Origin of the sequence: Schaalia cardiffensis (assembly GCF_016405145.1) — a bacterium.
In the GTDB taxonomy this organism is placed as follows: Bacteria; Actinomycetota; Actinomycetes; order Actinomycetales; family Actinomycetaceae; genus Pauljensenia; species Pauljensenia cardiffensis.
On record NZ_JAEKIA010000005.1, the window covers coordinates 1 to 57,671 of the forward strand.

Annotated in this window: 46 protein-coding genes, 1 tRNA gene and 1 pseudogene; 11 read left to right on the forward strand and 37 right to left on the reverse strand. The window is 61.1% G+C overall.

Features of this window, described 5'->3' with window-relative positions:
• Positions 1-454 precede the first annotated feature (454 nt).
• Entirely contained in the window at positions 455-895 is a 441-nt protein-coding gene (gene arfB, locus JFX23_RS03880; protein ID WP_198775816.1) for an alternative ribosome rescue aminoacyl-tRNA hydrolase ArfB, read from the forward strand.
• Positions 896-1,163: 268 nt separating this feature from the next.
• On the opposite strand, the gene JFX23_RS03885 is transcribed toward arfB, so the two are convergent.
• From JFX23_RS03885 to glpA, 5 genes are all read right to left on the reverse strand, one after another.
• A complete protein-coding gene (locus JFX23_RS03885; RefSeq protein ID WP_198775817.1) occupies positions 1,164-1,913 on the reverse strand; it encodes an SDR family oxidoreductase in 750 nt (249 codons plus the stop codon).
• A gap of 316 nt (positions 1,914-2,229) precedes the next feature.
• Complete coding sequence (locus tag JFX23_RS03890; protein WP_198775818.1) at positions 2,230-3,282, reverse strand: DUF4349 domain-containing protein; 1,053 nt, start codon at positions 3,280-3,282, stop codon at positions 2,230-2,232.
• 452 nt (positions 3,283-3,734) lie between these two features.
• Complete coding sequence (locus tag JFX23_RS03895) at positions 3,735-4,985, reverse strand: anaerobic glycerol-3-phosphate dehydrogenase subunit C (RefSeq protein ID WP_198775819.1); 1,251 nt, start codon at positions 4,983-4,985, stop codon at positions 3,735-3,737.
• Positions 4,982-6,235: a glycerol-3-phosphate dehydrogenase subunit GlpB gene (gene glpB / locus JFX23_RS03900; protein WP_198775820.1), complete on the reverse strand. Its 1,254-nt coding sequence runs from the start codon at positions 6,233-6,235 to the stop codon at positions 4,982-4,984. Before glpB ends, JFX23_RS03895 begins: the two co-directional genes overlap by 4 nt.
• The gene (gene glpA, locus JFX23_RS03905; RefSeq protein WP_332874677.1) at positions 6,232-7,896 is read right to left on the reverse strand and encodes an anaerobic glycerol-3-phosphate dehydrogenase subunit GlpA; all 1,665 of its coding nucleotides are present in this window, start codon (positions 7,894-7,896) and stop codon (positions 6,232-6,234) included. The genes glpB and glpA overlap by 4 nt, the downstream gene beginning before the upstream one ends.
• Positions 7,897-8,206: 310 nt before the next feature.
• Here glpA and JFX23_RS03910 point away from each other — a divergent pair, with 310 nt between their 5' ends.
• Positions 8,207-10,204, forward strand: coding sequence for a M13 family metallopeptidase (locus tag JFX23_RS03910; RefSeq protein ID WP_198775822.1), 1,998 nt, complete (start codon positions 8,207-8,209; stop codon positions 10,202-10,204).
• Between the two features lie 103 nt (positions 10,205-10,307).
• Positions 10,308-12,878: an aminopeptidase N gene (gene pepN / locus JFX23_RS03915; protein WP_198775823.1), complete on the forward strand. Its 2,571-nt coding sequence runs from the start codon at positions 10,308-10,310 to the stop codon at positions 12,876-12,878.
• 453 nt (positions 12,879-13,331) lie between these two features.
• Here pepN and JFX23_RS03920 read toward each other — a convergent pair whose 3' ends face one another.
• The 4 genes from JFX23_RS03920 to JFX23_RS03930 form a co-directional block, all read right to left on the reverse strand.
• A complete protein-coding gene (locus JFX23_RS03920; protein WP_198775824.1) occupies positions 13,332-14,171 on the reverse strand; it encodes a PRD domain-containing protein in 840 nt (279 codons plus the stop codon).
• A 40-nt stretch (positions 14,172-14,211) separates the two neighbouring features.
• Positions 14,212-15,993 carry a glucose PTS transporter subunit IIA gene (locus tag JFX23_RS03925; RefSeq protein WP_463599327.1) on the reverse strand — a complete coding sequence of 594 codons (1,782 nt, stop codon included), beginning with the start codon at positions 15,991-15,993 and terminating at the stop codon, positions 14,212-14,214.
• Positions 15,957-16,223: a PTS transporter subunit EIIB gene (locus tag JFX23_RS09675; RefSeq protein WP_463599328.1), complete on the reverse strand. Its 267-nt coding sequence runs from the start codon at positions 16,221-16,223 to the stop codon at positions 15,957-15,959. The genes JFX23_RS03925 and JFX23_RS09675 overlap by 37 nt, the downstream gene beginning before the upstream one ends.
• 281 nt (positions 16,224-16,504) lie before the next feature.
• A complete protein-coding gene (locus JFX23_RS03930) occupies positions 16,505-17,323 on the reverse strand; it encodes a Sir2 family NAD-dependent protein deacetylase (protein WP_198775825.1) in 819 nt (272 codons plus the stop codon).
• A 656-nt stretch (positions 17,324-17,979) separates the two neighbouring features.
• Here JFX23_RS03930 and JFX23_RS03935 point away from each other — a divergent pair.
• A complete protein-coding gene (locus tag JFX23_RS03935; RefSeq protein WP_198775826.1) occupies positions 17,980-19,002 on the forward strand; it encodes a DUF5692 family protein in 1,023 nt (340 codons plus the stop codon).
• 462 nt (positions 19,003-19,464) lie between these two features.
• Here JFX23_RS03935 and JFX23_RS03940 read toward each other — a convergent pair whose 3' ends face one another.
• Entirely contained in the window at positions 19,465-20,490 is a 1,026-nt protein-coding gene (locus JFX23_RS03940) for a hypothetical protein (protein WP_198775827.1), read from the reverse strand.
• Positions 20,491-20,669: 179 nt separating this feature from the next.
• On the opposite strand from JFX23_RS03940, the gene JFX23_RS03945 reads away from it, so the two are divergent.
• Entirely contained in the window at positions 20,670-22,004 is a 1,335-nt protein-coding gene (locus JFX23_RS03945; protein WP_198775828.1) for a DUF5692 family protein, read from the forward strand.
• A gap of 457 nt (positions 22,005-22,461) precedes the next feature.
• On the opposite strand, the pseudogene JFX23_RS03950 reads toward JFX23_RS03945, so the two are convergent.
• From JFX23_RS03950 to JFX23_RS04010, 13 genes and pseudogenes are all read right to left on the reverse strand, one after another.
• A pseudogene (locus tag JFX23_RS03950) lies at positions 22,462-22,812 on the reverse strand (DUF4143 domain-containing protein); the annotation flags it as partial.
• A gap of 55 nt (positions 22,813-22,867) precedes the next feature.
• On the reverse strand, positions 22,868-23,254 hold the full coding sequence (locus JFX23_RS03955) for a hypothetical protein (RefSeq protein WP_198775829.1): 387 nt from the start codon (positions 23,252-23,254) through the stop codon (positions 22,868-22,870).
• 158 nt (positions 23,255-23,412) lie between these two features.
• A complete protein-coding gene (locus tag JFX23_RS03960) occupies positions 23,413-23,637 on the reverse strand; it encodes a hypothetical protein (RefSeq protein ID WP_198775830.1) in 225 nt (74 codons plus the stop codon).
• A gap of 435 nt (positions 23,638-24,072) precedes the next feature.
• A tRNA-Ala gene (locus JFX23_RS03965) sits at positions 24,073-24,145 on the reverse strand.
• Between the two features lie 458 nt (positions 24,146-24,603).
• Positions 24,604-25,329 carry a histidine phosphatase family protein gene (locus JFX23_RS03970; protein ID WP_198775831.1) on the reverse strand — a complete coding sequence of 242 codons (726 nt, stop codon included), beginning with the start codon at positions 25,327-25,329 and terminating at the stop codon, positions 24,604-24,606.
• Entirely contained in the window at positions 25,326-25,706 is a 381-nt protein-coding gene (gene rsfS / locus JFX23_RS03975; RefSeq protein WP_198775832.1) for a ribosome silencing factor, read from the reverse strand. Before rsfS ends, JFX23_RS03970 begins: the two co-directional genes overlap by 4 nt.
• A 25-nt stretch (positions 25,707-25,731) precedes the next feature.
• Positions 25,732-26,304, reverse strand: coding sequence for a nicotinate-nucleotide adenylyltransferase (gene nadD / locus JFX23_RS03980; RefSeq protein ID WP_051057826.1), 573 nt, complete (start codon positions 26,302-26,304; stop codon positions 25,732-25,734).
• A 191-nt stretch (positions 26,305-26,495) separates the two neighbouring features.
• Complete coding sequence (locus tag JFX23_RS03985; RefSeq protein WP_198775834.1) at positions 26,496-27,776, reverse strand: glutamate-5-semialdehyde dehydrogenase; 1,281 nt, start codon at positions 27,774-27,776, stop codon at positions 26,496-26,498.
• 406 nt (positions 27,777-28,182) lie between these two features.
• A complete protein-coding gene (proB, locus tag JFX23_RS03990) occupies positions 28,183-29,298 on the reverse strand; it encodes a glutamate 5-kinase (RefSeq protein WP_198775835.1) in 1,116 nt (371 codons plus the stop codon).
• A complete protein-coding gene (gene obgE / locus JFX23_RS03995) occupies positions 29,295-30,827 on the reverse strand; it encodes a GTPase ObgE (RefSeq protein ID WP_198775836.1) in 1,533 nt (510 codons plus the stop codon). The genes proB and obgE overlap by 4 nt, the downstream gene beginning before the upstream one ends.
• Positions 30,828-30,987: 160 nt before the next feature.
• Positions 30,988-31,248 carry a 50S ribosomal protein L27 gene (rpmA, locus tag JFX23_RS04000; RefSeq protein ID WP_005961587.1) on the reverse strand — a complete coding sequence of 87 codons (261 nt, stop codon included), beginning with the start codon at positions 31,246-31,248 and terminating at the stop codon, positions 30,988-30,990.
• A 33-nt stretch (positions 31,249-31,281) separates the two neighbouring features.
• A complete protein-coding gene (rplU, locus tag JFX23_RS04005; RefSeq protein WP_083879432.1) occupies positions 31,282-31,602 on the reverse strand; it encodes a 50S ribosomal protein L21 in 321 nt (106 codons plus the stop codon).
• Between the two features lie 823 nt (positions 31,603-32,425).
• The gene (locus JFX23_RS04010) at positions 32,426-35,176 is read right to left on the reverse strand and encodes an Rne/Rng family ribonuclease (protein ID WP_198775837.1); all 2,751 of its coding nucleotides are present in this window, start codon (positions 35,174-35,176) and stop codon (positions 32,426-32,428) included.
• Between the two features lie 602 nt (positions 35,177-35,778).
• On the opposite strand from JFX23_RS04010, the gene JFX23_RS04015 reads away from it, so the two are divergent.
• The 5 genes from JFX23_RS04015 to JFX23_RS04035 all read left to right on the forward strand — a co-directional run bounded on the left by JFX23_RS04015 (position 35,779) and on the right by JFX23_RS04035 (position 43,909).
• A complete protein-coding gene (locus JFX23_RS04015) occupies positions 35,779-37,323 on the forward strand; it encodes a cytochrome ubiquinol oxidase subunit I (protein WP_198775838.1) in 1,545 nt (514 codons plus the stop codon).
• Positions 37,324-37,339: 16 nt separating this feature from the next.
• Positions 37,340-38,461: a cytochrome d ubiquinol oxidase subunit II gene (cydB, locus tag JFX23_RS04020; protein ID WP_198775839.1), complete on the forward strand. Its 1,122-nt coding sequence runs from the start codon at positions 37,340-37,342 to the stop codon at positions 38,459-38,461.
• A gap of 188 nt (positions 38,462-38,649) precedes the next feature.
• Positions 38,650-40,449: a thiol reductant ABC exporter subunit CydD gene (cydD, locus tag JFX23_RS04025; protein WP_198775840.1), complete on the forward strand. Its 1,800-nt coding sequence runs from the start codon at positions 38,650-38,652 to the stop codon at positions 40,447-40,449.
• Entirely contained in the window at positions 40,449-42,209 is a 1,761-nt protein-coding gene (gene cydC / locus JFX23_RS04030; protein WP_198775841.1) for a thiol reductant ABC exporter subunit CydC, read from the forward strand. The genes cydD and cydC overlap by 1 nt, the downstream gene beginning before the upstream one ends.
• Entirely contained in the window at positions 42,206-43,909 is a 1,704-nt protein-coding gene (locus JFX23_RS04035) for a sensor histidine kinase (RefSeq protein ID WP_198775842.1), read from the forward strand. Before cydC ends, JFX23_RS04035 begins: the two co-directional genes overlap by 4 nt.
• A gap of 597 nt (positions 43,910-44,506) precedes the next feature.
• On the opposite strand, the gene JFX23_RS04040 is transcribed toward JFX23_RS04035, so the two are convergent.
• The 8 genes from JFX23_RS04040 to JFX23_RS04075 all read right to left on the reverse strand — a co-directional run bounded on the left by JFX23_RS04040 (position 44,507) and on the right by JFX23_RS04075 (position 52,337).
• Positions 44,507-45,121: a response regulator gene (locus JFX23_RS04040; protein WP_005961604.1), complete on the reverse strand. Its 615-nt coding sequence runs from the start codon at positions 45,119-45,121 to the stop codon at positions 44,507-44,509.
• A gap of 247 nt (positions 45,122-45,368) precedes the next feature.
• Positions 45,369-46,088, reverse strand: a complete 720-nt coding sequence (gene rnc, locus JFX23_RS04045; protein WP_198775843.1) for a ribonuclease III — start codon at positions 46,086-46,088, stop codon at positions 45,369-45,371.
• A 5-nt stretch (positions 46,089-46,093) separates the two neighbouring features.
• Entirely contained in the window at positions 46,094-46,648 is a 555-nt protein-coding gene (locus tag JFX23_RS04050) for a YceD family protein (protein WP_198775844.1), read from the reverse strand.
• Positions 46,641-47,354, reverse strand: coding sequence for a hypothetical protein (locus JFX23_RS04055; RefSeq protein WP_198775845.1), 714 nt, complete (start codon positions 47,352-47,354; stop codon positions 46,641-46,643). The genes JFX23_RS04050 and JFX23_RS04055 overlap by 8 nt, the downstream gene beginning before the upstream one ends.
• A gap of 7 nt (positions 47,355-47,361) precedes the next feature.
• On the reverse strand, positions 47,362-47,859 hold the full coding sequence (gene coaD, locus JFX23_RS04060) for a pantetheine-phosphate adenylyltransferase (RefSeq protein ID WP_198775846.1): 498 nt from the start codon (positions 47,857-47,859) through the stop codon (positions 47,362-47,364).
• Positions 47,856-48,521, reverse strand: coding sequence for a 16S rRNA (guanine(966)-N(2))-methyltransferase RsmD (gene rsmD / locus JFX23_RS04065; protein WP_198775847.1), 666 nt, complete (start codon positions 48,519-48,521; stop codon positions 47,856-47,858). Before rsmD ends, coaD begins: the two co-directional genes overlap by 4 nt.
• Before the next feature lie 16 nt (positions 48,522-48,537).
• Positions 48,538-50,703: an ATP-dependent DNA helicase RecG gene (locus JFX23_RS04070; RefSeq protein ID WP_198775848.1), complete on the reverse strand. Its 2,166-nt coding sequence runs from the start codon at positions 50,701-50,703 to the stop codon at positions 48,538-48,540.
• Positions 50,700-52,337, reverse strand: coding sequence for a hypothetical protein (locus tag JFX23_RS04075; RefSeq protein WP_198775849.1), 1,638 nt, complete (start codon positions 52,335-52,337; stop codon positions 50,700-50,702). The genes JFX23_RS04070 and JFX23_RS04075 overlap by 4 nt, the downstream gene beginning before the upstream one ends.
• 271 nt (positions 52,338-52,608) lie before the next feature.
• Here JFX23_RS04075 and rpmB point away from each other — a divergent pair, with 271 nt between their 5' ends.
• Positions 52,609-52,800 carry a 50S ribosomal protein L28 gene (gene rpmB, locus JFX23_RS04080; RefSeq protein WP_005961618.1) on the forward strand — a complete coding sequence of 64 codons (192 nt, stop codon included), beginning with the start codon at positions 52,609-52,611 and terminating at the stop codon, positions 52,798-52,800.
• 300 nt (positions 52,801-53,100) lie between these two features.
• Here the strand turns inward: rpmB and thiL are convergent, their stop codons facing one another.
• From thiL to JFX23_RS04110, 6 genes are all read right to left on the reverse strand, one after another.
• Complete coding sequence (gene thiL, locus JFX23_RS04085; protein ID WP_198775850.1) at positions 53,101-54,090, reverse strand: thiamine-phosphate kinase; 990 nt, start codon at positions 54,088-54,090, stop codon at positions 53,101-53,103.
• A gap of 88 nt (positions 54,091-54,178) precedes the next feature.
• The gene (locus tag JFX23_RS04090) at positions 54,179-54,997 is read right to left on the reverse strand and encodes a TrmH family RNA methyltransferase (protein WP_198775851.1); all 819 of its coding nucleotides are present in this window, start codon (positions 54,995-54,997) and stop codon (positions 54,179-54,181) included.
• Positions 54,998-55,026: 29 nt separating this feature from the next.
• Positions 55,027-55,407: a 50S ribosomal protein L20 gene (rplT, locus tag JFX23_RS04095; RefSeq protein WP_005961624.1), complete on the reverse strand. Its 381-nt coding sequence runs from the start codon at positions 55,405-55,407 to the stop codon at positions 55,027-55,029.
• Positions 55,408-55,432: 25 nt separating this feature from the next.
• Entirely contained in the window at positions 55,433-55,627 is a 195-nt protein-coding gene (rpmI, locus tag JFX23_RS04100) for a 50S ribosomal protein L35 (RefSeq protein ID WP_005961626.1), read from the reverse strand.
• Positions 55,628-55,669: 42 nt separating this feature from the next.
• On the reverse strand, positions 55,670-56,359 hold the full coding sequence (gene infC / locus JFX23_RS04105) for a translation initiation factor IF-3 (RefSeq protein ID WP_005961628.1): 690 nt from the start codon (positions 56,357-56,359) through the stop codon (positions 55,670-55,672).
• 453 nt (positions 56,360-56,812) lie between these two features.
• Positions 56,813-57,607: an SseB family protein gene (locus JFX23_RS04110; RefSeq protein WP_051057782.1), complete on the reverse strand. Its 795-nt coding sequence runs from the start codon at positions 57,605-57,607 to the stop codon at positions 56,813-56,815.
• Positions 57,608-57,671 lie beyond the last annotated feature (64 nt).

Consider the following 57,671-nt stretch of genomic DNA (forward strand, 5'->3'; position numbering starts at 1 on the left):
ACGGGCCCACACACTACGACAACGCCTACAGCCCCGACACCGGCTTCCACACCCGAAAAGGCTGGGCCGGACGCACATAACCCCCACGACACGCCCGAGCGATGCCACACTTTCCTGCCGGTAACCCTCGAGTTGTCTTCTCACCCACGAGGAGAAGAGCGATCCTTGGCGAGTGCATCGCTGTGCCGAAGGGTCCTCCTCATGCACGAGGGTGAAAGCCGCAGCTGTCGATCCTCGTCGCAAGACTCTTCGGGGCCTCCTCATGCACGAGAGTGAAAGGGGCTCTGTATGAGGGGCGGGTTCTGGCGTCACTGCCAGAACCCGCCCCTCACGCTTCGCATCGGGTCTTCCTCACGACACTCGGTGTACCTTCACCCGCGTTGTTCCTCCGCCGTTGACAAGGACACAAGGGACCGGCTTGTTTCCCGGAGCCTGCCAGGAGCACACTGCACCCGTGGAGGATCTGCGAATCGAGGCCGGGCCAGGCTGCCCGAAGGGGCTTGTTGTGCCTGCGGGCGAGCTCGTCGAACGCTTCTCGCACTCCTCAGGACCTGGAGGTCAAGGTGTCAACACTTCCGATTCCAGGGTGCAGCTCTCCTTCGATGTGACAACGACGAGCGCACTCAACGAGCGTCAACGTGAGCGCGCTTTGACAGCTTTGGCTGGGAGGCTCGTCGATGGGGTCCTGACGATCACCGCGTCCGAGCAGCGTTCTCAGTTCGCGAATCGGAAGGCCGCGAGGCAGCGACTCGCAGCGCTCCTCAGATCCAGTCTCGCTCCACTCCCCCAACGGCGGGCAAGTAAACCGACGCGGGCTTCGAAGCTCCAGCGTCTACGCGACAAGCGCATCCGCTCTGAATTGAAGGCTCAGCGTCGCCGCCCCCTCGCGGATTAACGGCTATCTCCTGCCCGAGCCGTAGGTACCGGGGCGTAGGTGGCGAGACGAGCCCAGCTTCTCCCCCGCTTCGGGGTTCTCGCGGGCTCGCCCCTGAGGTGCGAGGAGTGTATCGCGTTTGATCAGGTCAAACCATGTGGAACTCAGGTCACCCTTTGCGCGCGTTACGTGTGTACAGGGGGCAAGCATCAAAGTTCGAGATTTGCTTCACCCCTGACGCGTCTGGAGTGTGTTATCGGGGGCAACCTTCGACGTCCAGCAGCCGTCTTCACCCCTGACGTGCGAGGAGTGTGTTGGTCGCCTGGGCGAGAGGTCGCAGGATCATTGAGTCGATATTCACATGTGCAGGGCGTGTGAGGGCCCAGCAGATCGCGTCCGCAACATCATCGGCGAGCAAAGGCTCGGCGACGCCCTCGTACACCTTCGCTGCGGCTTCTTCAGAGCCCAAGCGGTTGAGGGAGAACTCGGAGGTCTTCACCATTCCAGGGGCGATCTCAATGATGCGGACAGGTTCTCCGACGAGTTCTTGGCGCAAGGTGGTCGCAATGATGCGTTCGGCGTGCTTCGCAGCGACGTAGCCTCCGCCTCCCGGGTAGGTGTCGTGCGCCGCAGTCGAGGTGAGGAAGACAAGGTCGCCGCCCCTCTCGCGCATTCCCGAAAGGAAAGCCCGGGTGGTGCGCAAAGCGGTCATAACATTGCGGTGATACATCGCGATCCAGCGATCTGGATCGGCGTGCGCAATCGTGTCCACCCCCAGGGCGCCACCCGCATTATTCACTAGGGCATCCACGGGCCCGCCTTCGAGGACTCTCGCAGCCAAGGCGCCGACAGCCGTTTCATCGCTCAGGTCTGCGGCCACGTATTCGCATCCCGTTTCGGCGGCGAGGGCGGCGAGGCGCTCTTCACGGCGGGCGACGGCGACGACATCCCAGCCAAGTTCGCGCAGGCGACGGACAGTCGCCTCGCCGATGCCGGTTGACGCTCCTGTTACGAGGGCGCGTTTGACGCTTTCACTCATGATGTCCTCCTCGTCGATGATCTGAAGGGAGGCTACTCCTCATGTGTGAAGTGCTCCCCTTAGGCTCGCCGGGCTGAGAAGCTAGCCCTTGTGCCCTGTCCTACCCAGCTGTTTGGATGCGGCGCTTTTGCTTGGCGGCGGGGCTGGTATTCACCGCCCCTTCTGGCCGCGCCTCTCAGACAGCAGCGTCCGTTCCTCTCATCGGACGGCAATGCTCTGTTGTGGAGGAAGGCCCATATTTCCGTCCTCTTCCCGTTGTGCTCGCAGGGCGGCTCTCGGCGTCGAAGCGGACAGGGCCGCCACTGCTGACGCACGCTCAAGCCTGGGGTGTGTGAATCCCCGAAGCTCCAGGCGCCTTGGCAGCCCCGTCCTTCACTTCCCCGAGCGAGGGCGCAGGCCCTTGCCCGGAAAGCGGAAAGGAAGCTCCCGTGTCCTTCTTGCGCAAGAACCTGGGGCGGGCGGGCTTTAAACGACGCAGGAGCAAACGGAGCAGCACGAGGAGGATTGCGAAGAGCACGATCCACGGGAGCAGAATGATGAGGACGTAGCCAATCGCTTCCATCCCCCCGGTAAAGATCTGCCAGGAACGCTCCCAGGCGCCGATCGACGGAGTCGGAGCGACCGAAGAAGACGAAAACTCAACCTCAAGGGTCGAATACTGGACTTCATCCTCGTACCAGGCCCGCTGCGCTCTGAGGGAATCAAGATCGGCCTGGCGCGAGGTGAGTTCACGTTCCGCTTCAAGAAGGTCAGCGGTCGAAGCTGCGGACTTCATGAGTTCCATCAGGCGATCAATGGACTCTTTGAGGGCGGCCATTCGCGCGTCGAGGTCGGCGATCTGTGCTCCTACCTCTTCAGTGTGGATCTCTTCGCGGGTCACCGAGCCGAGTTCTCGAAGCTGGGCGAGAGTGTCCTCGTAGGCATCTGCAGGAATCCGAAAAGTCGCCCGAGCGCTCAGGGTCTGAGTCGAACTCTGCGAGGCGTAATCGGTTCGCCCGCCCACATTCTTCACGATCTCTTGAGCCGATGCGGATGCGGCGAGAGGATCGTCAACGCTCAGACGCAAAGACCCGGTGACAATCACCTGGGAGTCGATGGCACTGGCATCGCGGGATGCATCCGCCCGGTCTAAGGCAGAGGCATTCCCGACCCGCTGAGCCCCAGGATCTTTGGTTTCCCTTGCGAAGTCATCCATGGTGTAGGCGGACTCCTTCGAGTACGAAGAATCCGATGCTGAACCCGAAAAGTTCGACGCACCGCATCCTGAAAGGCCCAGGGCCGCGATGATGAGCGGAATGACGACTAAACCTCTCAGGCCTTTTCGGGCGCGCTCACCGCTCGTCGAAGGGCGAAGGTTTTTTCCGGTCATGATTCCTCCTCGGATTTCAGTCCTTGTCCCTAGCGTCTCGAATTCTGCGCCGGAATGGAAGCCCCTCAGAGCCATATTGGCAGATCCGGGACACTGCGAGGAGGAGCCGGGTCGGCTCGAAGAGAGTCCGGGCACTCCACAGCGAGGCCCCGATCCCCGGGGAAAACCTCGGGTACTACAAGGAGCCCCCGGCACCCTGAGGAAAATCCGAAACGACCGGAGAGAAGCACGAGCACGCCGCCGCTCCCTCTGCCGCCGGGGGAAGATCCGAGACGACCGGAAAGAAGACTCAGGCTCCTTCAAGAACCCCCACGAAGTTCAGGCTGTTCCGAGAATAGCCCCGGTACTCAAGGAGAATCCCCATGCCAGAGTGGATGTGCTTCGGCGCCGACGGGATTTATCCCGTCGGCGCCGCGAGCGTCCTCGTCTGGGGCATGGCGCCCCTACGACAATCAGTGCAAGCCGTAGGCCTTGTGGATGAGCCAGATTGGGTGGACGACGTTCGCACCGGTCGCGGTGCGCAGCTGCCAACGGCAGGTCTCCGTATCGCAGGCGGCGAGTTCGACATTGACCTGCTTGATGAAGTCGAAGACCGGCTTACCCACAGCCTGGGCGATGTCGTACTTCTCCTTCTTCATGCCGTAGGTGCCCGCGATACCACAGCAGGGCTGGTTCGATTCCTTGACCGTCACCCCGGGAATGAGTTCCATGAGTTCCACGGCCGGCAGACCAAGCCCCTGGGACTTGAGCTGGCAAGGCGCGTGGTAGGGGATCGTGATGTCCATGGGCTGGAAGTTCAGGTCAAGTTCGCCCTTATCATGCAGGTGCATGAGGAACTCACAGATGTCCCACATGCGCGAACCGACATCCCGCAGTTCAGGAGTGTCCATTTCGAGGATCTCGTTGGCCTCGTGGCGCAGCATGCCCGCGCAAGAGCCGGACGCGGAAACGATCGGCGCATTGCGGTTCGCCTTGCGCAGGTCATGCGTCAGCTTCGACACGTACTTCCGAGACTCGTCGTACAAGCCGTTCGACTGCAAGGCGAGGCCGCAGCAGCCGTGATGCGGGACGAGAACTTCATATCCGAGGTGTTCAAGGACTTGGACCGAGTGGATGGAGGTCTCGACCTCGAAGTACTGGCCGGCACAGCCGTGGAAGAAGATGACCTGTCCCTTGCGTCCCGAACCGGGAAGGGGGGTGTGCTTCTTGAACCAGCTTTCGAAAGTGCGACCCGCAGAGCGGGGCATCGGCGCATTGCGGTGAACGCCAATGACCTTCTCCATCGCGATGCGGATCGGTTTCACGTCGAGCGCCCAGTTCGCGATCGGAGCGACGGGCGTCATCACCGTGCCAATGAACCCGGTGCGGCCGATGAGGTGGTCGCGCGGCGGGATGCCCTTCTCCTTCTTCATTGCGGTGCGGGCGTGGTGGATCATTTCCGTGACCTTCACGCCCTGCGGGCACACGAGCGTGCAGGTGCCACACGAGGAGCAGTAGTCGATCGAGGAGTCGACGATCTGCCCGTCCTTGCGGTAGCGCTCGGCCTGCGGACCGGAGTACTTCGGCCCGGCGAAGAGGTCGGTGACGCGCATAACGGGACACTGGGTCTCACAGATCGTGCACTTGACGCAGGCGTCCAAAGTGGAGCGGAGGCCGAAGTCCTCTTCCTTCAACGACAGGACACTCATTTCTTCGATGGTCATTTCAGGCTCCCGAGGATCTGATCGGCCGCACGAAGTGCCGAGGCGAGGGCAATGCCTTCACCGGACTTCTCGCGCCAGCGGGTAGCTCCGGCAAGGTTTCCGCCGGCAGCGTAGACATTCGAGTAGACGGGCTTCTTGTTGGCGTCGAGAGGATGCATCGCATCGTCGACATCGAGGCCCGCGAGGAAGACCGGCTGCTCGCAGCCCCAGAAGTCTCCATGAAGGAGCTGGCCCTCGGCACCGAGGATCGGCAGTCCGAGAATCGAGTCGGTGACGGTCCCGTAGGAGTCCATGTCGAGGGCTCCGGATTCGAAGCCGCCACCCGCGAGGACAACGTTCTTCGTTTCGATGCGGGTCGGACGCCCAGCGGTCGAGATGTTGACGGCTGTGACGGCCCCGTCTTTGGTGTCGATACCGGTGACGTGTGAGCCGATGATGAAGCGGGCTTGTGCCTTCACGAGGGCGGTGAGCGCCTGGTTGAGGCGCATGCCCGGAATCGAGGGCGGCTGCATCGCGATCTCGAAGACCTCGTGTCCGAGGCGCTTTTCGATGTCCTTCCACGCGTCCAGATCGTTCAGGCCGAGAACTGCAGGCAGACCGACTACTTCCCCTTCTCTAAGGTGCGGGGCGATCGCTGCGACGAAGTGCTCACGCATTGCGGCATTGTCGAGGGCGCGCGCATGGTTCGTTCCGGTGGTGTCGACCTCGTCCTTTCGGATCTCAACATCGACGATGAGGGAGCGCACCTGGATGGGCGTTCCATCCGCAGTGGTCTGACGCGAAAGGTTCTCAGCGATGATCTTCGGGTAGAAGTCTTTGAGTCGCTTCAATCCGACGATCACGTAGGACTTGCCCGCAGCGGGGATGCCTGCGGCCATGGACGGCTGATACAGGCTCGTCGGGCGCAAGGCACCGAGCGAAGTCGGGATGACAACGTTCTGGCTTGGATCGCCGACGAGGAGCTTCGGGCCGAGGACTTCCTTGAGCCAATTCGCAGACTCGGCGATGAACTCGGGCGTGAAGTGCGAGTAGGGGTGTCCGGGGCGCGAAGCGATATGCGTTCCCACCTCGGCGAGGGGCTGGGTGATGCGACCAGAGTCGGAGTATCCGAAAAGGTCGACGGTGCCCTGCGAAAGTTGAAGGCCTCCGATTCCCTTCGTGACGAGGGTGACCTTCGCGCCGCCGTGTGCAAGACGGAGAGCTGCGGTAAGACCGGCGAGGCCGGCGCCGATGACGACGGCGTCTCTCATCGGTGATCCTCCTTTTCACTGTCTGTTGTCGCCTGGGCTCCCCTGGCGGCCGTGGTGTCTTGACCGAAGGACACGAATTCGGGGCTGGGTGTTGCGCTTGCTGGCAGGTGCTCGACGTCAAGCATTCCCTCGTGAATCCAGTTGTCGAGGGCGGTTTGGCGCAGCTGCTTGCCGTAGAGGATGGGCCACAGGCCGATCCAACGGTTCTTCAGGAAGTTCCTGAACAGCTCGTTCGCTTTGAGCGAGTCGATGTCGCCGCGCTCGTGTGCGATGCCTGTGGCGCGCTGCGAGCAGAAGCCGCCCTGGCAGGGGCCCATTCCGAGGCGCACCTGACGGCGAACGTCGTCGAGTTGAGCGCCGGGCAGGGTGTCCATGACTTCTTCGAGTTTCGTGCGAGTGATGAGTTCGCATTCGCAGATGATCTGGTCGTGGCTGGGGGCCACGTTCTTGTGCTCGATCTCTTCGAGGCGATGCCCGATTGTGTAGAGCTTCTGTTCGACGGCCGGGGGCACTGCTTCGAATGCGGTCTTGCATTCGCGCTTCTCGCCCATCTCCTCGCACATGATGTTGACGATGCGCTCGGCCATGAGGCGGTAGGTCGTGAGTTTGCCGCCGGCAATGGTGAGCATGCCGGAGACGCCGTCGCGGGAGTGGTGGTCGATGACGCTCATGCCGCGCGCCATGTGTCGGGTGTCCGAGGCCGCGACGCGCGAGTCCTTGACGAGGGGACGCGCACCGGCCCAGGCGTGCAGCGGGCGGGCTTTGCGGAAGCCGGGGACCATCGCTTCGCCCGATTCGAGCATCTGTTGGACCTGATCGGCGGGGATCGAGAGCTTGTCAGGGTCTTCCGCCTTGAGGTCGGTGGTGCCGATGATGCAGACCGGGTGGTCGGGAACGAGGATGTCGCCGTCGGCGGGCCAGATGCACCGGTTGAGGACCGTCTGAGTGAGGCGGTAGTTCATTGCGATCATGATGCCCGCACCGGGGACAACGTCAACGCCGTGGCATTCGGCGAGGGCGGCAATCTGACCGGCCCAGGGGCCACCGCAGTTGAGGACGAATGAGCATTCGATGCGCAGGTCCTCTCCGGTGCGAAGATTGTGAACGATCACGGCGCTAATGCGGTCGCCTTCCCGTTCGATCTTCTCGACGCGGTGATAGGTGTAGATCTCGGCACCGTAGGCCTGTGCGGAGCGGATCGCTCCCCAGCTCATCTGCCAGCCGTCCACAGCCCCGTCGAGGACTTCGAAGGCCCGTTTGAGACCGGGATCGAGTCGGGGTTCGCGCTTAAAGGCCTCTTTCAGGCTGATCTCCTGAGCGGGGACCTTCGTGGCAGCTGCGCGTTCGAGGAACTTGTCGGCGTATTCCTCATCGTCTTGGGATGTGACAACGAAAAGCCCGCCGGTCGCTTCGATCGCGTTGGAGTTGATCCTCTTGAGGATCTCATTCTCCTCGGCACATTCGGTCGCGGATTCGGGGTCGGAGGCGATGTAGCGCCCGCCCGAGTGCAGGAGGCCGTGGAAGCGTCCTGATGTCCCTTGTGCAATGTCGTATCGCTCGACGAGGACGGTCCTGAACCCGCGCATTGCGACGTCGCGCACAACGCCTGCTCCGGTGGAACCGCCGCCGATGACGACAACGTCCGTGTTGATCGTCTTCACCATTCGTTCCCTTCACAGTGGAAGCTGCCGGGGCACACACGACCCCGTCGTCGCCCCCATGATGCCCCGAAGAACGCCTCCTGCACGCCTGTTTCACACCTTTTGCACATCTGTTCACGGGGATATTTCACACCCTTTCAATTTGCGGCTCGACACACCGAAACTCGCATCATTGCACCATTTTCTCCCCATTTTCACAGCACTGGAATCACGATATTCCGCCCTCGAAAACAGGGGCTCCACCTCCCGCGTCAACGCCACAACTCCTCCGCTGTGCCTCAACACCCCCGCGCCCCCTAAAGTGGCGGGCATGACTGAGCAGCTTCTAGCACACGTCCTCGACACTTCGGCCCGCGACGAGTCGATCCGCCCACAAGACGACTTCTACCGGCATGTGAACGGCACCTGGCTGGCGACCCACGAAATCCCAGCCGAACGCCCCATTGATGGCACCTTCCACTTTCTTCTTGACCTCTCCGAAGAACGAGGCAAGGCGATCGCCGAAGACGCCGCCGCCAATCTCCTCGAAGACGAGGACGCCGAACTCATCACGACCCTGTGGGCCGCGTTCATGGACGAGGAGCGGATCGAAGCCGATGGCCTCGCCCCTCTTACAGCCGCATTCGACGCCGTCAAGGACGCGAAGGACCGCAGCGAACTCGCCAAGCTTTTCGGGAAGTTCTCTTCCTTCGGCCTCGGGACCTTCTTCGGCGTGCACGTCGGCACTGACCTGCATGATTCGAATGCGCGAATGCTCGACTTCTACCAGGCAGGCATCGGATTGCCCGATGAGGCCTACTATCGCGAGGATTCCTACGAGCAGATCCGCCAGGACTACCTCGCCCACCTGGCAAAGCTCCTCGCCCTCGCCGAACTCACTCCCGATGCCCACGACGGGGCTCAGATCTTGATGGACCTGGAAACGGCTTTCGCCTCGCATCATCGCGATTCAGTATCGAACCGAGACCCTCTTCTCTCAGACAACCAGGTGACCTGGGCGCAGCTGAAGGAAGACGCCCCCGGTTTCGACTGGCAAGCCTGGGCCGAGGGTATCGGCCTGCCCGTCGAGGAAGGCACTCTCGTCAACATCTCGCAGCCCGACTTCCTCACTGCAGGCGCCCACGTCTGGTCGCAAACCCCCATCGAAGACCTGCGTTTGAGCATGCTGACGACGCTCGTCGATTCGAACGCCTCATTGCTTCCCTCAGCCTTCGTCGAGGAGAACTTCGATTTCTTCGGCCGCATCCTGTCAGGCACGAAGGAGTTGCGCCCCAGATGGAAGCGCGCGCTGAGCCTGATCGAAGCCCACGCCGGAGAATCCCTCGGCCGCATCTGGGTGAGTAGGCACTTCCCTCCCGCTTCGAAAGATCGTATGGATGCCCTGGTGGCGGGCCTTCTTGAAGCCTATGGCGAGGCGATTGGAGAGTGCACGTGGATGGGCGAGGGCACGAAGGCGAAAGCCTTGGAAAAGCTCTCGACCTTCCGCCCGAAGATCGGCTACCCGCCCAAGTGGCGCGATATGTCGGATCTTCGCCTCGATCCTCGCGCCACGCTCCTCGAGCATGTTGTTGCGGCTCGCGCATTCGAAATTCGACGCGAATTCAAGAAGCTCTCAGAGCCCGTCGACCGTGATGAATGGTTCATGACCCCGCAGACGGTGAACGCCTACTACAACCCGACTCTCAATGAGATCGTGTTCCCCGCCGCGATCCTTCAGCCCCCATTCTTCGACCCGCAAGCCGATGACGCGGTGAATTTCGGGGCGATCGGCGCGGTCATCGGCCACGAGATCGGCCACGGCTTCGACGATTCAGGTTCGCGTTTCGACGCGCACGGCAATCTTGAGAACTGGTGGGACGAAGAAGACCGTTCGAGTTTCGAAGCACTGACCTCCCTCCTCGTGGATCAATACTCCGCATTGACTCCCAAAGACCTGGAAGGAGAAAACGCCCCGACAGTCAATGGCGCCCTGACCCTCGGGGAGAACATCGGCGACCTCGCGGGCCTGTCGATCGCCTGGCGCGCCTGGGTGAACGCTTTGAAGGCGAAAGGGCTCACTCCCCAGAGCGCTCCCGTCATTGATGGTCTCAGCGGCCCCAAGCGTTTCTTCTACGCCTGGGCGAGGGGGTGGCGCACGGCCACACGCCCCGAATTCGCAGCCCAGATGCTCGCCGTAGACCCCCACTCCCCCGCCGAATTCCGCTGCAACCAGATCTTGAAAAACATTGACGAATTCCACGCCGCATTCGATGTGCGCAAGGGCGATGGGATGTTCCTCGAAGAGGGTGAGCGCGTCCACATCTGGTGAGCTCTCAGACGACTCGCGTGCGATTCGGCCTGATCTTTGGGAAAATGACCGGGATGCGTGCTCGCCACGCCAATCCCAGAAGTGTTTTTGCGAAAGGTGTCCCATGCCGGGCCTGAATCTCACCCGAGAAGAGGCTTCTGCTCGCGCGGAAGTCATCCGAGTCCTCCACTACGACATTGCGCTCGACCTGACGACAGGGTCGACTGATTTCGCATCGAGCACCCGCATCGAGTTCGACGCGAACGAGGGAGCCTGCACTTTCGCCGACCTCGTCTCGAACAAGGTCCACTCGATCCGCCTCAACGGTGTCGAGCTGGGCGCCCAAGCGCATCAGGACCACCGCATCACCCTCAACGATCTGGCTGAGCACAATGTCCTCGAGGTCGAGGCCGACTGCCAGTACATGCACACCGGCGAGGGCCTGCACCGCTTCACTGATCCTGCCGATGGCAAGGACTACTGCTACTCACAGTTCGAGGTCCCGGATGCTCGGCGCGTGTACACGAGCTTCGAGCAGCCCGACCTCAAAGCAACTTTCACCCTGACGGTGACAGCACCTGCGGGCTGGACCGTTTTCTCGAACGCCCCGACCCCGGCCGCTGAAGTCGATGGGGAGCGTTGGATCTACCGTTTCGCCGAAACGGAGAAGATGTCGACCTACATTACGGCGATCGTCGCAGGCCCTTATGAGGGCGTACGTGACTCCCTGGCGTCTTCCGATGGGCGCACCATCGACCTCGGCGTCTGGTGCCGTGCCTCGCTCATCGAGCATCTTGATGCGCAGCGCATCATCGACACCACCCGCAAGGGCTTCGCATTCTTCGAGCAGCAGTACGGCATCGCCTACCCCTTCACGAAGTACGATCAGATCTTCGTTCCTGAGTACAACGCTGGAGCCATGGAGAACGCCGGGTGCATCACCTTCCGCGACTCCTACGTGTTCCGTACCCGCCCAACATCGGCTCAACTTGAGACTCGCGCGAACACGATCCTCCACGAGCTCGCCCATATGTGGTTCGGCGACCTTGTGACAATGAAGTGGTGGAACGATCTGTGGCTCAACGAGTCCTTCGCCGAGTTCATGAGCCACCTCGCCCTCGCTGAGGGCACAGAGTTCACCGACGCGTGGACCGGCTTCATGCTGCGCAAGGATTGGGGACTCAAACAAGATCAGCTCCCCACGACCCACCCGATCGCCGCCACGATCCGCGATCTTGCCGACATCGAGGTGAACTTCGACGGCATCACCTACGCGAAGGGTGCTTCCGTCCTGCGTCAGCTCGTCTCCTACGTTGGCCGCGATGCTTTCTTCACCGGCTTGCACGCCTACCTCACAGCCCATTCCTACGCGAATGCGACTCTCGCGGATCTGCTCTTAGAACTCGAGAAGGCCTCCGGCCGTGACCTGGACGCCTGGTCGAAGGTTTGGCTCCAAGAAGCAGGCGTCACCCTTCTTCGCCCGCAAATCCGCCTGAACGAGGACGGAACCATGGCAGAATTGGCGGTCATCCAAGAAGCCTTCTCTCAAGGCGCTTCTCTTAGACCGCACCGCATGGGAGTCGCCGGATACTCACTGGACGGGGACACGCTGGTCCAAGACTTCCGCGAAGAACTCGATGTCGATGGAGAACGCACCCTGGTTCCCTCGGCCGTGGGCCGCAAGCGCTCAGACATGATCCTCCTCAACGATGGCGACCTCGCGTACGCGAAGGTCCGCATGGATGAGGACTCGCTTGCCTTCGCGACGAAGAACATTGACCGTATCGCTGATTCTTTGACCCGCAACATCGTCCTGGCTTGCGCGTGGGACATGACGCGCGACGGCGAAATGGCCGCACACGACTACCTGCGCCTGGCGATCACCGCGATCCCCGGTGAGCAGAACATGTCGATGCTCGACCTCACCCTGCGGCACATCGAAGAGGCAGTCCGTACCTTCGTCTCTCCTGCTACCCGCCTCGAGGCTCTTGCAAAGGTCGGCACGCACCTCCTGTTCCTCGCCCGGGCTGCGGCTGCGGCCTCCGATGCTCAGAACATGCTGGTGCGCGCCGCCGCCCGCATGGCGACGACTCCCGAGCATTTCGCGTCCATTAAGGCCCTGTACACGGGAGAAGAGACTCTCCAGGGCCTCGACCTGGATCTGGATTGCCGTTGGACTCTCCTCATTTCCATGGTGCGCGGCGGCGTCGGAAGCGAGGCTGAGATCGCTGCCCTTGAGGCCGAAGACGGGACCATGACCGGCCACCAGAACGCTGCCGCAGCCCGCGCTGCAGTCGCCTCCGCCGATGTGAAGCGTGCTGTCTTCGATGCGGTGATGACCGACCAGTCCATCCCCAATGACACGCGCTGGGCAATGGTCTCCGGTTTCTGGGCCCAGGCCCGCACCACGCCCGACATGTATGTCCCCTTCGTGGGCGACTACTTCGATTCCCTCGAGCGAGTGTGGGAGGAGAACACCTTCCACACGGCTGAAGACATCGTGACTTTGATGTTCCCCTCTGCTCTTGCCGGCTACGTCGAAGGCGTGGATGTCGAGGCGCAGGGAGCCGCATGGCTTGACGCACACCCTCAGGCTTCCGCAGCCCTGGTGCGCATCATCCGTGAGCGCATGGATGTGGCTCGCCGCCAGCGCGCAGCCCAGGCCGCGGATGTGCAAGAGGCGACGAGCCATTGAGGCTTCCGGCCCCTGGAGCTGTTTCGCTTCCAGGGGCCGCCCGCTTTGGGGGCTGGCGACTTTGGTGCTGGCTCCCCCGGTTCCGCTGAGTTTGTCCCCCTTCCCGGGGACCGCCCGCCCTGATGGGCCGACTACCCCGGCCCTGGACCTGACTCCCCTGAGCGTTACCTCTTCCCGGGGACCGCCCGCCCCTGATGGGACTATCTCTGGATTGACTAGGCTGCTGGGCCATACAACGCAGCTTGGCTGTGGGGTTTCCTCGGAGTAATCCCCCAATGCCCGCAGCTCATAACGCCCGCAGCAGATGAATAAAAATGGTCTTCCCGTCAATCGATGGGAAGACCATTGTCGTCTGTACTGTGAATGAGGATGAGGAAGCAGAGGGGGCCGAGCGAAAGAGACGGAAAGAAAGCGATTCTCCTCACCGTTGAGGAAAACGGGGAGCGACGCCCCCTAATTTTTCACCGGGGGCGTCGATAAGCGGGCCAGGTGAAGCGTCAAGTAAGCGATCTCGTCCTCGGTCAAGACTGTGCCCAGACGCAGTTCGACGAGCTGGGCGATAGTCTTGGCGCAGGCATTCTCCCTCGGATAGGACTCGATGATCGAGCGGACGACACTCGGCATCTGTTCGACCAGCTGGTCGTCCTTGCGGATGCGGACGAATAGGTAACGCAGGTGAGTGATGAAACGCCCGGCGCTGATCGATTCTGAATCGAGCCCAATGCCCAGGCCTTGAGCGGCAACCTTAAGGATCTGCTGAATGACTCCCGTCATCGTGTAGGTCCACGACAGGTCCCCGCTCGCAAAACCCGCATTCACAAGATGGAGGGTGAAGGCCGTGGCCTCGGCCTTCGGCAGTTCCGCATCTGCTGTGCGATTAAGAGCGTCGAGGAGCGCGCTCGCCCTCGCATACTCATCCGGGTAGAGGTGCACAACCTCACCCGTCAAGGGGTATTCAATCGACTGACCGATACGGGCCCTGGCGAGAGCAAAACCCAGATGGTCTGCGAGGGCGAGGACCAGGGTCGGGCTGGAAGTCTCCTCAATCCCGACCTCACGCATAGCGGTGACGATCATGTGAACATGCTCGGGCGGGATCTGTGCAAGAAGCTGGCCCATATGGTCAGGGTCGCGCCCATCGGCCGGAACGAACTTCTTCACGACCTTCGCCGAGTCGATCTCAGTACCAGGTTTCGCTTGGAAACCAAGGCCGCGCCCGGTGAGGATGACCTGGGTGCCGTCAGTCTCGCGAGCGAGCACAACATTGTTGTTGAACACGCGGAGCAATTCCACGGCGGTCTTCTCCTCTCCGGGCGCGGTCAGGGGTATTGGTTCAGCGGACGATGTCGATGACGGGAGCGCCCGCGTTCACGACGGTGTCAACGATGGGCGTCACGGCGCTCATCGTCTTCGAGTTCGTCACAGTCATGAGCGTAGTCGTCGCATATCCAGCGCTTGCAACCTTCGCCAGATCCACATTGACGAGGGCATCGCCAACCTCGACTCGCTGCTTCTTCTCCACGAGAACCTCGAAGCCTTCGCCGTCCATTGAAACGGTGTCAATGCCGACGTGGACGAGGACCTCAACGCCGTCATCGGTCTTGATGCCGAAGGCGTGACCGGTTTTGGCGACCGTGCGCAGCACGCCCGCCACCGGGGAGACGATGCGACCGGAGTTCGGGACGATGGCGACGCCTTCTCCGAGTGCTCCAGAGGCGAAGACCTTGTCACCAGAGTCCGCGAGGGAGAGCACTTGGCCTCCAACGGGAGCGAAGACCGCTGTGGTCGGCTCCGCGTTTGCCACCGGGGCTTCGTCCTCTTCGATGGGGGCCGCAGCCGTGGCAGCAGCAGAAGCGCCACCTGCGGAAGCGAGGGCTTCAGCCTTCTGCTCAGCGGTGCGGTAATCGAAGAGGGCAACCAGGGTAAAGGCCGTGAAGAACGCGACTGCGATCGCGATGGCGTAGATCCACATCGGGTCGAAGACGGGGATCGTGAGCAAGGAGGTGAAGGCGAAGGCGGAGGTCGTCACGCCACCTGAAGCGAGACCGAGGATCGCAATCGTCAGGCCACCGGCGAAACAACCGATGAGCATGAGCGGGTAGATCCTCTTGAAACGCAGGTGGATACCGTACAGGGAGGGCTCGGAAATACCACCGAGGAGACCTGCTGCGAGTGCGCCGGTTGCGGTCTGGCGCATCTGGACGTCCTTATCGCGCATGGAGAGGAAGAGCACGCCGGCAGTGGCGCCGAAGCAGGCGAAGTTCCATGCACCCATCGGGCCCTGGATGAAGTCGTAGCCGAGGGTTTGGATGTTGACGAGCATGAGGGCGTTGAGCGGCCAGTGCAGGCCGAGCGGCACGAGGAAGGGGTACACCATTGGGATGATGAGCGCAAAGACGAAGGGCGCGTGCGAGTTCATCCAGGCCATTCCGATGCCAAGGCCGTTGCCGAGCCAGACGCCCAGGGGGCCGATGAGGAAAGCTGTAGCCGGGATCATGATGCCCATGGCGATGAAGGGGACGAACACCATCTGCAGGTTCGTCGGGATTATCGCCTTCAAAGCCTTGTACACGAGGGCAAGGACGGCGACCATGATGAGCGGGACGAAGACGTTGCCGCCGTAGTCATTGAGCTGGAGCGGCAGACCGAAGATGTGGGCCGTGCAGCTCTCAGTGTTGAGAAGCTCATTCGTTGTACAGGTGAGCTCGGGGAATCGTTCCTTATTGGACAGCGACATGAACTCCGGGGTCATGAGGGCGGCCATGATGGTCCCACCAAGCCACGGGTCTACGTCGAGCTTCTTCGCTGCGTTGTAGGCGACCATGATCGGCAGGAAGTAGAAGACCGCCCGCCACAGGGCATCAACAAAAACCCATGAAGCAGACTTGTCGGCAGCACGGAAATCGACAATGCCGAGGGCATCAAGCATTGCGGCGAAGGCGATGATCAGCGAGGCTCCGAGGAGGACGCCGAGAATCGGACGGAAGGAGTCCGAGAGGTATTCGAAGAAAGCGTCGAGCCAGGCGAATTTGCCGCGAGCTTTCGAGCGGGCCTGAGCCTTGACTTCCGCATCCGTCATCACTGCGCCCGCCGACATGCCGGGCAGGGACTGCATTGCGGCGTAGACGCCGGCGACTGCTCCGCCGATGACGACCTGGTAGCGATCGCCCCCTGGGGGACGACGCCAAGGACGCCATCGGTCTTATCCAGAGCGTCGGCGTCAACCTTCGAGGCGTCAACGAGCTCGAAGCGGAGTCGGGTCGCGCAGTGCGAGAAGCTCGTAATGTTGCCCGCACCGCCGATCCCTCTCAGGACCGCTTCAGCGATCTGCTGTTCGGTGGACATCTGTGTCCTCCTCCTTCGATAGAGCCCCGGTCGGGGCCTGATCTGTGTTGATATGGCCGAAGCCACTGATGGATGAAACGTCTCCTCGGAAACAAAAAGGGCCCGGAAAACGCTTCAACGTTTCCCAGGCCTTGCCTCTTGAGAGTAACAACCCTGTGTTCCGATGATCATCGGAGCTGCCCACACCATACGCGCGCGGGACTGCCTGATGCAAGGGGCTTTCCTCATTTCACCTGAAGTTGCGATTTCGATCGTGCTTCGGCCACGGGGCGCCATGGTGTTCAGAGGCATCGAGATGCCACCTCCTTCAAGATCTTCGAGGTCCCGTCTTCAATCCTGAGATCAGCGAAGCGATCTGCTTGTGTCGGTCCCCGGTTGATGACCGCGAGCATCGCTCCGGATTGGATTGCTTCTTGGACGACCCACATGCCGGTCGAGACCGCGAGCGATGTTCCTGCGACAATCACGAGCTTCGCGGCTCTGGCAGCTCGAAGAGCTCGAGTGAAAACCTCTTGAGGTAGGCTTTCGCCGAACATGACAATCCCCGGCTTCAAGGGGCCTGCGCAGTGCTCACACCTTGCGGCAAGGAATTCACAGGCTTCAGCAGCCTCGCGGTCTGCTTCGGGGGTGATCTCCACTTTGTTCAAATCCGTGACTTCCTCGATCCACGGGTTGAGCTCACGGAGCCGCGTTGAAAGCGCCTCACGCAACATGGCGAGCCCGCACTGCAAGCACACAACCGTGTCATATCGTCCGTGGAGCTCCCACAGGCTCACGACGCCTGCGCGGGCATCAAGGCGGTCAATGTTCTGCGTGGCAACACCAAGGAGGAGTCCTTCCTGCTCGAGGGCGGCGAGAGCCAAGTGCCCGAGAGTGGGCTCGAGGGCATCAAGCATTCTCCAGGTCGCCTCATTGCGGTACCAGAGCCAGCGATACCAGACGGGGTCGGAGACGAACATGTCGAAGTCTATGGGAGCCTTCGGAGTCGAGCCCATGCCCCGATAGTCAGGTAGGCCCGAGTCGGTTGACATTCCCGCGCCCGACACGACGAGGACGTCTCCTTTCCTTACTGCCTCAGCGAGTTCCTCGATGACGCTCATGCGTGTCAGCTCCGCTTCCTTCCTTTTCCCTCAGCTTCGTTGATGTGGGTTCTCGGGGTGTGCCCAAGCGTCGGGGCGTTCGTTCCTTTTGTCTCTCATTGTCCATGAGCCCTGGGGTGTGCAGGCCGATTCGGGAAGATTCCCCTGCCTAATTTCGCCACAGCTTGTCAGCATGAGGATGGGGCGAAGGGCAAGGGCAGGGATCCGAGACGTGCTGGAGGACCGGTCTTCGCTCTTGAGTGACGAGGATTGAGATCTCCTTGTCCTCGGCGCCGCTAGGGAGCCCTGTACCCGCCTTGAGCGGAGACGCTTGAATCTGTTTTCCTCGGCGCCGCTTTTCGCCCCTGTCCGATGCTTGAGCGGGGAACCTCCGAGAAGGAGGGATTTCCTCCCTCGCACCCCTCACAATTCTCAGCCCTCAGGAGAAGACGATCCCTCAATGATCTCTTTTACTCCACTCTTGATTCATTCAAGCTTTTGACAATCTCCCCCTCCCCTCCTCGTCCGATATCCTGTTTTCCTTCAGAATTCGTACCATTCGAAGATTGGTCCAATCCTCGTCTTTTGATTCCCCATGTTTACCCGGAGTGAATTTGTCGCCTCGAAGGGACGCATAGTAGACAATAGAGAGGAACATTTTCGTCAAGGAGGCCGAGATGCCAGACATTACCGCGCCGGATTATCCGACGCTCTTCTTCTTTGAAACCGGAGAATGGTGGGACTACGCAATGCTGATCCTCGTGACAGCGGTGCTCGCAATAACCGCTTGGTTCGCGCAACGCAGCAAGTGGGCGGTCCTCCTGCTGTTCATCATTGTCCCGGTGGGTCTAACAATCTTCTGGTGGCCCTACTCCACGCAGGGCACCGCCTCAGCAGGATGGTTCCCGATCGTCAAACAGTACTCGGCCCTCGCTGGTTCCCTCTGCCTCGTCGCCCTCCAGTATGTTCCGTGCCTTCGATACAACCGTTGGTATCTGCTGATCCCCCCGGCGATCCTCACTCTCAACATCGTCGAGGCCGTGCTCCGCGATTTCCAGTGCTACAACATCCACGGCATTGACCCGACGCAGGGAATGGTGACCTGGGGCGGTCCGTGGAACATCATGAACGGCATCGCGGGCATCTTGAACGTCCTCATGATCTCCGGCTGGGTCGGGATCTTCGTCGCCAAGGGCAAGTCTAAAGCAATCGTGTGGGGTGACCTCACCCTCTGGTGGATCATCGCTTACGATGCCTGGAACTTCGCGTACTGCTACAACTGTTTGGCCGACCGTGCATGGTATTCGGCCCTGGCTCTGCTTGCTGCCTGTACGATTCCGGCGTTCCTCGGTTCGGGCAAGGGTTCGTGGATCCAGTACCGCGCCTACACCTTGACCTTCTGGTCGGCAGTTGTGCTCACCTTCCCGCACTTCATGCAAGATTCTGCTTTCGCGCACCGTTCTGCCCACAATCCGACGGCAATGTTCCTCGTCTCTGCACTTGCGCTCATCGTGAACATCGGGGTCGCGATCTACCACTTCCGCACAATCGTGCGTACACGACGTAATCCCTTCACCCAAGAGCTCTACGCGGACACGCCCGCATACGCGGCAATGATCCGCAATCATGCGAGCGAAAAAGACCAGGACCTCATTGCCGCGCGTATGGGAACCACCGCCACGGCCCTCGGCTACCGCTGAGAGGCTGACAAGGTTCACAGCTCCTGACACTCGCTGAGGGGCCAGCTGCCACTGAACCACCTCTGGTAGGCACCACGCCGCTCGGCGGCGCTCAAGCCCGGCGCCCGCTGAGGCTTCAGTAAGCACCACGGTGCTCAGCGCTCAAGTCCCCCGCACTCGCTGAGGCTCCCGCAAATGCTGGAGCCTCAGCCGTCGACGGAGCTATCGGCGCAAAACCTTCAAGAAGCACAAGGGATTCAAGAAGCTCTGAAGCTTTGGGAGCACTGAATCTCCTCACACTCAGCCCCTCATCAAGCTCAGCCTTTATCACGCTCAGCCCTCAGATACTCCGAAAACTCCCTCAAAACCATCGATCTCGACAGATGCCTCGCCCTCGCGGCGATGCCCGTCCCCTCTTCGAACAACACACACATACACAAAGGCTGTGGGCCCGCAGCAACGAGCCCACAGCCTTTATGCGTCTCAGTTGTTCTTGCCCCAATCGTGCAAATAGGTGCGCTCACGTTTTTGACGCATCTGCTCTTCCCAGGAGAAGGCCGGTTCACTCCACCCATCGAAGTAGGCCTCATCGACCTCGTCCTCCCAGGGAGTTCCCGGGCCTGTCGGCGGCCAAGTGGGATTATCCGTGACCGGCGGTCGGATCTCGGCCACTGCAGGCGATTGACGGCCGAAGCGCATCCACTGGGTCTGGGTATCTTCGAAGAAGGGCGTCCCATCCCAACGACCCGCAGGAGTGCTTGAAGCGAAGAAGCGTCCGCCGAGCAGGCCGCGCATGATCTTCGAGTGGAGTTGCTCCTTCTTCTTGAACTCCGCCACCCGCTTCACGTAGAGGTTCTGGATGTTCGTCATACATCCGCCCGCAAGCTCGATGTTCACCCAGTTCAGAGCCTTCATGAAGGGGGTTGCCGGCTCGTAGCCGATGCGCCAGTGGTTAATGAGGCGCGTTCGATCCCCCTTGAGGGGGACAACGTAGAAGCACCACGCGGCAGCGAAGTGAGTCATACCCGGGAAACGGAAGGCGTAGGAGCCGGGAGCCGCTGGCGGGTTCTTCGTATCCACCCACTGCACGAGGTACTTGCCGGGCACGACATCAGCCCACTCCATCGACATGCCATGGAAGTCGAAGGCCGCAATATCACCGGGCATGAGGGAATCGGGCTGCTGGAACTCCTCTTGGATCTCGTAGGAGTTGTAGAAGGGCAGACGAGCGAAGGCGCGCTCCATGAACTCGGTTGAGAAGGAGCCGGACTTGTCGCAGCCGATCTGCTTGAAGAGTCTCCACACCGCGTAGGCGGGTGCGTCAATCGTGATCGCGTAGGTCGAGGAATAGCCATTGTCGTAGTTCGCGTCGATCAAATCATCGGCGGGATAGCGCCACTTCTTCTCCGCTTCAGTCGCTTGGCCGAAGAACTGACTGAATCCGTACATGCCCCCGGCGATAAGCGCGCCAGCAATAGCTGCGGCTTTGAAATATCGCGCACCTGTCATTCCGTACACTCCTTTGTGTAAGAAAGCGGGAGAGCGTCTCATTACGCTCCCTCACAACGCCTCTCATCAAGCCTACTGAAGATTTTTCCTCTTTACCTACGACTATTGGCCCGCTTTTGCTCTAAAGACGCGAGTACTCTATTGGCCTAAGTCATTCCTTCAATGCCGCAGGAGCATCAGTGAGTACTTTTCTTGGACTTTGGGAAATCGGAACCCCGAAGGTCTACATCTTCTGGCTCATAGTGTTCGCCGCGCAGATCCTCATTGCAGAGATCAATCGTCGGTGGAACTGGACGATTTTCGCCCTCTGGACGATCGGCGGCATCGCGATCACCCCCTACGTCATCGGGCACGGCATCCCAATGGTCGGCTGGTTCCCCTTCGGTAAATTCGCCATCATGGTCGCAACCGCCACAATGACGGGCTTCCTGCTCTTCTACGGCAAACGCCACCCCGGCAAAGCCCACCGCTACGCGATCTGGTTCGGCGCGGCGCTGTGGATCGGCCTCGCCGTGAACATCATGGAGGCGAACATCCGAGACCTCACCATCTACTTCCAAGCGGACACCTACTACCAGTGCGCATCCGATTGGCAGTGCCTCAAGGCGATCGACGAGGCGAGGTCTATCCCCATGATCCCAGGCCTGCCCGAAACCCGTGACATCGCAGCCGCTGTCGGCACACCCGAGTGGTATCAAGCCGCCGCCCAGAACTTCACTGATCGTCATATCGGCATCGACCCGGCCACCGGCTTCCGCACGATCGGTGGCTACTGGAATATCCTCTCCGCCCTCGCAGGCCTGCTCAATATCATCACGATCACGGGGCTCGGCAAGATCATGATCACCTCGAACCCGAAGCAGAAGGTCAAGGGCCTGATCTGGATCGACATGGTGTGGCCCTGGGTGATCTGCTACGACCTGTGGAACCACGCATTCTTGTACAACTCGCTCGCCGACTACACCTGGTACTGCACTTTCGCTCTGCTTCTTGCCTGCACGGTCCCCGCCTTCACCTGGGCGAAGGGGCAGTGGATCTGGTTCCGCTGCTTCACCCTCATGTTCTGGATCGCCGCGAACAACATCGTCCCGGAAGTGCTCGTCAAACCCTCGTCTATGACGAACTTCGCGACAATGAACCCGATGGCGAACATTGTGTGCGCCTGGGCGGCCCTCATCGCGAATGTTGCCCTGTTCGTTTACTGGCTCTACAAGATCCTCAAGTACCGTCGCAACCCGATCACGGGAGTCTTGTACTGCGAGCTCTCCGAGTTCCGCACCATTGCACGCACGCACTTGGATGATGCAGACAAGTACTTCCTCACGGACTTCATTGAGCAGACTCCGAGCGAACTCGGCCTCGAGCCCTCCTCTTGCACACCTCCTCGTGACGGCTGGGTCGGCTGGATGCCCTGGTGGAAGGCCGACAAGCGTTACCCGAAGCCACGCACTCCCCTCTCAGCGGATCCGGTCATCGCAGCGAAGACTCGCGCTGATTCGAGCTGGGACGTCTGAGGATTCTCGCCGCCTCATGCCGACGAAGTCGGTATGAGGCGGCGCCTGGCCATGATCTTCCATTTTCCTCGGCGTATCACCCCCGCGCGGGCAAAATGATGCGCTGTCACAACAGACCAGCCTCACCCGCGTCAACGAAGATGACGGTCGCGTGATTCTTCGCCTCTGCGCTCATGCCCCCTCATGGCGGATCGGATTCCCCGAAGGACGCGGGAAGCACCTGTGCGCATAACCTGCCTGCTTTCGTGCTTGATCGGATTCCCTGAGGGCACGGGAAGCACCTGCGCAAGGAGTCGCCCGTTGGCCTTGTTGGTGCGGTTCCTGGTGGTCGGTGCCGGGGGCGGAGCAGTTGCTGTCGGCATAAGGCTGCGCCCCTGTCCGCAGATGATCCGGGGGTGACCTCCTTAGTCGAAGCAGTCAATGGCACGACATTGACTCCGTCCGGGTATGTGAAGGCCTAAGCGCCGCCGGTGATGATGAGCCGCACGACATCCGGATGCAGCGCAGGGTCAATCTTCGCGGCGAAGCGTGCAAGACTTGCCGAGGCCGCCTCAATGACGTCTTCATAGAAGCCGAGCTTGATTTCGACGAGAAGCAAAGGGCCGCCCGGATATTCGATGACGGCGTCGACTTCGGCACCGGCAGAGTCCCTCGCGTGACTGACGAGCTGCCCGGAATACACGCGCAGATCGTGGACCGCCTGTGATTCGAAGATCTGCCCCGCGTAGCGAAGATCGCCCAAGAGACTCTGAGGGTCGGCTAGAAGCGCGGCGACCGCGAGCGAAGGATCGGCGAGATGATGCTTCCCTTCTTTGCGCGGTGGGGCCTTTGAGGGTAGATGACTCGACTAGGCGGGCTGATCCTCAATCGCGAAGACCCGGGTGAGGGCGCCGGGGTATGAGGACACTGTCTCTCATGTCGGTTCCACATCGGAGGCAGGGCGAGATGGAGATTTCGGTCGAGACCCCGCGCGCGAGTGCGACGAGGAGCCGACGCACCCGCACTGGTTCGCGGCCGGTTCCTATTCCCGTCGCCAGCTCCACTTCAACGAGTGAGCTGAGGTAATCGCGAAACCCCTCGAGGAGGGTCGGGGTCATCTCATCGAGGAATCCCGGCCACCCGCCACATGCCAGGCGCTCAAGAATCTCGCGGAGTCTAAGCGTTGCTTTCCCCGCGCTGAACTTGTGCCCGGCGACAATGTCGCTGAGGCTGAGCGTGCGCGAAGAGTGTCCAGTTTCAGCGAAGGTCATCGTTGACATGCGGGCGCGGGCGAAACGCTCGGCTCCGCTATGTCGAGCAATATCCGCGCTCGGTGCCGCTGACCCCTGTGAGGATGAAGAGTCCTTTCGTCTTCTCCTTGTCAACGCGCCGACAAACGAAGTTCCAGAGCGCGGGGTGAAGATGCCATTCATCGCATCAGCCTGGGCGTCTCGCCGTCGAGGATCAGCTGCGGAGCTATCCCCTTGAGCTGTGCGACGTTGGGGTCGGTATCGACTTCGACGACGCTTCTGGCGCACTGGAGCGTTGTTTCGGTCTTCCCCAAGGCCTTCGGGCCTTCGATCACGACTGCACCGGCCCGCGCGAGGGCATGTCGCAGCTGGTGATCGGCGATGCATTCCCGGTAGTCCGTCATATTGAGAGTCAACGATCCGCCAGTTTGAAAGGCAAGTATCCGTCAGGTTGAGCAGGAACTATCCGCCACTTCAATAGTTGAATAACCGTCACTTTAAGAATCGTCTCTCCGTCGGCTTGCCGTTCTCAAGGGGGTTGACTCTCCCTGCTTCGCAGGGCGATTCCGTGCGGATGCCGCCTCTTCGGGTTTCGCGGCGAGGGTTCCCCAGCTTCGCACGACGATTCCAGGTTCACTCCCCGTACGGGACCCCCCTTGCTTCGCGCAGCGCAACAGCCTCTGTAACCCCAAACTGCCCACAAGGCGGACACTACTGGGCCCCAAGTCGCAGGATTTAGACTTTGACCAGGCGTTTTCCTTAAGACTCGAGGCATCAGGTCCGACTTGTGGACCACAACAACACAAAACCACGAGCCAACAGGCTCGCGGTTCATCTTGTGGAGCTAGGGGGATTCGAACCCCCGACCTCTTCCATGCCATGGAAGCGCGCTACCAACTGCGCCATAGCCCCGTATTGATTTGGTGTCTCCGTTCGGCGACTCGATAACTATAGCGGTCCGGGCACCGATTCGTAAAATTGAGAATCTGTGCTGGTCACCACACGAAGAAGGAGACTCCAGGAGGAATCGCTCTTACAGGGATCCGCATCGACCTCAGCACGAGAAGTGCCCCCGCGCTCCGGCTTCACAGGCTGTGCCGCTCAACCCCATAGGGCCCGCAACTTCCTCGCCTGTTGTATGCGGAGGCCTCGCCTTCGCCGTCCTCACCCGTTCCATGCGAAGCCTCGCGCTCTCGCTCCGGCTTCACGGGCTGCACGGCACTGTCCCGTATTGCCCAAAGCTTCCTCGCCCGTCCTATGCGATGCAGTCCAGCCACAATTCCCCGTGCCTCACGCCCCGCCGTCCCCGCCCACTCCCTTCACCCACTCGATCTGAAGGCCCCTGGCCCGGGTGCGGCACCGCATTCGCTTCAGGCTCCGAGAACATCCTCGCGGTAGCCAATGTTGTGCGCTGCCAGGCGCCACGCTCCCCGACCAGACGCTCCCGAACCGCCTCCACCGACATGCACCACCTCAGACCAGTGACAATTGTCCAAGCCCCGCATCTCGTCGAAAACCAAAGGGTCCAAGCCCATGAAAGTGACAAGAGCACGAGTAATCGCACTGCCATGCGAAACAAGGATCAGCGTCCCGCCCTCGTCCATCGAAGAGGCGGCCTCAAGGGCTGCAGCCCGCACGCGCAAACCCACAAGATCAGAACGTTCAATCCCCGCAGCCTCGGACTCGCCGCTTTCGCGCCACTGCGCCACCTCTGCAGGATGATCAACTTCAGCCTCAGCCGCGGTCTTGCCCTCGAAGACCCCGTAAGCGCGTTCAATGAGACGCTCATCCACCACGGGGCCCATGAAATCCGCACCCACGCCCTCAAACTCCTCGGCGATGATCGACGCCGTCTCAAAAGCCCGCGATAGGGGCGAACTCAGGATTCGCACCTGCCCGCCGGTGTCCAGGCCCTTCATCCGCACGAGCTGAAGGCTCGGCGTGACAATGCGGCACGCGAGAATGCGGCCCGCGTTGCGAGCCTGAAGGCGACCGTGGTCGTTCAGAGGATGATCAACGACCCCCTGGAAGCGCCTTTCAAGATTGAAGTTCGTCTGACCATGACGGACGAGGACGATGCGCTTCGCACCATTCATGAGAGCACCAAGGAATTCTCGCGAGGCTCCCTCAGATGCGTGATGGTCCCATCCGACCACAGCTTCTCTAAGGCGTAGTACTCGCGCTCCTCATCGGTGAGGACATGGACGACCAGATCCCCATAATCGATGAGGATCCAGCGGTTTCCCGTACGGCCCTCAATGCGCTCCGCTTCGACACCGCATTCGGCTTTGACCCGGTCGAGGATTTCCTCGGCAATCGCACGGACCTGGCGCTCAGAGGGAGCCGAGAGGATCAGGAAAGACCCCGCGATCGCGAGACGATCCGCCACATCCACCAGCACCGGATCACTCGCCAGCTTCTCCTGCGCCGCTGTGACGGCGACCTCGATCAGATCCGTGGTAGTCGTGGGCAAAACGTCTCCTTCTTCAGGTCCTGCTTCAGTCTTCATTGACGTAGAGATCATACTTCTTGATGTATTGGACGACGCCGTCGGGCACCAGATACCACACAGGCTTGCCCGCTTCGACGCGCGAACGGCAATCGGAAGACGAGATCGCCATCGCAGGCACCTCCACCAGCGAAACCGAATTGCGCGGCAGCCCCGATGCGTCCAGCACATGCCCTGGCCTCGTGACCCCGATGAAGTGAGCCATGTCGAAGAGCTTGTCCGCGTCCTTCCATTGCACGATCTGCGCGAGAGCATCGGCGCCGGTGATGAAGTAGAAGTCCGTGTCCTCGGGATATTCGGCTTTGAGATCACTGAGGGTGTCGATCGTGTAGGTCGTCCCGCCCCGGTCGATGTCCACGCGCGAGACCGTGAACTTCGGGTTCGAGGCCGTAGCAATGACCGTCATGAGGTAACGGTGCTCAGCAGAGGTCACTTTCCGTCCGGCCTTGAAGGGTTGCATCGCGGTCGGCACGAAGATCACCTGGTCCAGGTGGAAGAACTCCATCACTTCTGAAGCCGCGACAAGGTGCCCATGGTGGATCGGATCGAAAGTGCCACCCATGATGCCGATCGAGCGACGAGGGCGAGCCCGGGTGCACTCTTTCGGAGTCGAGCTCGTGACAGCGCACTCGTGGCGGGCTCCCTGGCCTTCGGCAAGAGACGCGGATGAGGCCCGCGAGCAGGGCGCGTCCTCGGAGCCTTGAACGCCCAAGGGAAGAGGCTCCGATTGAGACTCTGGAGCGTTGCGCGCACTCACGGGCGGATTGTCCCTTCTCCTTCGATGATCCACGTCGAGGTCGTGAGTTCACTGAGCCCCATTGGGCCGCGAGCATGAAGCTTCTGAGTTGAAATCCCGATCTCAGCGCCGAGCCCCACCTGCCCCCCATCCGTGAAGCGAGTGGAGGCGTTAATCGCGATCGCGGCCGAATCCAGTTCCGTGCGGAAACGATTCGCCGAGGTGAGGGAGCGCGTGCAAATCGCCTCAGTGTGCCCGCTCGAATACCTGCGGATGTGTTCGAGCGCTTCGTCGATGGAGTCAACGACCCTCACTGCGAGGTCCATTGACAAAAACTCCCTCGCCCAATCGTCCTCGACTACCGGCTTGAGGTATTTCGCCGGGATCGCGTCCGAAGCGCTCGCGATACTCATGGCGCGCTCATCCAGGTGGAGAGTCACTCCCGCAGCGGCGAGTTGTCTCAGCGCGCTCGAGCAGAAGGCCTCGGCCTCGTCAATGTGGACGAGGAGGGTTTCGGCGGCGTTGCACACTCCGACGCGCTGGGTTTTCGCGTTCATGATGATCTTCTCAGCGGCTTCAAGATCAGCACCCGAGTCAACGTACACGTGGCAATTCCCGGTACCCGTCTCAATGACGGGGACGATGGAGTTCTCGACGACCGCGCGGATGAGGCCTGCGCCTCCTCGGGGAATGAGGACATCAATGCCGCCACGCGCCTTCATCATGGCTGTTGCTCCCGCGCGGCCAAAAGAGTCGACGCTTTGGACGAGGTCGGCGGGAAGTCCGAGGGAGACGAGTGCCTCGCGCATGACGCCAATGATTGCCTTATTCGATTCTTGTGCTGCACTTCCACCGCGCAGGATCACGGCATTGCCAGCTTTCAGGGCGAGCACGGCGGCGTCGATCGTGACGTTCGGGCGGGCCTCGTAGATCATGCCGATGACTCCCATCGGCACGCGAAGTTGGGTGATGCGCAGCCCCAATTCGTTGCGTGTGCCGCGGATGACTTCCCCGACGGGGTCCGGCAGGGCTTCGACCTCACGGACTGAATTCGCGATCGCTTCGATGCGCTCGGGGGTGAGGGCGAGCCTGTCAAGGAGGCCTCCGCTCATCTGATTGTCACGGCCGCGCGCCAGGTCAGACTCGTTCGCGCGAAGAATCTCCTCTGAGCGTTCGACGATCGCTGTCGCAATCGCTTCGAGCGCCTGGTTCTTCAAACCGGTCGTCGCATTCGCGAGTACCCGTGAAGCGGCTCGGGCAGCGTCGGTGAGGCCGGAAATATCGGGAAGCTGGTCCATTGACCCATCATCGCACAGCCCAATAAAAGGAGGGGAAAGCGCCAAGAGGAGGGGATGACGACAAAAGGAGGGGATATAACCCCTCCAGACTTCGTCAACCCCTCCACTCGCGCTTGGAGGACATCGAGGTTCGAACGGTGTTGCCCGGCTGTTGGATAACCCCTCCACTCGCGCTTGGAGGACGCGCGGCCACGAACTCGCTGAGCACAAGGAGTAGGTCCAACGAACTCACGTTCAAGGCAGTGACCAGCCCAGGAAACCACACTCCAGGAGGCCCACGCTCAGAGAAGCTTGAAACCTAGGACACTGTAGTCCCAGGGAATCCCAGGACTGGGGACGCTGTAGTCCCCGGGAAGCCCACTACCAGAGAAGTCCAAGCCCAGGGATTCTCAAGCCCCCGTCCCTTTTAGAGCAGCGGCGCCAAATCATCACGATGCACAACGGGCTTCGGATGCGCCCATCCGGCCAAGCGCAGATCCGCAGCGGACTGGCCCGCCATCTGCGCAATCGTATCGGAATCATAGGAGACGATGCCGCGCCCCAGCAGCCCGGTCGGTCCCGCAATGTCGACAACTTCTCCAGAATCAAAATGCCCGATAACGCTCGTCACCCCAGCGGCAAGCAAAGACTTCTTCCCGCGGGTAATGGCGCGCGAAGCCCCTTCATCGACAATCACCTCACCTCGGGCCGGAGCAGCGTGCGCGATCCACAAGCGCCGCGACGCAGGACGAACCGAGGAGGGCTCGAACCACGTACCCATGTCCTCACCGCTGAGAACTTCACCAAGATGATCAGCACTGGCAAGGACCACGCCAATGCCGGAGGATGCGGCCATTGTCGCCGCCTGCACCTTCGTCACCATGCCCCCCGAGCCGATCTTCGAGGCGGCCCCTGTGACGAGAACCGAGTGCAGCTGGTCAGTGGAGGTCACTTCGCGGATCAGCTCAGAGCCCGGGTGGCTCGGCGGCGCGGTGTAGAGCCCATCAACATCCGTCAAAAGCACGAGGGCGTCAGCTGCGACCATCTGCGCCATATATGAGGCAAGGCGGTCATTGTCTCCGAAACGGACCTCACGAGTGGTGACCGCATCATTCTCATTGATGATGGGGACGACGCCGAGACCGAGGAGACGATCAAGGCTCGCCCGAACATTCGTGTAATGCTGTCGCAGCATGACATCCTCGGTCGTGAGAAGCAGCTGTGCCACATCGAGGTGATGAGCCTGGAAGGCGGCCTGCCAACGGGCGACGAGGAGTCCTTGCCCCATTGCGGCTGCAGCCTGCACAGAAGCAAGATCCCACGGGCGCGAGGAAAACCCGAGGGGATCGAGCCCAGCAGCGACCGCACCGGAGGAGACGATGAGGATTTCTTTGCCGGGAGAACGCCAGCGTGCGACGAGGCGGGCAACCGAGTCGATCCGGTTGAGGTCGAGGCCCCCATCCTCGCGGGTCAGAGAGGACGAGCCGATCTTCACGACGATGCGCCCGGCCTCGTTCAGGCGTCCTCGCAGTGAGCCGATCATTTCGAGCCCTTCTCAACGTCGGGATCGGTCCAGATGCCCTGTTGGCGTTCGGTCCACAGCTCTTCACGGGCCGCACTCTTCGCATCCATCACCTGGTGGTAGACCTCGCGCTTCTGCTTGCGGGTCGGACGAGAGCTCTGCTCAATGCGCAGGTCGGTGCCGCGTTGTCCAAGAAGCTCGGGCCCGGTTGTGAGAGTCGGCTCCCAGTCGAAGACGATCCCGGAGTCGAGATCACCGATGACGACCGTATCGCCAGCGAAAGCACCGGCCTTCATCAAAGCGTCCTCCACCCCGGCTGCCGCCAAGCGATCGGCGAGGTAGCCGACGGCCTCGTCGTTCATGAAGTCGGTTTGGCGAACCCAACGCTCGGGCTTGTCACCGCGAATTTGGTAGACCTCCTCGCCATCCTTATGGGTCAGGCGTACCGTAATCGCCTCCCGAGAACCGACGGCCTTCGGGCGGATCACGGAGCGCGCCGCTTCCAATTCGGGAAGAGACGCTCGGTGTTCGAGGACGAGGCGAGCCAAAGTGAAGGAGAGCTCCTTGAGGCCCTCATGCGTCACGGCGGAAACCTCATGAATCGGCCAGCCGAACTGTTCAAGATCGGGACGCATGATCTCGGCGAGGTCGCGCCCATCGGGAACATCGACTTTGTTGAGGACGATGACGCGGGGCCGCTCCATCAGGGGCACATAGCCTTCGAGCTGACCGAGGTCGCCCTGATAGGCTCCGAGCTCCGCTTCGATTGTTTGCAGGTCGGCGAGAGGTTCACGGTCCGATTCGTAGGCTGCGGTGTCGAGGACGTGGACAATGACACCACAACGCTCAATATGGCGCAGGAAGTCGAGGCCGAGTCCTTTGCCTTGTGACGCTCCGGGGATGAGGCCGGGGACGTCGGCGATCGTGTAGCGGGTGTCCCCCGCCTGAACGACCCCGAGGTTCGGGATGAGGGTCGTGAAGGGGTAATCCGCGATCTTCGGGCGCGCTGCTGACATGGCCGCGATGAGAGAGGATTTGCCCGCCGAGGGGAAACCCACAAGGGCGACATCGGCAACGGATTTGAGTTCGAGGACGACATCGCGCTCCTCACCAGGTTCACCAAGGAGAGCAAAACCCGGTGCCTTTCGAGCCTTCGATGCGAGTGCCGCATTACCAAGCCCGCCTCTGCCGCCTTCGGCAACGACGTAGCGCGATCCTGCGCCGGTCAGATCTGCGAGCAGTTCGCCCTTCTTGGATTTCACAACCGTCCCATCGGGAACCGGAAGGATAATGTCTTGACCGTTCTTGCCCTGGCGGAAGTCCCCCATTCCGCCTGTACCCGATTGGGCGCGCTGGTGAGGTGAGCGGTGATAGCTGAGCAGAGTCGTCACTTGAGGGTCGACTTCGAGGATGACGGAGCCGCCGTTACCGCCGTCGCCGCCGTCGGGTCCGGCGAGGGGCTTGAACTTTTCTCGTTTAATGGAGGCGACGCCGTTGCCGCCGTCGCCGCCTGCGGCATGGATGGTCACTCGGTCAATGAAATCCGCCATGTCATGTCCTCAAGTTGTTTGAAGGGCCCCGTGTCCTTCGAGGAGCCCGGTGAATCGTAGAAGATTCGCCCACCTGTACTCAGCCTGTCACGGCAAGCAGGAGAGGGGGATGTGAAAAGGGCGCCCGGCAAGCGCCGGACGCCCCTCCACAAGGCTGATCTCAGGCAGAGACCGACTCAACGACGTTGACGACCTTACGGTCGCGCTTCACGCCGAACTCGACCGCACCCGCACGGAGCGCGAAGAGAGTGTCATCCTTGCCGCGGCCGACGCCGTCGCCCGGGTGGAAGTGGGTACCACGCTGGCGAACGATGATCTCACCGGCGTTGACGAACTGGCCGCCGTAGCGCTTCACGCCGAGGCGCTGAGCGTTCGAGTCACGGCCGTTACGGGAGGAGCCAAGGCCCTTCTTATGTGCCATCAGAAACTTCTTTCTGCTCGAATCGGTCTGCGGTCAGGCGATCTCAGTGATCTTGACGACCGACATCTTCTGACGGTGTCCCTGGCGCTTGCGGTAGCCCGACTTGTTCTTGTACTTGATGATGGAGATCTTCGGACCCTTAGCGGAATCCACGACCTCTGCCTTGACGGTGACCTTGCCCAGCTTGGCAGCGTCGACGGTGATGGCATCGCCATCAACCAGCATCAGCGGCTGAAGCTCGATGCTGGAGCCGATTTCCTCGGCAAGCTTGTCGACGACGACGACGTCACCGACGGACACCTTTTCCTGCCGGCCGCCAGCCTTGACGATCGCGTAGACCACGTTGGAGCTCATCTCTTCTCGATTCGGAACGGGGACTGTCTCACTTCTCAGCTCAGTGCCTAGAAACAGTCATCCCGCTGGCGCTCGTTGCGCCGACGATCAAATTTAGCTGAATACCGCCGCGAGGGGCAACTTACAGGGGTTCTCTCAACCCCATTTTTGCTGTGCGATTCCACACCTCGAACTTTCGAAGACTCGCCGCATCGTGGGCTTGCATCTGCCGAATAGTGCCGGAGCTGCACCCGGAGCTATTCTCTGTTCCTCTTCAACCTCCTCGCAGTGCGGCATGCGCCCGCCAGGAGGGTCGGAGCGCCCCTCATGTGACGCACTGCAACACATGGCGGTCCAGCATCGATCCCCAGGCACCCAGCTTTTCAACGCCAGCATTTTCGAGGATGCATTGGGGATCCGAGAAGCGCCTGATTGAGTTCCTCCCACGACTCGGCTCCTCGATCGCACAAAAGAAGCGTCGCCCCTGGGCTCCGCATGAGCCCCTTCGACGCGCACAGACATTAGAAACTGCGTGATACCTGGCGCACTGGACACCCGCCAACTCTTGCCCGCGCACAGGACTCAGCTCTCTTCGGGCAACTGGACTGTGCGTGACACTGAGTCCCCTTCCCCGTGTACTGGCATCAGAAGCTCACCTCACAATCGGCGCGTCCTTTGGCTGGGCTTCTTGCCTGCGCCCAGACATCAGCGATGCATCCAAGCGAACATTCAACAAGCTGGCGATCCCCTTTCTTCACACTGAGATCAGAACCCGGGCTGTCCATTGTCCGCACGCGAATCGCCGCTCCCGATCACGAGAACGGCAATTCATGCCCTGAGGAGTTCACCCGGCATCGATGACGCCAGTCGAGGCGACGCGCCGACGACGCTTCGACGTGGTTTCCTTCTTCATCTCTGGCGCGTCCTTCGCCTCGGGAAGAGCAATCAAGTCAGTCGACATGAGAGCTGTCGGAGTGGAAGGAGTCTCTTGGCGCTTCGGCAGTTCAATGCTCAAGGCGGGGGTGAGAGCTGCCGGTTCTACCGATTCTGAGGAGACCTGGCGACGGCGACGCCGTTTCACAGTCTCCTCTTGCGGCACAGTCTGGGAGGAAACCTCACTCGCAAAAGACTTCTCGCCCGGTTTCGTCGCCTTCCGCCTCTGAGCGGGAGGGCGAGTCTCCTGCGCGGCCTCACCCGCTTCTTGAGACTCCATTGACATGGGTTCAGCCTCGCGGCGATTCGGCGTGGGTTCGAGGGCGGGGATCATCGGCTCTTCAGTAAGGGAGAGCACACGACGGCGCCGACGAGGGCGTGGCTGACGCTCCCCCGGATGGTCGTTCTCCACCTGCTCTTGCCCAGTCGTCTCCTCCTCAACGGCTACTTCCTGGGTCTTCACCTCAGCCTTCACCACGTCAACCTCGTGGGGCTCAGCATGCGAGGCCAACTCCGCCAAAGCACCTGAATCGTTCTTGGGCTTCGACTCTTCGTCGCTCGCGGGGATGTCCACTGACTGAGCTGCGCCCGAGCGACGACGCCTCGCGGGACGCTTGTGGGCGGGAGGCTCTTCAAAGGCTTCAGCCTGCACCTGAGCGCCCTCAAGCTGCAAAGAATCTACGTCATTGTGATCCGGAACGCTTTCAGTCTTCTCGACTGAATCTTCGGCCTTGCGGCTCGCCGCAGCGATCGCCGAAAGAGCCCGCTTGGCCTTTTCATGATCGACATCGTCATCAACACGACGCGACTCTGGAGCGCTCTTCTTGCGCTTATCCTTCTTCGGAGCGCTGCCCGTACGATCCTGCGCCCCCGTGGTCTCCACCGGATGATCGTGGACGATGAAGCCGCGTCCCTCACAGGCTTCGCAGCTGGTGGAGAAGGCTTCAACGAGCCCCTCGCCGACGCGTTTACGCGTCATCTGGACCAGACCGAGAGAGGTGATCTCCGTGACTTGATGGCGAGTGCGATCGCGCCCCAGGCACTCGACGAGGCGGCGGAGCACGAGGTCACGATTCGACTCGAGGACCATGTCGACGAAGTCGACAATGATGATCCCTCCGATGTCACGCAGACGCAGTTGGCGGACGATCTCTTCTGCGGCTTCGAGATTATTCTTCGTCACCGTCTCTTCGAGAGTGCCCCCGGCGCCGATGAACTTACCGGTGTTGACATCGACAACGGTCATCGCCTCCGTGCGATCAATGATGAGCGTGCCGCCCGAAGGCAACCAGACTTTACGGTCCATGCCCTTCGCGAGTTGTTCGTCGATCCGATGCGCGTGGAAGACATCATCGTTGCCGACCCACTGCTCGACCCGATCGGAAAGCTCGGGCGAGAGTTCGTCGACGTAGTCCTTCACTGTGGAATAGGTGTCGGGACCTTGGATGAGGAGCTTCGCGAAATCTTCATTGAAGATGTCGCGAACCACACGGACCGCAAGCTCGGGTTCGCCGCGAAGCAGAACCGGCGCGGACTTCGTGTGAGTCTGTTTTGCTTCAATATCAGCCCATTGCTTCGTCAGACGTGCAACATCATCGCGGATCTGTTCTTCGCTGGCGCCCTCGGCGGCGGTGCGAACGATCACGCCCGCACCCGTGGGAACAACCTGTTTGAGGATCTTCTTCAAACGGGTGCGCTCACGATCGGGAAGCTTGCGAGAGATTCCCATCATCGAACCGTTGGGGATGAGCACGAGGTAGCGCCCAGCCAAGGTGATCTGGCTGGTCAGTCGGGCACCCTTGTGCCCAATCGGATCCTTCGTCACTTGGACGAGGACGGCGTCACCGGATTTGAGGGCCGATTCGATGCGTCGTGGTTTACCTTCGAGGCCCACAGCATCCCAATTCACTTCACCGGCGTACAGGACAGCATTGCGACCACGACCAATATCGACGAAGGCCGCTTCCATCGAAGGCAAGACGTTTTGCACGCGACCCAGGTAGATGTTGCCGACCATCGACTTCTGGGTGCGACGAGCGACGTAGTGTTCGACAAGGAGGCCATCCTCGAGGATCGCGATCTGGTCGAGGCCCTCGTGATCGCGGATCACCATCTCACGCTTCACGGATTCGCGACGAGCGAGGAATTCGGACTCAGTAATGCCGTGACGACGACGGCCCTCACGCCGCCCTTCTTTGCGACGCTGCTTCTTCGCCTCAAGGCGAGTCGAACCCTTCAGAGCTGTCACCTGGTCGTTCGGATCGCTCTCCTCTAAGGCGGAGGGACGGGTGCGGCGACGACGCCGACGATGACTCGAGGTCCCTTCTTCTTCGTTCTCCTGTGAAGAATCCTCGGCGCCTTCTTGGGCGGCAAGATCCTCAGAGGATTGAGCGCCATCCTCTTCAGGGGTTACCTCTTCTTTCACCTTGCGGGTGCGGCGCTTGCGTTTGGGCGTGTCCGAACTCTCGGATTCCGCCTCCTCCTTCACTGTCTCGTCCTTCGCCTTGCGGGTACGACGCTGACGCTTGGGAGCTTCATGTTCTTCTAAGTCTTGCGAGGGAATACTCGGAGGCAGCGGCTCCGCGGCTTTGAACACGGGTGCGTGGAACAGCAGTGACGCTGCGGGGGTTTCCGGAGTCGAATTCATCGAATCGGTAGTCAACGGTTCTCCATTTGTTGGCACGCGCCCCGCACCGGGCTGCGCCCTCGTACTCGCCCGCAGGGGGCGGAAAGCCTGACGGTTCATGCGTCGCACGAAGCGCTATGCCGGAGCCTGAGGCACCGTCGGCACTGCACACGCCGCGAGGGTGCGCTCACGACGTCCGATATCAGAACTCATTGTCGCACAGTCCCATCCCGGCGTCCCACCACCCCCGTCCTGAGCGCGAAAGACTCCACGTGTTGAGAGTGTGAAAAAGTCCATTGAAAGAGTCCACTTGGGCGCGAAGGGCAGCTTGGGTATGCGGGTAGGACTTGAGCACAAAGACAAGCTTCGAAGAAGAGGACGGGCGTACACAACCCACGGTCGCACACACCCCTTGAAATACGCGAGGTCTTTTATTTTCACGGGTTGGAAGAGTGAGAATTCCAAGCTTTGCTGGCGAATGCCATGGGTATGTCAGAAAACAGGGCCTAAAGTCCCTCAAGGCTCCGAAGACAGAGGATTTTAGGCTATCGTGGCCGCAAGCATAAGACGATGGTCCCAAACCAGCGTCAAGCCGTCCCCCTATCCATCGAGCTTTTCTTCAAGGAAGGCGAGCACTCATGACCCTCGCGCAAGCAGCGCTCGACTCTGTAACGATCGGACGATGGCAGTTCGGTATTACCACCGTCTACCACTTCATCCTCGTCCCGCTGACCATCGGCATGTCGCTGATGGTCGCCCTCATGCAGACGTTCTGGCACAAGACCGGCAAGGAGCACTGGCTCCAAGCCACCCGTTTCTTCGGCAAGCTTCTCCTCATCACCTTCGCCCTCGGTGTCGCAACAGGCATCGTCCAGGAATTCCAGTTCGGCATGAACTGGTCGGAATACTCTCGATACGTCGGCGACATCTTCGGCGCACCGCTCGCCGTTGAAGCCCTCCTCGCCTTCTTCCTCGAATCGACCTTCCTCGGCCTGTGGATCTTCGGTTGGGGCCGCCTGTCCAAGACCCTCCACCTCGTCTCCATCTGGTGCGTTGCCATCGGCACGATGCTCTCCGCCCTGTGGATCCTCGGAGCGAACTCCTGGATGCAGCACCCTGTCGGCGCAACCTTCAACGCTGAAACCGGTCGAGCCGAACTCGATAAAGCCACAGGCTTCTTCCAGATCGTCGCCAACCCGGTCCTCTTCTGGGAATTCACCCACGTCATCACCTCCGCCTGGCTCATCGCCGGTTCCGTGATCGCTGGACTCGCCACCTGGTGGATGATCCGCGCACACCGCTCCGATACCGAGCTTGGCCGTGAGCAAGCCCTCAATGTGTGGCGCCCGATCGCCCGCTTCGGCTTCGTCGTCGTTCTCGTTGGCGGCCTGGGCGTTACCACCACCGGCCACTTCCAGGGCCAGGAAATCGTTGAACTCCAGCCAATGAAGATGGCCGCAGCTGAGGGCATCTGCATGGACGCCAAGGGGGCTGCCTTCACTGTCGCACAGTTCGGCTCCTGCCCCCTCGAAGGTGACACCCCCGAGCCCACCAAGTTCGTCGAAGTTCCCGGAGTTGCGGCCTTCATGTCGCACAACGACTTCAACGCCGAGGTTCAGGGCGTGGCTGACATCCAGAAGCGCATGGTCGACCTTCTCAACGCAAACCCCGATTTCACTGCGAAGTACGGCGATGCTGCTCAGTACGACTTCCGTCCCCCCCAGATGGCCTCCTTCTGGAGCTTCCGCCTCATGATCGCCCTGGGCATGGTCGCTTTCCTCGTTGGCGCTTGGGGCCTGTGGGCAACCCGCAAGGGCGCTGTTTCGGATAACAAGTGGCTCGGACGTCTTGCACTCCTCAACATGCCACTGCCCTTCATCGCCGCTTCCTTCGGTTGGATCTTCACAGAAATTGGACGTCAGCCCTGGATCGTCATGCCGAACCTCAAGGGTCTTGAGAACGGTGATCCGGTCGGCTCCGTCATGCTGATGACCGACTCCGCCATTTCGCCGAATGTGCCCGCCGCTCAGATGCTGGCGACCCTCATCGGCTTCACCCTCCTCTACGCGATTCTCGGCGTCATCTGGTTCGTCCTCATGAAGCGCTACGCCCTTGAGGGCATCCATTCATCGAAGAAGACCCACGAGGGCGAGACCGTCGGCGCTCTGTCCTTCGGCTACTGAGAACTAGGAGACTGACATGACACTCTCGATCCTTTGGTTCGTTCTCATTGCTGTCCTGTGGACGGCCTACCTCGTGACCGAGGGCTTCGACTTCGGCGTCGGCGCCCTACTCCCCTTCGTCGCGAAAAATGACGAAGAGCGCACCCAAGCCGTGCGCACCATTGGCCCCCACTGGGACGGCAATGAGGTGTGGCTCCTCACCGCCGGCGGCGCAACTTTCGCGGCCTTCCCTGAGTGGTATGCCACGATGTTCTCCGGCATGTACCTGCCCCTCTTCCTCATCCTCTTCGCGCTAATCATCCGCATCTCCGCCCTCGAGTGGCGTTCAAAGATTGCGACCGTCGCTTGGCGCGCCCGCTGGGATATGCTCCATACTTTCACCGCTTGGCTCGTCCCGATCCTCCTGGGTGTCGCCTTCGCGAACTTCGTTCAGGGCATGAAGATCGAGGTCATGGACGTCAAGTCCGGCGAGATCATCGCCCCTAATGCCGTTGCCGATTCTTTGGCGACCGCGACCCACCAGCTCACCGGTGGTTTCTTCTCCCTCCTGACTCCCTTCACGATTCTTGGAGGCCTTGCGATCCTGCTGGTCTGCCTCGCTCACGGCGCTCAGTTCCTCGCTCTCAAGACCGAGGGCGATGTCCGCGAACGCGCCAACGGGATTGCCGCACCCCTGACCGTGATGGCGACCCTCGTTGCCGCAGCCTTCCTCCTGTGGGGCCAGTTCGTCTACACGACGAATATCCTGGCGTGGATTCCGCTCCTTGTGGCAGCCCTCGCGATCATTGCTTCGGCTGCTTTCTCGCAAAAGGCCATGCGCCGCGAGGGTGTGTCTTTCACTCTTTCGACGCTTGCGATCGCCGGTGCAGTCGCCTGGGTCTTCGCCTCCATGGCCCCCGCGGTTCAAAAGTCCTCAATCGACCCGGCGTATTCGCTCACCATTGAGCAGGCCTCGTCCTCTGCTTCGACTCTTCAGGTCATGACGATCGTCGCGCTGTGCTTGGTCCCTGTCGTCCTCGCTTACACGGCGTGGTCCTACTGGACCTTCCGCAAGCGAGTCTCGGTCTCCGATGTTGACCACAACACCGGTCTCCTCTTCGACAAGATCCGCCTTGGCGAGAGCTTCCTCGCCGGCTGATCTGCTTAGTCTTGTGGGCGGTCCGTCGCATCAGCGGCGGGCCGCCTCCATTTTTTCTTGACTCTTTCCCCTGTTTTCTTCAGCGCTGGCGCCTACTTTCCAGCGTTTTCCCAGCTATTTTCTCGCATAATCAAAGCCTAGGACTAAAGGCCGGGTTCAACTCGTTTAGGGCCCATGTTTTTGGCACAATGGGCGTCGTGCGCCCATTCGATCCCCGCCTTTTGAAATACGCCCGCAGTGCGAGGCGGCCGATCCTCCTCACCGCTCTCTTCGGCACTTTGACGGCCCTCGTCGTCATCGCCCAGGTTCTCCTCATCTCCCACTCGGTCTCTCCCGTCATCGAAGGACACGCCACTTTAGCCGATGTCCTCTGGCTCATCGCAATCCTTGCGCTGCTCACACTCCTACGCGGCCTCCTCGTCGCAGCCCGTGAGACCGCCTCCCAGCACGGAGCCGATCACACGATCCGCGATCTGCGCGCAGAAGTACTCAACGCAGCACAGGCACTGGGCCCCAGGTGGCGTGCAATTCACGCTTCAGAGACCACAACTCTCCTCACCCGTGGTCTTGATGACCTCGGTCCTTACTTCGTCAAGTTCCTCCCTCAGCTCATCCTCACATCGACGGCCACACCACTCGCCCTCCTCGTCATGGCCCTCCTCGACCCCTGGTCCGCCCTCATTGCCTTCCTCGTGATCCCCCTGATCCCGATCTTCATGATCCTCATCGGGCGTTTCACCCAGGATTCCTCAAAAGCGAAGCTCGCCGCCATGGAGCGCCTCAGCGCGCAATTGCTCGACCTCATGGCCGGACTACCGACGCTTCGCGGCCTCGGCCGAGAAAAGGGGCCGAGGAAGCATCTCGAAGCTCTGGGGAGGGAGAACACTCGCACCACCATGTCGACTCTGCGCGTCGCTTTCCTGTCCGGCGCAGCCCTCGAATTCCTCGCCACCCTCTCAGTCGCACTTGTCGCCGTTGAAGTGGGGATGCGCCTCGTCGTCGGAGGAATCGACCTGACAAGCGGCCTCGCCGTCATCATGCTCGCCCCCGAAGTTTTCGAGCCCCTACGCCAAGTCGGGGCCCAGTTCCATGCCTCCGCGAACGGCGTGACCGCAGCCCAGGCCGCCTTCGATATCATCGAAGCTCCCCGCCCCAACCAAGCAGAGGGCACGCTTCCCGCTCCAGATCCTCGTCACACCACGATCGAACTCAAAGGAGTGTCCGTCGCAGCGCGCGGCACCTGGGCGCCCTACCGCCTCAACGCACGTATTGAGCCTGCTTCCTTCACAGTCCTCGTTGGGCGCTCTGGTTCGGGAAAGACAACGAGCGTCTTGACGATCCTCGGACTGCTCAAAGCGACGCGCGGCTCCATCGTCCTCGTCCCCGAAGACGGCCCCGCACTCGATCTTCACGATGTCGACCTTGCGAGCTGGTGGGAGTCGATCACCTGGGTTCCCCAAGCGCCGACCCTCGTTCCCGGAACAATCCTCGACAACCTTTCACGCTCCGCTATCGACGATTCGCTCATCGATGCCGCGCGCGCCACCGGTTTCCTCACCGTCGTTGAGTCCCAAACCACAGGCTGGGACACGATGATCGGGGTCGGTGGAGTTGGCCTATCACTCGGGCAACGTCAACGCCTCGCATTGACTCGCGCTCTCCTCGAAGACGCCCCACTCGTCGTCCTCGACGAACCGACCGCGCACCTCGACGCCGTCAGCGAAGACGAAGTCATCCACGCCATTCAAACGCTGCGCGCCCAAGGCAAGACCCTTCTCGTCATCGCACACCGCCGGTCATTAATCTCCATCGCCGATCACGTCATCAACATCGAGGCCGAAGCCGCAAGCGCTGAAGAACTTGAAAAGTATCCCGAACTGCTCGGAGACACCCTCCCTGAGGAGATCATCGATATTGAGATGCCCGGAGTCCTCGCGGACCTCACCACTCATACTTCTTCCACCGATGCAAGGAGGGAGCGCGCATAATGGGGATTACCGTTGAGGAAAGACGCGCACTCACAAGGATCCTTCCCTTGCTCGAGGTTGATACGAAATCCTTCATCTTCTCCGTTCTCTTGGGTTCGGGAGCACTCGGCGCTGCGATCGCCCTAGGAGCAACCTCCGCCTGGCTCATCGCCTTCGCCTCCCAGCAGCCACCGGTTCTGTACCTCTCGGTCGCGGCAACGGCCGTTCGACTCTTCGGTGTCTCCCGAGCCGTCTTGCGCTATACACAAAGGCTCGCCAGTCACCGCGTCGCCCTGAGGGGCATGGACTCATTGCGGCAGAACCTGTACGCGGAACTGTCAAAGCGCCCCGTTGATGCGCTCGCACAGATTCGCCGAGGAGATCTTCTTGCGCGCACCGGTGCAGATGTCGATGATGTTGGCGATCTCGTCGTCAAGACGATCCTGCCCATCACAGTCACGGGGCTCGTCGGCCTCGGCACCGTCATTGGCTTGGCCCTGATCTCCCCGGCCTCGGCACTCATCATTGCGCTCTGTCTGCTGATCTCCGGGGTGGGCGCTCCCCTGCTCGCAATGAAGGCGGCGCGCATCGTCCAGATCGACACTCTGCACGCACGCTCCGAACTCTCCGCCGAAACTCTGAGCCTCCTCGATGGAGCCTCCGAACTCCAAGTCTCAGGTCGCCTGCCCCTTTTACGCCGCGCGATCTGCTCGACTGAGGACGAACTCACCGCCGCCTCTCATCGCGCCACCCGGATCTCCGCTCTCGCCGCCAGCATCGACCGCAGTGCAATGGGAGCCGCAGTCATCGCGGCCCTCCTCATCGGGATCCCCGGCACGACTGGCGGGATCATCGCAGCCGTCATGCTCGCGGTCCTCGTTCTCACTCCTCTTTCCTCCTTCGAGGGCACCGCCGAACTGGCTCCAGCTGCCGTTCAACTCGTACGCTCCGCGAACGCGGCGCTCCGCATCGACGCTCTGCTCGGAGAGGAGGAAGAGACCCCAACCCATCCGGTTCCCACGAGTGACAGCCCACGCCTGGAGGCCTCGGATCTCACAATCGGCTGGCCCGGCGGCCCTAAGCTCATTGAAGGACTCGATCTCGTCCTTGAAAAGGGGCGTTCAATTGCGATCGTCGGCCCCTCAGGCATTGGGAAAACAACGCTCGCCCTGACTCTCGCGGGTCTCCTTCCCGCGCATTCCGGATCGCTTCGCCTCGATGGCACCCCCGTCTGGGGAGCCGATCGTCTCCAACTTGCCGAGGCCATTACCGTCACCACCGAGGACGCGCATGTCTTCGCTTCCACGGTCCTGGAGAATCTGCGCGTCGCGAACGGGTCCCTTGACCCCGATGAAGCGGTGGCTCTACTCAAGCGCGTCGGTCTTGAAGACTGGTTGAACGCCCTTCCCCATGGACTCGACACGCTCATCGGATCGGGTGGGAGGACCGTCTCCGGAGGTGAAAGGCGGCGCCTGCTCATCGCCCGCGCTCTCGCCTCCCCCGCTCCCCTCCTTCTTCTCGACGAGGCCGGAGAGCATCTTGACGGGGAAACGGCCGATGCGCTCGTTGCTGATCTTTTGAAGGATCGCTCGCGCGGCGTCCTCGTGATTACCCACCGCCTTTCCGCTCTTGACGCGGCTGATGAAATCCTCCTCATTGGACGCGGCGAGTCCACGGATGAGGCAGGCAGATGCGCTCGCGTTCTCGATCGCGGCACGCATTCAGAACTTCTCTCCCATTCGGAACAGTACCGTTGGGCTCTTGCCCAAGAGGAGGAATGATGTCCGTACGCTCCGACCATGAACTGCTCCAAGCAGCCCTCGATCTGACGAGCAGCCTCGATCTGAAATCTGCTCTCAATACCTTCGTGGCCCAGGCCTGCCGATTAACCGGCACCCCTTATGGGGCTCTGTGTGTCCTCGACAGCTGGGGCTCAACGAGTATGCTCATCGAGCATCGAGACTTCGAGTACGCCCCGAAAGTCCCAAACTCCCTCAAAGCCCAGATCCCAGCGAGTGGGTATCTCAGAATCAACAACCCCGCCGAACTCGAAGAGTTCATCGCCGAGATTCCGGTGAACACGCACACTAAGAACACCGACTCTGCTGAGCTTGACGAACCCCTCGACCCGCAGATCGAGAGTTTCCTCGGCGTGTCCGTCCTCGTTCATGAGCAGGTCTACGGTCGTCTCTACTTGATCGGCAAGCCTGGTGGTTTCAAGGACTCCGATGCGGAAATCTTGACTGCCCTTGCGCCCGCGGCTGGGAATGCCGTCGAGAACGCTCATCTGTATGCCGATGCCCGCCGCACCGAACGCTGGATCTCAGCCTCCCAGTCTTTGACGACAACAATGCTGGAAGGTACCGATGAAGAAGAGGCGCTCGAACTCATCGCCCGCACTGTGCGCGAGGTATCACGGGCCGACACCGCGATCATCGTTCTTCCTTCTGTTGGTGACACTTGGGCCGCTGAGATCATCGATGGGTATCTCGCCGATTCGCTTCTCGGTATTGTGTTTCCCTCGGAGGGGCGGGCAATGTCTGTGCTCCGCGAAGGCACCGGCATGATCGTCGATTCAATGGCTCGCGCACAAACGATGCGTGTCCCTCAACTCTCTGCATTCGGTCCCGCTCTCTATGCGCCTTTGCGTTCACGCGGCAACACTGCGGGAGTTCTCATTTTGCTGCGCCGAATCGGTACCCCCGAGTTCGATTCCTCCGAGTTAACTCTTGCCGAGTCCTTGGCCTCCCAGGCAGCCCTCGCCCTCGAGCTCGCTTCGGCGCGTCACGCGGAAGATGTTGCGGCCTTGCTTGACGAGCGCGACAGGATCGGGCGTGACCTGCACGACTTTGCGATCCAGGAGCTTTTTGCAACTGGTATGCGCCTCGAGGCAGCCAAGCAGAAGGTCACAGACGGCGATCTCGATAAGGAGTCGATCATCGCGGCGCTTGACCATTCCCTCGCAGGAATTGACGGGGCTGTTCGCCAGATCCGCGCGATCGTCCACAATCTTCGCGAGCCCGACCAGTCCGTCGCTCTCGTTGAAAGGATCCGCCGAGAGTCCTCACTGACTCGTTCCTTCCTCGGTTTCGCCCCATCCCTGCTCATTACCCTCGATGGCGTGGCTGTCAACGAGGACGAGGCCGCAGAACAGGACATGATCGACCGAATTGATCAGCTCATCGACCCCGAGCTCGGCGATGATGTTGTGGCGATCGTGCGTGAAGGCTTATCGAATATCGCCCGACACGCGCATGCCACCGCAGGCGCGGTCACCGTTGATGTCAGAGGACAGGGCGCTGACGGGCAGGTGAGGGTGTCGATCGCGGACGACGGCAGGGGCATCGACCCGAATAGGACACGCAATTCGGGACTGGCCAATATGCAAGAACGCGCGCGCCGCCTGGGAGGAAGCTTTGAGCTTGGAAGCGGTATTGGTGGGCTCGGCGCTTCCTTGATTTGGACGGTGCCCCTGAGCTGAGCACCCTTGACCTGAAGCGGGAGCGCTCTTCGCCATGCAAAGGGCATGCCCGTCCCGCAGGCTTGTGCCGAGCAGGTGGAGGCAAGAGGCCTGCGTTCCACGCGAAGAGTACGCCTCTCGATTGACAAGGGCAGGCCTCTTGATTGAAGCGAGTTCCTCGCCTCTCATTCGAGGATCCACAAGCGCGAGGCTCAAGGAACTGGACCTCCGAAGCTCCCATCTCTCATGCGAGGATCCAGGCTTCTCCTGCCCAGCCTTCACTCGTTGTTAATGCTCCCTCATGTGAAGATCCAGGCCTATGCGCGTGACATGCGAGAATCCAGGCCTATGTGCGTGAAGCGTCCTCCGGCTACTTCGCCCAGATCCTCATTCCCCAGCTGTTCCCCTGCGCACTACACGGCCCGGCGTCAGGCAGGAAAGAAGAGACAACTTTCTCGGGCAGTGGAGCACTTCCAGGACAGTGAAGCACTTCCCGGGCAGTGAAGCACCGCTGCGCCCAATTCGCTTTCCAAAGCTCAAGGAGCACCGTCGCCCAGATGAGAAGACGGTTCTCTTGGCAAGGGGAAGCGAGCACTTCTTGCGCACGAAGAGACGAGTTCAGTTCCTCCAGGCGGCGGCGCGCTGACCTGCAACCCAGGCGGCCACCTGCGTGCGGCGCTGCAAGCCCATCTTCGACAAAAGCGAGGTGATGTGGTTCTTCACGGTCTTCTCCGCAACACCGAGCTTCTCACCAATCTCACGATTCGACAATCCATCGCCGATCAGGTCGAGAACCTTACGCTCCGAAGGAGTCAGATCCGCAATCGGATCCTCATGGTCGGCGCGTCGGCGGGTCAAGGTCCGCTCATCAAGAAGCACTCGACCTGCTGCGACCGCTTTGATGACGTCTGTGATCTCAGCTCCGCGCACCGTCTTGAGAACATAAGCACGCGCCCCCTTCTCCAGGGACTCGGCGAGGGCCTCGTCATCGTCGAAAGAGGTGAGAACGATGGGCAAGATATCGGGGTGGCTTTGTCCCAATGCCGACATGATGTCGATGCCCGTACCATCGGGGAGCTGCAGGTCGACGAGGATAACATCGGGGCGCACGAGGTCGGCGCGGCGTAGGGCATCTTCAACGGTGCCAGCTTCCGCAACGACTTCAAGGGTGTCGGCGCGATCAACGATTTCAGCGATACCGCGGCGAACGATCTCATGATCGTCAACGATCATTACTCGAATCGGGGAGGCAATCTGATTCTCACTCACACGACTATTCTAGCGGGTCCTTGGTCCTTTGGCCCTGGAAGAATCCACAAGGATTGTCCTCGTACCCTCACAGTCTGAGAAAAAGAGTCAAAGACGCCCACGAACAAAAGGTGCTGAGGAAAACCTTGAGGCGAGACGCTCAAGTCAAGAACACGGAGCTCACAGACTCAACGAGCAGCTCAGCTTTCACAAGTCGAGGAAGTCAGTGGATTCACAGCTCGGCGAGTGCATTCATCGCCGCCTCGGCAGCCGCCGTCTCCGCATGCTTCTTCGAAGAAGCCTTCCCCCTTGCAATCGGCTCTTTCTTCGAAGAGACGAAGGCCCTGGCGGTGAAGGTTCGATCGTGGTCCGGTCCTTCGCCCTCGACCTCATACGAGACTTCACCGAGGCCAAGTTGTGAGGCGCGCTCAACAAAAAGAGTCTTCCAGTCATGATGAGAACCCCGAGAAAGGGCCTGCACCAAAAGGAAATCCAGATTCTTCAAGATGACGCGCCTTGCGATTTCAAAGCCACCAGTCAGATAGGTCGCGCCAATCATCGCTTCAAAAGTATCGGAAAGAATCGAGTCCTTATTCCTCCCCCCGGAACCGGCCTCCCCCTTGCCAAGGTAGATGAAATCCCCCAATTCAATGCGCCGCGCCGCCATCGCGAGAGGTTCTTGGGAAACAGTGGCAGCTCGCATCCGTGACAGATCGGATTCCGGTGAATCCGGATGGTCATGGAACAAACGATCCGCAATCACGATCGAGAGGACCGCATCGCCGAGGAACTCGAGACGCTCATTGTTCGCAATTCCTCCGGCCTCGTTCGCATAGGAACGATGCGTCAGCGCAAGAGTGACAAGCTCAGGATCTATGGGAGCGCCCCACGCGACAGTAAGAGCATCAATATCGGTCCTGGGTGGGATGGGAAGGTTCTTCGCGCGAGACATGGGGCTCAGTCAGCTTCCTTCTGGTTCGATTCGAGCAAAGAAGCGAGAGCCGCCAGGCGAGGATCAATGGACTCATGTGAATGGTCTGCGGGAAGATCAGCACGCTTCTCACCGCACACATCGCACAAGCCTTGGCAGTCCTCACCGCACAGGGGGCGCTCGTCAACAAGAGTGACAATCGCGTCGCGCAGCAGTGGCTCCAGATCGATCGTGTCGTGGGTGCCGATGAGGAGAAAATCATCGGCTTCAAGATCCTCCTCGCCCGGCGATGGAGCGGTCTCGAAGTACACATCAGAAGCGTCGATCTCGTGGTGGACGCTGAGCGGGTCGAGACAGCGGACGCACTCGCCTTTCAACTCCACCTCGGTTTTCACGCGCACCAGGACGCCATCAGAGACGGATGTCAGATCAACTGACAGGGGGATCCTCGTGTTTTCGGGCACGCTCATTGAAGGTGTGCCAAGGTCTGCGGGCGCCGACCATTCACGATCCTCATGAAGCATCGCTCCGGCCTGCCTGGGCAGGCGCGCGAGTGAGAGGACGAGGGGCGAATCAGTCATTATCGAGCTCGATTTCCGTGAAGTTGACGCCGTGGCGCTCCGCGAGGGTACGCCTTCCGGCCTGGGTGCGCCGTTGAAGCTCCGCGAGAAGACCGGACAGCTCCGAGAGGGATTTCTCGACATAGTCGTCAGCCCCCTCGCGCAAGCGCTGATCCTGTTCACGCGCCTCAGTGACGATTTCACGGGCCCGATCCTCAGCCATGCGCGTAATGTTCTCGGTCGTGATGAGGCGCTCTGCTTGTGCGTTCGCGTCGACGAGGATCGCCTCAGCCTCAGCTCGGGCCTGTTGCAAGGTCGTTTCCGCTTCCTCGTCAGCGCGCGCGATCGTGCGTTCAGCCTGCTGCGTCGCGTTGGCGACAATATGCTCAGCCTTCTCGTCCGCCCTTTGAAGGGTTGATTCAGCTCGGGCGTTCGCCTCCGCGAGTGTGAACTCGGCGGTTGAATCTGCGCGCCCCATGACCTGGTCGGCGTCGGCGACGAGCAGATCGGCTTGGAGGAGGTCGTCGGGCAGTGCTTCACGCGCCTGGTCAAGAAGATCCAACATCTCCGCCTTGTTGAGGATGATCGAGGCAGACAGTGGAACCTGACGGGCCTGGTCGATCAGTACCTGGATCTGATCGAGAGCTGCGATCACGGTCGAGGGGCCGTACACCGTGCTGTCATCCCAGGTGTCCTCAGTGGAGTTCGGCATCTCCGGATTCGTCATCTCGTCCTCATTTCAGAGTCGGGCGCTTCTCACTTGCTTCATTGTCCGTCATGAGTGGGATGATCGCGGCGGGAACATACCGCGAAATGTCCATTCCCTGGATGAGCAATTCACGCACGAGCGAGGAGGAGACTATCGCAAGTTCGGGACGGGTCGGCATGAGAACAGTCTCAATGTCCCCGAAATCCCGGTTCACTGTCGCCTGAACAAGTTCCCAGTCGAGGTCGGCGCAAGTCCTTACCCCCTTGACCACGACATCAGCCCCGGCCTCGAGCGCGCATTCGAGCAAGGTGGTGTCCATTCGCATGACCCGAACCTTCGGGATCTGGGCGAGGGCGGTTTGAACCATGTGGAGGCGTTGGTCATGGCTGAAGCGGTAGTTTTTCGCCGAGTTCATGCCGACGGCCACAACAATGTCCTCACTGAAGCGCGAGGCGCGCATCACGAGGTCAAGATGTCCGAGGGTGATGGGGTCGAAGGACCCTGCGATGAGGGCGCAAGTCATGCGTGCTCCTCCTTGGCTCGCTCTGCTTCAGATTCATCCGCTTCATCTCCACCCGCGTCAGGCTCCCCCACCTTCGCCTCAAGTGCGCGAGCCTCCTCGGATCCGAGGGGTGGGCCTGCGAACCATGCTGCGGTCTCCCCCCATCGGCGTTCATCTTCGAGGACGAGGAAGTCTGGCCAATTCGGCTCGGGGCTGCGAGTCGAACGTTCAACAACAACGAGCGCATCCCTCGTCAGCCAGGGTCCGAGCAGCCTCAGGAGCTGTGCGAGTTCTTCTTCTCCCACATCGTAGGGCGGGTCGATGAGGACAAGATCAATGTCGCCTTCAAGCGTTTGACCGCTGTGCCCGGCGAGGAAGGAGGCGACGGAGGCCATACGGCATTGGGCGGGCAGCCTGGTCGCGCGAATGTTCTCAAGGATCACTTTCGCCGCGCCCGGGGCCTTCTCCACCAGTTCCACTTTCGAAGCGCCACGCGAGGCCGCCTCCAGGCCGAGCGCCCCCGAGCCCGCGTAGAGGTCGAGAACTCTCGCGCCTTGAAGCACCCCCATGTGGTCGAGACGGGAGAAGAGCGCTTCGCGTACACGCTCGGAGGTCGGTCGAGTTCCCTTCGTGGGAACCTTCAAGACGCGCCCTTTCGCGCTGCCGGCAAGGATTCTGGTCATGATTTAACTCTACGGCTTAGGAGCGTGAGATCCACTCGAGGTCATCGCCTCCACGTTTGGACAGTTCCGTTGCAAGAAGCGGGTGCTGCGCAAGACAGGGATCTGCTTGAACGAGGGCGAGGGCTTCCCTCCTGGCCGCAGAAATAATACGGGCGTCCCTGCGGACGGAGAGGAATCTCAGGTGGGTTCCGCTGCCCGACTGTTCGGCGCCGAGAACATCGCCCTCGCGTCGCAGTTCTAAGTCCTTCTCTGCCAACTCGAACCCATTGTTCGTCCCAGCGAAGGCCTTAAGGCGCTCCATTGTCCCTTCTGCAAGCTCGTGACGGTGAACCGCCATGCAGATACTCGGCGTTGAAGAACGCCCGACTCGGCCTCGGAGCTGATGGAGTTGGGAGATGCCGAATTGTTGGGAATCGAGGATCACCATCATGGTCGCTTCTGGGACGTCGACGCCCACTTCGATGACGGTCGTCGCGACGAGGATCCCGATCCTGCCCGCCGCGAAGTCCTGCATCGTTTCCGCTTTTTCCTTGCTCGAATTGCGGCCGCTGAGCTCCCCGATCCCAATGCCCTTCAAGGCTGCTTCTTGCCTCAAAGATTGTGCTACACCGCTGACTGAGGCCAGGGGCGGGCGGGTAGCTCCTGGCCCATCTGACTCGCCAGCGTCGGCGTCGGCAAGCTCTTCGCTTTCATCGATTCTGGGGCACACGACGTAGACACGCCCCTGACGCGCGATCTCTTCTGCGGCCCTCTGCCATAGCCTTTGCATCCACACCGGGTTCTCAGCATCCACGAGGAAGGTCTGGACCAGGGTGCGTCCCTTCGGCATCCCCTCCATCCGGGTTTGCGCAAGATCCCCGAAGACGGTCATGGCGATGGTGCGCGGGATCGGAGTCGCCGTCATGACGAGCTGGTGGGCGGCGCGCCCATCTTCCCCTGTGCGCAGACGATCGCGCTGCTCAACCCCGAATCTGTGCTGTTCATCAATGACGACGAGCCCCAAGTCGGCGAAAAGGCCAGGGTCGCTCAACAGTGCATGCGTTCCGACGACAATGATTGGCTCGCCCGCTGCCATGAGATGTGAAAGCTCCCGGCGAGAAGCGGCGGGCGTGGACGCCGTGAGGAGACGAATATCGACTTCTCGACCTCCCACGAGGACTCCCGCGGCGAGCGCCCTCATTGACTCGAGGTGTTGGGCCGCCAAGACCTCCGTCGGAGCGACAAGGGCCCCCTGATGTCCGGCACCGAGTGCGGCAAGCAGGGCCGCGAGCGCCACCACAGTTTTGCCTGAGCCCACATCGCCTTGGAGGAGGCGCTGCATGGGGCGCGTCTGATCGAGGTCAGCGAGGATCTCATTGAGGGCGGACTCCTGTCCCTGCGTCAAAGTGAAGGGAAGGCCGCCAAGGAAATCCTCAACAACTCGGCTGGGCGCACAAGCAGGGGCGAGAAGGGACTGAGCGCCGATCCTTCGTCCGGCGAGCACGCATTCGAGGGCGAAGGCTTCCTCCCAGGCGAGCGCCCGTCGGGCCAGTGCTGCTTCTTCGTCCGAAGCTGGCCGGTGCAGCATCGTGAGGGCTTCGAGTCTTGGCGGCAGTTTCATTTTTTCCCGGATGTGGGCGGGAACGAGCTCGGGGATCTCTTCTTCGTTCAGGGAGTCGAGGAGCATCCCGATCGCTCGGGACATCACCCAGCTTGTCAGGCCTTTCGTCTGCGGGTAGATCGGGATGGGGCGTTCACTGCGCTCACGCACTTCGTCCTCGTCGCCGCTCATTCCCTCAAAGGAGGGGTGGGTGAGAGTGAGGGCACCCCTGTAGGAGGCGACTTTTCCTGCGAAGAGGAATGACTCCCTCGGTGTCAAGAGGCGCATGTGGGGGGCGAGCATGTGTTCGTTCTTCGCGAAGAAAGTGGCGCTCATGCGTGAATGCCCGTCGCTGAGGCGCACTTCGAGGCGAACTCCTGGGCGGGAGCGGTTTGTCACGAGCTTGGTGGATTCAACGCATGCGAGGATCGTCGCCTCCTCACCCTCGCGTAGGAGACTCATTGGAGTGAGTGCCCCCCAGTGGTAGTAGCGCCGGGGAGGCGTGAACAAGAGGTCCTCGACGGTGTCGATTCCGGCTTTCGCGAGCTTGCGAGCAATCGAGGCGGGCAGTCGCAAAGAGAGCGGCGCGTCGAGAGGGTTCATATTTGCGTCCTCTCGAGGATTGAGGGTCCGGATTGTCCTCCCATGAGGACTTCGAAGTCACGCTGCCAGGAGCGTGTTCCGAAGATGAACTGGCGCACGAGGGCGACGAGTTCGGGCCCGTGGGCGCGTGAGAGCAGGAGGCGCCAATTCGATGCAGCTGCCGTTTCAAGATCTGTCACGGCCTGCGCGATGAGGGCGGGGTCCTCTGAGTCAATCGGGCAAGTCGCCGAATGGTCGAGTGCCTTTTTCTCCGCATCGATCACAATACGTTCCATCGTGTGGGCAACTTGCGGGCCTCCAGGCTGGGGGACGAAGAGACCTGCTGTGGCTTGGACGATCGTGAACGCCATGAGTTCGTCGTGGCTTGAAGCGAGGAGGAAACGCCTCAGGGCACCACCCGGGGGAGGGGGTGAGGGGAGCTCCACTTCGTTTCTGTTCACGCGCGAGGCGATGATTTCACCGAGGGCAGCGGAGGGCTCGTCACAGGGGATGAAGAGAGTGACCGCTGTTGAGGAGGCTCTCGCGATCGACAAGATCCCAGCCCCGTCTTCACGATGGGGGTCGAGGAGCACGATTGCTCCGCATCTCGCGAGGTCTTCGATGATGCCGGGGGCCCTTGTGCACACGATGACCCGTGCGCGTTCCACTCGCCGCAGGGGGCGGCGTTCAAGGAGGCGGACTCCTCGGTGGGAGATTCCTTCGTTGGCAAGTTCGTCAACGCCGATTTCCTCGTCGGGGCGTGAATCGGCGACCGCGAAGCGGATGATCCGCCCCGTGCGGGGGCGGGCGCTCAAAGGAGCGGAAGTGTCGACGTGGAGTCGCAACAGGCCAACCCCGAAGGGGTCGATCGTGCCGACGCTCGAAAAGCGGGCTCCGACGCGGCTGATTGAGTCGAAGAGGGCCTGAGCATCCGATTCTGTTCCCTGCCAGACGAGGTCGACGGCGAATTCGCATCCTGGTGAGGGCGCGTGCTGGCGTGGTGAGCGTCCCTTGCCTTCGGTGAGTTCGGAGAGCATATGCGCGAAGGATTCGAGGACCGAGGAGTCGCCGCTGAGCGCTGAGTCCACGCAGGTGAAGAAGAGGGCGAGGACCGCTGCGCCCGGGTCGAGGGCTCCTGATTCGATGTCTGTCTCCTGTATCAGGCCGTTTTGGACGGCGAGGGAGAACCAGGACACGAGGTAGGGGGTTTCAGGGAGGGTGGAGCCCAGTTCGTCCAAAGCCGAGGACGCGTGTTTTAAAGAGTTTTGGATCGCGGGGGATAGGACGCACCTGGACAGTTCATCGGTGATCGGTGTCTTGAGCATTGTGCGGGCGAGGACTGGGGTGATCTTTCGAGCGCCGGCAAGTCCTTTTGACCAGGCTGCGAGGACCTGGGTGAGGATCACGCCGATATGCCCGTGGCCGTGTTCCACTCCGGCGTTGATCGCACAGTCGAGGGCTTCAGTGAAGGGGGCGTCCTCGTTGAGGATGGCGACGCTTTCGCACATGAGGGCCAAGGTGAGCTGCGCGTTTGTCCCGGTGTCGCAGTCCGCTCCGTCCCAACCGTCGAGGTCGTCGAGGAAGCGGGTGAGTGTGTGCGCCTCGTCGGCGGCGAGTCTGAGCGCGCGGGCGAGTGTGTGCGCGGACAACGTCACGGTTCCTCCTGATGATGGTGTGTCCCCATTATTGTCTGAGGCCCGGGCTCAGTGGAGTGCTGAAGCTCTGGTGGTGGGCCGACTTCAGGTGAGGCGTGTGGGCGATCAGTCGAGACGTGTGGGCGAGATGACAGGGCCAACAGCCCGGCAAGACTTGGAGTTGACTTCGCAGATCCGTTATTCTGTCACAGTTGCCTGCGGTGGTTCTCACCGCTCAATACATTCCACTTCACGTGGGATTGACAGAAGTTCATTAACCGAGGAGATCATCGTGGCTGCCGTTTGTGACGTGTGCGGTAAGGGACCCGGCTTCGGCAAGAGCGTGTCGCACTCGCACGTTCGCACCAACCGCCGCTGGAATCCGAATATTCAGCGCGTTCGCGCCATCGTCGAGGGAACGCCGAAGCGCCTGAATGTGTGCACCAAGTGCCTGAAGTCCGACAGGGTGACTCGCGCGATCTGATTCGCCGCTCCTTGTCGCAGGTCCTTTGAAGGGATCAATCCGACTCTGATCAGTGGCCCGCAGGATTCGTCCTGCGGGCCACTGTTTTGTTCTTCTTCCCCTGTGTTTTCAGGTTCCCACAGGAGTTCCCCACCTTAAGCGGAGCCACCTGCCCCTTGCGCAGTGCTTTCTTCTTGTCTTCTGCTCTGCACTAGAGCAGGCATCCTGCCGCCTATGGCCCTTTCGTCTGTGAACCCGTCGCCTATGACTTTGCCGCCTCTAAGCCCGGATTCAACGCCTCAGCGACCGAGTGGTGTGACATCAGTCTGTCTTGAAATGATCCCAGCCGCCCTTCACCTCGACGCCGTCGAGGAGTTGTGCGGGAGCCTCGCCCTCTTGGGGAGCTCGAAGCGTGCCGATAGGTGTGAAGCCCTGCGGAAGGGATGCATCCTTGGGGAAGGCCGCGAGGATTCCGTGGTCCTCTCCCCCGCTAAGAACCCACTTGAGAGGATCGACCTTGCAGATGTCCGCGAACTCCTGGAGCTTCGCCGCTTCAGCTTCAAGGGCCCTCCGGTCGAGCTCGATCACGACCTTCGAGGCACGAGCCATACGTCCGCCGTCCTTCGCGACGCCATCAGACAGATCCATCATCGCTCGCGCCCCCGCTTTCGCTCCAGCAGGTCCGCTTTCAAGTGGCGGCTTGGGTGCCCGGTAGGTCGTCAAAGGCTCGTACAGGCCACCAAGTTCTGCCCTCGTGCGAAGAGCCGGGTCGACGTGCCCTCCTAGGAGCAGATCCAGCCCTGCGTTTGATAGGCCAAGACGGCCGGAGAAGGCGAGAATGTCACCGGGTTTCGCCCCATCACGCCTCACAGGCTCGGACTCACACCAGCCCATCGCCGTAATCGACAAGACCATTGTTTCTCCGCGTGACAGATCACCTCCGACAACGCCCGCACCGGCTTCGCGCGCCCTCTCCCCGATGCCCCTGACGAGGTCGAGGAGCCAGTCCAATTCAGTGTCTGGAGTCAGTGCGACCGTCACCACAAGGGCCGAAGTCCGACCTCCCATTCCCGCAATGTCGGCAAGATTCTGCGCGGCGATTCGCGCACCGATCTGTTCGGGGTCCGACCAGGAACGGCGGAAGTGCTCGTCCTCGACAATGATGTCGGTGGTGACGATGAAGGAGCCTTCTGGTGTTGCGATCTGGGCGCAGTCATCACCGATCCCCAGGATCGTGCGTTCCCCTTTGGGGAAGATCTGCTCGAATTGGGCGATGAGTTCGCCTTCGTCGTACTCGGTGATTCGTGCCATGGCTTAAGACTAACGAACCTTTGAGCGTGAGCTCAGGCCTCTTCTGCCAGCTCAAGGCCAGCTTCACCGCTGGAGCACGAAGGCTCTTTCAGCGAAATCGACGCGCGTTCTGGGAGGCGAAGAGGCACATCGCTGCCGCCGAAGCGACGTTCAAAGACTCAGCTGCTCCCGTCATGGGGATCGACACGAGAGAGTCGCAGGCTTTGAGTTCAGCCGGGGACAGGCCTTTGGCCTCGTTGCCAAAAGCCCAGGCGTGAGTGGCGGCCAGGGGCCCTGAGCCAGTGCGCGCTTCTTCGATGAGCTCGTCGAGGTCGAGGGTCCCGAATCCGCCGGAGGTTCCGAGTACTGTCCCTTTGAAAGAATGGACCATCCGCACAGCGGACTCGAAGTCCTCACTCGTTATGATCGGCAGATGGAAGACGGAGCCTGCTGAGGCTCGCAGGACCTTCGGGTTGCCCACCTCAACTGTGCCCGCAACGGTGATGACTGCGGCGGCACCCATGGCATCGGCGGTTCGAATAATAGTGCCGACATTACCGGGGTCGCGTCCCTGGGCGATGAGGGCAATAGCCGAGCCTGTGGGCACCTCTTGAAGTACAGAGGAAATCGCGTCTTTCTTCGCGACGGCGACGAGCCCTTGAGCATCGCCACTCATCTCACGGATCACCTCTTCGGTGCACACGTGCACCCATCGAGTCCGCTGCCGTGCGAGTTCAAGAAGCTCTGGATGCGAAGAAGCGGCGTCCTCGGAAACATATACGTCCACGACCTCGCTGCTGCGGTGCGCGAGAAGTTCTCTGAGGCTTTGAGGGCCTTCAACGAGGATGAGGCCCGTGCGTGAACGCGCAGAGCGCCCAACCAGTGCTGCCACTTTGCGCACGCGATCAGCGCGAGGATTGGCGAGCACGGTCGGGCGCTCTGAAAAGTGCGACAAGCTCAGGCCTTGGGAGCGTTGACGTCCTCGGGGAGGGCGTCCTTCGCGACCTTGACGAGAGCGTTGAAGGCGTTGGTGTCGTTCACCGCGAGCTCGGCGAGCATACGGCGGTCGATCTCGACACCGGCAAGGCCGAGGCCCTGGATGAAGCGGTTGTAGGTCATTCCCTGCGCGCGCGAGGCGGCGTTGATGCGCTGGATCCAGAGGCGACGGAAATCGCCCTTGCGGGCCTTGCGGTCGCGGTAGGAGTAGACGAAGGAGTGAGTGACCTGCTCCTTGGCCTTGCGGTACAGGCGCGAGCGCTGGCCGCGGTAGCCGGAGGCCTGCTCGAGGACGGTACGACGCTTCTTCTTGGCGTTAACAGAACGCTTGACACGTGCCATGTTTCAGTTCTCCTATTCGTACCGGTCACTTGCCGAGGAGTCGCTTGACGCGCTTGACGTCAGCGTTCTCCAGGACCTGATCCGTAGCGAGGCGGCGGGTCTTGCGGCTGGACTTGTGCTCCAGCAGGTGGCGGGCGCCCGCCTGCTCGCGCATGATCTTGCCCGAGCCGGTCACGCGGAAGCGCTTCTTAGCACCGGAGTGCGTTTTGTTCTTCGGCATTCTCTATTCCTTCTCTGTTATGACATCGAATAATCGAGGTCGTCAGTTGGTCTCCGTGGTGGCGTTGCGCGCCTGGTCCCTGCTCGCACGCTCAGCGCGCTTGCCTCGACGCTCTTCACGCTCGGCCTCGCGCCGCTTGCGTTGCTCGTTGAGCGCGTCCGACTTTCGTTTCGTCGGAGCGAGGACCATGGTCATGTTGCGCCCGTCTTGGCGGGGCATGGACTCGACGGTGGCGAGTTCGCCGACCTCGTCCGCGAGGCGTTGGAGCAGACGGACGCCCGCTTCGGGGCGGGACTGCTCACGGCCGCGGAACATGATCATGACTTTGACCTTGTCTCCGGCGGAGAGGAAACGCTCAACGTGTCCCTTCTTGACGCCGAAGTCGTGGTCGTCGATCTTCAGGCGGAAGCGGATCTCCTTGAGCTGCGTATTCGCCCGGTTCCGTCGGGCATCGCGCGCTTTCTGGGCGGCTTCGTACTTGTACTTGCCGTAGTCCATAAGCTTCGCGACCGGCGGCTTGGCGTCGGGTGCGACCTCGACGAGGTCGAGTCCGGCCTCTTCGGCCAGGCGCAGCGCGTCCTCGACACGGACAACACCGACCTGTTCCCCTCCGGGTCCCACGAGGCGGACCTCGGGAACTCGGATCCGCTCGTTAATGCGCGTCTCGCTGATGAGTGGCTCCTTCCACGGTTCTTCGTGAAGGGCAACGAAAAAGCCTCCGTTGCACTTCATGCGCACGGAGGCTCATCCTCAACAGCAGCGCGAAAGCACCGCCGTCAGACCCGATTCCCTTAAGTGTGCGATCCGAATCGCTGACCCCATCACGAGGACGGGGCGGGTATCCAGGTGGGAGAGACTCCACTTGCATCTCGGGCAGTCGCCCGAACGGTTGTTTCCACCCTAACAGGCGGAGGGGATTCGTCGCCAACCCACGAGCTTTCACACCCAGTGGATCGGCTCACAGCCCGAGTACAAGACAGCCCCGGGCACAAGTCGGACACAAGCGAGGCTCTCAATGAACGCAAGCGGGCATTTGCCCAGGTCGGCTCCGCTCAGCCCCTCAAACACACAGCGCAAGGTCCGACTTGTGCCCGAGTGAAGCACGAACCCGCTGAAACCACACACCCTCCAAGGCAAAACGCCAGGGCGCAACTCCAGAAGACCAAATGAAGAGCAGCCCGTCTCTCAGGCTTTCCTCACGAGCCTCGGTGTCAGCTCCACACGATCCACTGCGGCGATCAAGCGCTGAGAACTCCCCATCCTGCGCAGCGCCGAATCAAGAGACGAACGGAGCATCCCCTGCTCAAAAGCCGCATCGGCCAACACATCAACGCGGAATAGGCCCTCCCCCTCGTAGCTGATTCGAAGGTCAAGGATCCCGTTTCTTCCCACCCCGGCCAGATCACGCAAATGCGAAACAAGCTCCGCATCCTTCCACGCCGGCAACCACTCGTCATGCTGGGCAAGGGCCGCCACCGCTGGGCGTGGAACGACAATCTGCGCTGATCCGGGATCCACGACGATCCTCCCGCCCGTCTCCACGAGGGCGGCGAGGCACACTTTGAAAGCGTCATAAGCCATCGGGCGAGCCCAAGGACGGTCATGAGCAAGAGCCTGAACTGAAGAGTAGATGGCGAGGGCATCACCCGCGGGAGTAGGGACACGGACGAACTCAATCGCGCCGTGTTTCTCCTTGTCCCCCTGCGTGGTCTGTGTGAACTCGACGGGCACAATGACGCGCTCCGAGGAGATGGCCTTGACGAGCGCATTGAGCCCCGCCTCGACTCGACTCTCGTTAGGCGCCTTGCCCCTGCCCCCCTCCGAGCTCGTCTCTTTCTCATTCGCATCAAGCGTTTCAGAGGCGAAAAGTTCAAGCGCCGCCCGCGTGAGGGGAAGAGCCTGACCGCGATCACTGCGATCCCGATTCTTCAAGCCGAGGCGCGCTGCGATCTTCTCGCGTTGCTCGGCATCCGGCCTCACAATCCTCTCTGAGGCTGCGCCCCCCTCACTCGGGGGAATAGGTCCCGATACAGGCCCGGGCTGG

What these genes read in the sequence shown, in the direction of transcription:
- JFX23_RS03885 (WP_198775817.1), bottom strand. Translation starts at nt 1,913, where the DNA reads ATGAGTGAAAGCGTCAAACGCGCCCTCGTAACAGGAGCGTCAACCGGC.
- JFX23_RS03890 (WP_198775818.1), bottom strand. Translation starts at nt 3,282, where the DNA reads ATGACCGGAAAAAACCTTCGCCCTTCGACGAGCGGTGAGCGCGCCCGA.
- JFX23_RS03895 (WP_198775819.1), bottom strand. Translation starts at nt 4,985, where the DNA reads ATGACCATCGAAGAAATGAGTGTCCTGTCGTTGAAGGAAGAGGACTTC.
- glpB (WP_198775820.1), bottom strand. Translation starts at nt 6,235, where the DNA reads ATGAGAGACGCCGTCGTCATCGGCGCCGGCCTCGCCGGTCTTACCGCA.
- JFX23_RS03910 (WP_198775822.1), top strand. Translation starts at nt 8,207, where the DNA reads ATGACTGAGCAGCTTCTAGCACACGTCCTCGACACTTCGGCCCGCGAC.
- pepN (WP_198775823.1), top strand. Translation starts at nt 10,308, where the DNA reads ATGCCGGGCCTGAATCTCACCCGAGAAGAGGCTTCTGCTCGCGCGGAA.
- JFX23_RS03925 (WP_463599327.1), bottom strand. Translation starts at nt 15,993, where the DNA reads ATGCAGTCCCTGCCCGGCATGTCGGCGGGCGCAGTGATGACGGATGCG.
- JFX23_RS09675 (WP_463599328.1), bottom strand. Translation starts at nt 16,223, where the DNA reads ATGTCCACCGAACAGCAGATCGCTGAAGCGGTCCTGAGAGGGATCGGC.
- JFX23_RS03930 (WP_198775825.1), bottom strand. Translation starts at nt 17,323, where the DNA reads ATGAGCGTCATCGAGGAACTCGCTGAGGCAGTAAGGAAAGGAGACGTC.
- JFX23_RS03935 (WP_198775826.1), top strand. Translation starts at nt 17,980, where the DNA reads ATGCCAGACATTACCGCGCCGGATTATCCGACGCTCTTCTTCTTTGAA.
- JFX23_RS03940 (WP_198775827.1), bottom strand. Translation starts at nt 20,490, where the DNA reads ATGACAGGTGCGCGATATTTCAAAGCCGCAGCTATTGCTGGCGCGCTT.
- JFX23_RS03955 (WP_198775829.1), bottom strand. Translation starts at nt 23,254, where the DNA reads ATGACCTTCGCTGAAACTGGACACTCTTCGCGCACGCTCAGCCTCAGC.
- JFX23_RS03960 (WP_198775830.1), bottom strand. Translation starts at nt 23,637, where the DNA reads ATGACGGACTACCGGGAATGCATCGCCGATCACCAGCTGCGACATGCC.
- JFX23_RS03970 (WP_198775831.1), bottom strand. Translation starts at nt 25,329, where the DNA reads ATGAATGGTGCGAAGCGCATCGTCCTCGTCCGTCATGGTCAGACGAAC.
- nadD (WP_051057826.1), bottom strand. Translation starts at nt 26,304, where the DNA reads ATGGGTGGCACTTTCGATCCGATCCACCATGGGCACCTTGTCGCGGCT.
- JFX23_RS03985 (WP_198775834.1), bottom strand. Translation starts at nt 27,776, where the DNA reads ATGGACCAGCTTCCCGATATTTCCGGCCTCACCGACGCTGCCCGAGCC.
- proB (WP_198775835.1), bottom strand. Translation starts at nt 29,298, where the DNA reads ATGATCGGCTCACTGCGAGGACGCCTGAACGAGGCCGGGCGCATCGTC.
- obgE (WP_198775836.1), bottom strand. Translation starts at nt 30,827, where the DNA reads ATGGCGGATTTCATTGACCGAGTGACCATCCATGCCGCAGGCGGCGAC.
- rpmA (WP_005961587.1), bottom strand. Translation starts at nt 31,248, where the DNA reads ATGGCACATAAGAAGGGCCTTGGCTCCTCCCGTAACGGCCGTGACTCG.
- rplU (WP_083879432.1), bottom strand. Translation starts at nt 31,602, where the DNA reads ATGAGCTCCAACGTGGTCTACGCGATCGTCAAGGCTGGCGGCCGGCAG.
- JFX23_RS04015 (WP_198775838.1), top strand. Translation starts at nt 35,779, where the DNA reads ATGACCCTCGCGCAAGCAGCGCTCGACTCTGTAACGATCGGACGATGG.
- cydB (WP_198775839.1), top strand. Translation starts at nt 37,340, where the DNA reads ATGACACTCTCGATCCTTTGGTTCGTTCTCATTGCTGTCCTGTGGACG.
- cydD (WP_198775840.1), top strand. Translation starts at nt 38,650, where the DNA reads ATGGGCGTCGTGCGCCCATTCGATCCCCGCCTTTTGAAATACGCCCGC.
- cydC (WP_198775841.1), top strand. Translation starts at nt 40,449, where the DNA reads ATGGGGATTACCGTTGAGGAAAGACGCGCACTCACAAGGATCCTTCCC.
- JFX23_RS04035 (WP_198775842.1), top strand. Translation starts at nt 42,206, where the DNA reads ATGATGTCCGTACGCTCCGACCATGAACTGCTCCAAGCAGCCCTCGAT.
- JFX23_RS04040 (WP_005961604.1), bottom strand. Translation starts at nt 45,121, where the DNA reads ATGATCGTTGACGATCATGAGATCGTTCGCCGCGGTATCGCTGAAATC.
- rnc (WP_198775843.1), bottom strand. Translation starts at nt 46,088, where the DNA reads ATGTCTCGCGCGAAGAACCTTCCCATCCCACCCAGGACCGATATTGAT.
- JFX23_RS04050 (WP_198775844.1), bottom strand. Translation starts at nt 46,648, where the DNA reads ATGACTGATTCGCCCCTCGTCCTCTCACTCGCGCGCCTGCCCAGGCAG.
- JFX23_RS04055 (WP_198775845.1), bottom strand. Translation starts at nt 47,354, where the DNA reads ATGACGAATCCGGAGATGCCGAACTCCACTGAGGACACCTGGGATGAC.
- coaD (WP_198775846.1), bottom strand. Translation starts at nt 47,859, where the DNA reads ATGACTTGCGCCCTCATCGCAGGGTCCTTCGACCCCATCACCCTCGGA.
- rsmD (WP_198775847.1), bottom strand. Translation starts at nt 48,521, where the DNA reads ATGACCAGAATCCTTGCCGGCAGCGCGAAAGGGCGCGTCTTGAAGGTT.
- JFX23_RS04070 (WP_198775848.1), bottom strand. Translation starts at nt 50,703, where the DNA reads ATGAACCCTCTCGACGCGCCGCTCTCTTTGCGACTGCCCGCCTCGATT.
- thiL (WP_198775850.1), bottom strand. Translation starts at nt 54,090, where the DNA reads ATGGCACGAATCACCGAGTACGACGAAGGCGAACTCATCGCCCAATTC.
- rplT (WP_005961624.1), bottom strand. Translation starts at nt 55,407, where the DNA reads ATGGCACGTGTCAAGCGTTCTGTTAACGCCAAGAAGAAGCGTCGTACC.
- rpmI (WP_005961626.1), bottom strand. Translation starts at nt 55,627, where the DNA reads ATGCCGAAGAACAAAACGCACTCCGGTGCTAAGAAGCGCTTCCGCGTG.
- infC (WP_005961628.1), bottom strand. Translation starts at nt 56,359, where the DNA reads ATGAAGTGCAACGGAGGCTTTTTCGTTGCCCTTCACGAAGAACCGTGG.